Origin of the sequence: Paraburkholderia sp. RL17-368-BIF-A, assembly GCF_046054045.1 — a bacterium.
In the GTDB taxonomy this organism is placed as follows: Bacteria; Pseudomonadota; Gammaproteobacteria; order Burkholderiales; family Burkholderiaceae; genus Paraburkholderia; species Paraburkholderia graminis.
Genome location: NZ_JARESN010000003.1, coordinates 460,583 through 518,253 on the forward strand (window position 1 = coordinate 460,583; position 57,671 = coordinate 518,253).

39 protein-coding genes and 1 tRNA gene (2 of these 40 running past the window's edge) are annotated in these 57,671 nt (G+C 63.7%); 13 read left to right on the forward strand and 27 right to left on the reverse strand.

The genetic code is table 11. The annotated features are described in order from the left end of the window. The 3 genes from lpdA to aceE all read right to left on the reverse strand — a co-directional run. Positions 1-705, reverse strand: partial view of a dihydrolipoyl dehydrogenase gene (gene lpdA / locus P0D87_RS08025; protein ID WP_053858444.1) — the start only. Its footprint begins 1,071 nt before the window's first position; the window shows 705 of its 1,776 coding nt (coding positions 1-705); it begins with the start codon at positions 703-705; its stop codon lies off the left edge, out of view. Positions 706-956: 251 nt separating this feature from the next. Next, the gene (gene aceF, locus P0D87_RS08030) at positions 957-2,618 is read right to left on the reverse strand and encodes a dihydrolipoyllysine-residue acetyltransferase (RefSeq protein WP_053858445.1); all 1,662 of its coding nucleotides are present in this window, start codon (positions 2,616-2,618) and stop codon (positions 957-959) included. Positions 2,619-2,713: 95 nt separating this feature from the next. Next, complete coding sequence (gene aceE, locus P0D87_RS08035; protein ID WP_053858446.1) at positions 2,714-5,410, reverse strand: pyruvate dehydrogenase (acetyl-transferring), homodimeric type; 2,697 nt, start codon at positions 5,408-5,410, stop codon at positions 2,714-2,716. A gap of 275 nt (positions 5,411-5,685) precedes the next feature. Between aceE and fixL the strand changes: the two genes are divergently transcribed. The 3 genes from fixL to folD all read left to right on the forward strand — a co-directional run bounded on the left by fixL (position 5,686) and on the right by folD (position 10,015). Then, the gene (gene fixL, locus P0D87_RS08040; protein ID WP_006051255.1) at positions 5,686-8,202 is read left to right on the forward strand and encodes an oxygen sensor histidine kinase FixL; all 2,517 of its coding nucleotides are present in this window, start codon (positions 5,686-5,688) and stop codon (positions 8,200-8,202) included. After that, on the forward strand, positions 8,199-8,843 hold the full coding sequence (gene fixJ, locus P0D87_RS08045; RefSeq protein ID WP_006051254.1) for an oxygen response regulator transcription factor FixJ: 645 nt from the start codon (positions 8,199-8,201) through the stop codon (positions 8,841-8,843). The genes fixL and fixJ overlap by 4 nt, the downstream gene beginning before the upstream one ends. A 311-nt stretch (positions 8,844-9,154) precedes the next feature. Then, positions 9,155-10,015 (forward strand): bifunctional methylenetetrahydrofolate dehydrogenase/methenyltetrahydrofolate cyclohydrolase FolD, encoded by an 861-nt coding sequence (gene folD / locus P0D87_RS08050; RefSeq protein WP_006051253.1) that lies wholly within the window; start codon positions 9,155-9,157, stop codon positions 10,013-10,015. 208 nt (positions 10,016-10,223) lie between these two features. Here the strand turns inward: folD and P0D87_RS08055 are convergent, their stop codons facing one another. Next, positions 10,224-11,378, reverse strand: coding sequence for an acyltransferase family protein (locus P0D87_RS08055; RefSeq protein WP_053858447.1), 1,155 nt, complete (start codon positions 11,376-11,378; stop codon positions 10,224-10,226). A 278-nt stretch (positions 11,379-11,656) separates the two neighbouring features. On the opposite strand from P0D87_RS08055, the gene P0D87_RS08060 reads away from it, so the two are divergent. Continuing rightward, positions 11,657-13,765: a M3 family metallopeptidase gene (locus tag P0D87_RS08060; protein WP_053858448.1), complete on the forward strand. Its 2,109-nt coding sequence runs from the start codon at positions 11,657-11,659 to the stop codon at positions 13,763-13,765. An 86-nt stretch (positions 13,766-13,851) separates the two neighbouring features. Here the strand turns inward: P0D87_RS08060 and P0D87_RS08065 are convergent, their stop codons facing one another. After that, a complete protein-coding gene (locus P0D87_RS08065; RefSeq protein ID WP_053858449.1) occupies positions 13,852-15,144 on the reverse strand; it encodes an amidohydrolase family protein in 1,293 nt (430 codons plus the stop codon). Positions 15,145-15,344: 200 nt separating this feature from the next. On the opposite strand from P0D87_RS08065, the gene P0D87_RS08070 reads away from it, so the two are divergent. After that, on the forward strand, positions 15,345-16,043 hold the full coding sequence (locus tag P0D87_RS08070) for an aspartate/glutamate racemase family protein (protein ID WP_053858450.1): 699 nt from the start codon (positions 15,345-15,347) through the stop codon (positions 16,041-16,043). Between the two features lie 72 nt (positions 16,044-16,115). On the opposite strand, the gene P0D87_RS08075 is transcribed toward P0D87_RS08070, so the two are convergent. Together P0D87_RS08075 and P0D87_RS08080 are read right to left on the reverse strand one after the other, a co-directional pair. Next, positions 16,116-16,192, reverse strand: a tRNA-Met gene (locus P0D87_RS08075). A gap of 101 nt (positions 16,193-16,293) precedes the next feature. Continuing rightward, positions 16,294-16,581, reverse strand: coding sequence for a hypothetical protein (locus P0D87_RS08080; RefSeq protein WP_006051248.1), 288 nt, complete (start codon positions 16,579-16,581; stop codon positions 16,294-16,296). Positions 16,582-16,791: 210 nt separating this feature from the next. Here P0D87_RS08080 and xth point away from each other — a divergent pair, with 210 nt between their 5' ends. Then, positions 16,792-17,568 carry an exodeoxyribonuclease III gene (gene xth / locus P0D87_RS08085; RefSeq protein ID WP_053858451.1) on the forward strand — a complete coding sequence of 259 codons (777 nt, stop codon included), beginning with the start codon at positions 16,792-16,794 and terminating at the stop codon, positions 17,566-17,568. A gap of 37 nt (positions 17,569-17,605) precedes the next feature. On the opposite strand, the gene P0D87_RS08090 is transcribed toward xth, so the two are convergent. The 4 genes from P0D87_RS08090 to glnA form a co-directional block, all read right to left on the reverse strand. Then, a complete protein-coding gene (locus P0D87_RS08090) occupies positions 17,606-19,747 on the reverse strand; it encodes a prolyl oligopeptidase family serine peptidase (protein WP_053858452.1) in 2,142 nt (713 codons plus the stop codon). Positions 19,748-19,915: 168 nt separating this feature from the next. Beyond that, a complete protein-coding gene (gene ntrC / locus P0D87_RS08095) occupies positions 19,916-21,433 on the reverse strand; it encodes a nitrogen regulation protein NR(I) (RefSeq protein ID WP_029967520.1) in 1,518 nt (505 codons plus the stop codon). Positions 21,434-21,480: 47 nt separating this feature from the next. Further along, positions 21,481-22,623: a nitrogen regulation protein NR(II) gene (gene glnL / locus P0D87_RS08100; RefSeq protein ID WP_006051244.1), complete on the reverse strand. Its 1,143-nt coding sequence runs from the start codon at positions 22,621-22,623 to the stop codon at positions 21,481-21,483. Between the two features lie 143 nt (positions 22,624-22,766). Further along, complete coding sequence (gene glnA, locus P0D87_RS08105) at positions 22,767-24,182, reverse strand: type I glutamate--ammonia ligase (protein WP_006051243.1); 1,416 nt, start codon at positions 24,180-24,182, stop codon at positions 22,767-22,769. Positions 24,183-24,621: 439 nt separating this feature from the next. On the opposite strand from glnA, the gene P0D87_RS08110 reads away from it, so the two are divergent. Beyond that, positions 24,622-25,086, forward strand: coding sequence for a rhodanese-like domain-containing protein (locus P0D87_RS08110; protein ID WP_006051242.1), 465 nt, complete (start codon positions 24,622-24,624; stop codon positions 25,084-25,086). A 190-nt stretch (positions 25,087-25,276) separates the two neighbouring features. On the opposite strand, the gene P0D87_RS08115 is transcribed toward P0D87_RS08110, so the two are convergent. From P0D87_RS08115 to P0D87_RS08130, 4 genes are all read right to left on the reverse strand, one after another. Continuing rightward, positions 25,277-26,104 carry a competence/damage-inducible protein A gene (locus tag P0D87_RS08115; RefSeq protein WP_053858453.1) on the reverse strand — a complete coding sequence of 276 codons (828 nt, stop codon included), beginning with the start codon at positions 26,102-26,104 and terminating at the stop codon, positions 25,277-25,279. 30 nt (positions 26,105-26,134) lie between these two features. Next, positions 26,135-26,968, reverse strand: a complete 834-nt coding sequence (locus tag P0D87_RS08120; protein WP_006051240.1) for an EI24 domain-containing protein — start codon at positions 26,966-26,968, stop codon at positions 26,135-26,137. Between the two features lie 183 nt (positions 26,969-27,151). After that, positions 27,152-28,153 (reverse strand): sterol desaturase family protein, encoded by a 1,002-nt coding sequence (locus P0D87_RS08125; RefSeq protein ID WP_053858454.1) that lies wholly within the window; start codon positions 28,151-28,153, stop codon positions 27,152-27,154. Positions 28,154-28,264: 111 nt separating this feature from the next. Beyond that, entirely contained in the window at positions 28,265-29,284 is a 1,020-nt protein-coding gene (locus tag P0D87_RS08130) for a YVTN family beta-propeller repeat protein (RefSeq protein ID WP_006051238.1), read from the reverse strand. 498 nt (positions 29,285-29,782) lie between these two features. On the opposite strand from P0D87_RS08130, the gene P0D87_RS08135 reads away from it, so the two are divergent. Continuing rightward, positions 29,783-33,649 (forward strand): YadA-like family protein, encoded by a 3,867-nt coding sequence (locus P0D87_RS08135; RefSeq protein ID WP_053858455.1) that lies wholly within the window; start codon positions 29,783-29,785, stop codon positions 33,647-33,649. Positions 33,650-34,022: 373 nt separating this feature from the next. On the opposite strand, the gene hrpA is transcribed toward P0D87_RS08135, so the two are convergent. Beyond that, on the reverse strand, positions 34,023-38,417 hold the full coding sequence (gene hrpA / locus P0D87_RS08140) for an ATP-dependent RNA helicase HrpA (RefSeq protein WP_053858456.1): 4,395 nt from the start codon (positions 38,415-38,417) through the stop codon (positions 34,023-34,025). A 23-nt stretch (positions 38,418-38,440) separates the two neighbouring features. Here hrpA and argA point away from each other — a divergent pair, with 23 nt between their 5' ends. The 3 genes from argA (at position 38,441) to proP (ending at position 42,509) form a co-directional block, all read left to right on the forward strand. Continuing rightward, positions 38,441-39,829 carry an amino-acid N-acetyltransferase gene (argA, locus tag P0D87_RS08145; RefSeq protein WP_006051235.1) on the forward strand — a complete coding sequence of 463 codons (1,389 nt, stop codon included), beginning with the start codon at positions 38,441-38,443 and terminating at the stop codon, positions 39,827-39,829. A 110-nt stretch (positions 39,830-39,939) separates the two neighbouring features. Then, positions 39,940-40,215: an oxidative damage protection protein gene (locus P0D87_RS08150; protein WP_006051234.1), complete on the forward strand. Its 276-nt coding sequence runs from the start codon at positions 39,940-39,942 to the stop codon at positions 40,213-40,215. Between the two features lie 791 nt (positions 40,216-41,006). Then, positions 41,007-42,509: a glycine betaine/L-proline transporter ProP gene (proP, locus tag P0D87_RS08155; protein WP_029967528.1), complete on the forward strand. Its 1,503-nt coding sequence runs from the start codon at positions 41,007-41,009 to the stop codon at positions 42,507-42,509. Positions 42,510-42,594: 85 nt separating this feature from the next. Here the strand turns inward: proP and P0D87_RS08160 are convergent, their stop codons facing one another. From P0D87_RS08160 to P0D87_RS08180, 5 genes are all read right to left on the reverse strand, one after another. After that, on the reverse strand, positions 42,595-43,083 hold the full coding sequence (locus P0D87_RS08160; RefSeq protein ID WP_053858457.1) for a metallophosphoesterase family protein: 489 nt from the start codon (positions 43,081-43,083) through the stop codon (positions 42,595-42,597). 90 nt (positions 43,084-43,173) lie between these two features. Beyond that, complete coding sequence (locus P0D87_RS08165; RefSeq protein WP_029967530.1) at positions 43,174-43,980, reverse strand: hypothetical protein; 807 nt, start codon at positions 43,978-43,980, stop codon at positions 43,174-43,176. A gap of 2 nt (positions 43,981-43,982) precedes the next feature. Beyond that, positions 43,983-44,558 carry a TMEM175 family protein gene (locus P0D87_RS08170; protein WP_029967532.1) on the reverse strand — a complete coding sequence of 192 codons (576 nt, stop codon included), beginning with the start codon at positions 44,556-44,558 and terminating at the stop codon, positions 43,983-43,985. A gap of 185 nt (positions 44,559-44,743) precedes the next feature. Beyond that, positions 44,744-46,144 carry an FAD-containing oxidoreductase gene (locus P0D87_RS08175; protein WP_006051229.1) on the reverse strand — a complete coding sequence of 467 codons (1,401 nt, stop codon included), beginning with the start codon at positions 46,142-46,144 and terminating at the stop codon, positions 44,744-44,746. A gap of 109 nt (positions 46,145-46,253) precedes the next feature. Next, the gene (locus P0D87_RS08180; protein WP_006051228.1) at positions 46,254-48,551 is read right to left on the reverse strand and encodes a putative bifunctional diguanylate cyclase/phosphodiesterase; all 2,298 of its coding nucleotides are present in this window, start codon (positions 48,549-48,551) and stop codon (positions 46,254-46,256) included. A 250-nt stretch (positions 48,552-48,801) separates the two neighbouring features. Here P0D87_RS08180 and P0D87_RS08185 point away from each other — a divergent pair, with 250 nt between their 5' ends. Continuing rightward, positions 48,802-49,296 (forward strand): lysozyme inhibitor LprI family protein, encoded by a 495-nt coding sequence (locus tag P0D87_RS08185; RefSeq protein ID WP_053858458.1) that lies wholly within the window; start codon positions 48,802-48,804, stop codon positions 49,294-49,296. Positions 49,297-49,320: 24 nt separating this feature from the next. Here P0D87_RS08185 and P0D87_RS08190 read toward each other — a convergent pair whose 3' ends face one another. Both P0D87_RS08190 and P0D87_RS08195 read right to left on the reverse strand, forming a co-directional pair. Next, on the reverse strand, positions 49,321-49,650 hold the full coding sequence (locus P0D87_RS08190) for a helix-turn-helix domain-containing protein (RefSeq protein WP_053858459.1): 330 nt from the start codon (positions 49,648-49,650) through the stop codon (positions 49,321-49,323). Positions 49,651-49,712: 62 nt separating this feature from the next. Then, entirely contained in the window at positions 49,713-51,146 is a 1,434-nt protein-coding gene (locus P0D87_RS08195) for an aminotransferase-like domain-containing protein (RefSeq protein ID WP_053858460.1), read from the reverse strand. A gap of 166 nt (positions 51,147-51,312) precedes the next feature. Here P0D87_RS08195 and P0D87_RS08200 point away from each other — a divergent pair, with 166 nt between their 5' ends. Further along, positions 51,313-53,661, forward strand: coding sequence for an FdhF/YdeP family oxidoreductase (locus tag P0D87_RS08200; protein WP_029967542.1), 2,349 nt, complete (start codon positions 51,313-51,315; stop codon positions 53,659-53,661). A gap of 4 nt (positions 53,662-53,665) precedes the next feature. On the opposite strand, the gene P0D87_RS08205 is transcribed toward P0D87_RS08200, so the two are convergent. The 4 genes from P0D87_RS08205 to P0D87_RS08220 form a co-directional block, all read right to left on the reverse strand. After that, positions 53,666-54,172: a M48 metallopeptidase family protein gene (locus P0D87_RS08205; protein ID WP_029967545.1), complete on the reverse strand. Its 507-nt coding sequence runs from the start codon at positions 54,170-54,172 to the stop codon at positions 53,666-53,668. Positions 54,173-54,272: 100 nt separating this feature from the next. Then, positions 54,273-55,571 (reverse strand): L-fuconate dehydratase, encoded by a 1,299-nt coding sequence (locus P0D87_RS08210; RefSeq protein ID WP_053859065.1) that lies wholly within the window; start codon positions 55,569-55,571, stop codon positions 54,273-54,275. A gap of 54 nt (positions 55,572-55,625) precedes the next feature. After that, positions 55,626-56,567, reverse strand: coding sequence for an ABC transporter substrate-binding protein (locus tag P0D87_RS08215; RefSeq protein ID WP_053858461.1), 942 nt, complete (start codon positions 56,565-56,567; stop codon positions 55,626-55,628). A gap of 93 nt (positions 56,568-56,660) precedes the next feature. Then, positions 56,661-57,671: the 3' portion of an ABC transporter permease gene (locus P0D87_RS08220; protein ID WP_006051220.1), read on the reverse strand. It continues 15 nt past the right edge of the window; 1,011 of the gene's 1,026 nt are visible here — the last part of the coding sequence; the start codon falls outside the window, past its right edge; the stop codon is at positions 56,661-56,663.

Consider the following 57,671-nt stretch of genomic DNA (forward strand, 5'->3'; position numbering starts at 1 on the left):
GGTGCCCGTGACCACTTCGACCTTGCGCATCTTCGCCATGCCGGCGAGACCGCCGGTCAGCTTCTTGACGACGCCCGACTTGAAGTCGCGCAGCTTGTCCAGATCGATCTGCGGTTTGGAAAACGTGATGCCGTGCGCGCCGAGCGCTTCGGCTTCGTCGATGACGAGCGCCGTGTGCAGCAGCGCCTTCGACGGAATGCAGCCCACGTTCAGACACACGCCGCCAAGCGTCGAATAACGCTCGACGAGCACCGTCTTCATGCCGAGATCGGCGGACCGGAATGCAGCCGAATAGCCGCCAGGGCCCGACCCGAGCACGAGCATGTCGCACTCGATGTCCGCGCTGCCCGAGAAGCTGCCCGCTTGCGGCGCGGGCGCAGCGGCGCCCGGCGCAGCGGCGGGAGCTGGCGCGGGTGCAGGCGCTTTTTCCGCGGCCTTCGGTGTTTCTTTAGCGGGCGCTGCTTCGCCGGACGTTTCGACGAGCGCGATGACGGTGCCTTGCGAGACTTTATCGCCGGCTTTGATACGGATTTCCTTGACGATGCCGGCGGTATCGCTCGGCACTTCCATGGATGCCTTATCGGACTCGAGCGTCAGCAGCGACTGTTCTTTTTCGATCGCATCGCCCGGTTTGATATTGACTTCGATGACATCGACGTCCTTGAAGTCACCGATATCCGGCACTTTTACTTCGACGAGACTCATAGTGTCCCCTAGTCTTGTTGATGGTGATGAGAAGAACCAGCCCAGGGCCCAAAAACTGGCAGCGCGCCAAACAGAATCACCCTTTGCAGTCCGCCGAAGGACGCGCCTTTCTTTTGCCTACTTTTCTTTGGAAGACAAAGAAAAGTAGGTGCCGCCCCGCACAGGGGCGACGCCAATAGACCACTAAGAAAACAGGTTCTACAGAGAGGCACTGATCACAGAAAAAAACCAGCGCCCCGCGCAACACCACATCAAAGAATCACACGCCGAAAATCGGCAAGAATCGCCCCAAGATACGCATTGAAGCGCGCAGCCTCAGCCCCGTCGATCACCCGATGGTCGTAAGACAACGACAGCGGCAGCATGAGACGCGGCACGAACTGCTTACCGTCCCACACCGGCTTCATCGCGCCACGCGACAGCCCAAGAATGGCGACTTCAGGCGCATTGATAATCGGCGTGAAGTTAGTGCCGCCAATGCCGCCCAGCGACGAAATCGAGAAGCAGCCGCCTTGCATCTGATCCGGCTTGAGCTTGCCTTCACGCGCGGCCTTGGAAAGATCGGTCATTTCCTTCGCGATCTCGACGAGACCCTTCTTGTCCGCATCGCGAATCACCGGAACGACGAGACCGTTCGGCGTATCGGCGGCAAAACCCACGTGGTAGTACTGCTTGAACACGAGGTTGTCGCCGTCGAGGCTCGCGTTGAACGTCGGGAATTTCTTCAACGCCGACACAACGGCCTTGATGACGAACGCCAGCATCGTGATCTTCACGCCGGCCTTTTCGTTTTCCTTGTTCAACTGCACGCGCAACGCTTCGAGTTCGGTGATGTCGGCTTCGTCGTTGTTCGTGACGTGCGGAATCATGACCCAGTTGCGATGCAGGTTCGCGCCCGAAATCTTCTTGATGCGCGACAGCGGCTTCGCTTCGAACGGGCCGAACTTCGAGAAGTCGACCTTCGGCCACGGCAGCAGATTCAGCTCGCCGCCGCCGGCTGCGGGCGCGGCTGCGCCGGCCGGCGCGGCACGCTGGCCCGTCATGACGCCCTTGATGAACGCGGTGACGTCGGCTTGCGTAATGCGGCCCTTCGGACCTGTGCCCTGAACCTGCGTCACGTCGACGCCGAGTTCGCGCGCGAACTTGCGCACCGACGGCGAAGCGTGGCTCGCGCGGCGCGAACCGCCCTCGCCTGCCGGGATCGAAGGCGCTTGTGCGAGCGCGGACGGAGCGGCCGGTGTGGGCGACGGCGCGGCGGGCGCATCCGACGGCTTTTCGGCTTGCTGCTTGGCCGCAGGAGCCGGCGCGGGCGCCGCAGCGCCGCCTTCGGCTTCCACGACGACGATCACCGAGCCTTCCGACACCGTATCGCCGACCTTGACCTTCACTTCCTTGACGACGCCGGCGGCCGAGCTCGGCACGTCCATCGTCGCCTTGTCGGATTCCAGCGTGACCAGCGACTGCTCTTTCTCGACGCGATCGCCGACCTTCACCGCGACTTCGATCACGGGAATGTCTTTGTAGTCGCCGATATCCGGCACTTTGACTTCCTGCAGACCGCCGCCGCTTGCAGCCGGTGCAGCGGCCGGAGCCGCAGCCGGTGCAGGCGCGGGAGTAGCCGCAGGTGCGGGTGCAGGCGCAGCCGCCGGAGCAGCCGCGGCCGCGCCGCCTTCAGCGCCATCCAGCACCACGATCAGCGAACCTTCCGACACGTTGTCGCCGACCTTGACCTTCACTTCCTTGACGACGCCGGCCGCCGAACTCGGGACGTCCATCGTCGCCTTGTCGGACTCCAGCGTAACGAGCGATTGCTCTTTCTCGACGGTATCACCCGCCTTGACCAGCACCTCGATCACAGGAATGTCCTTGTAATCGCCGATGTCCGGCACCTTGACTTCGATCGCTTGACTCATTGTTAGTGTCTCCTGGGCCGCGCACGCGACTGCCGCTGCCGGTCGGAACCGGTCAGTGGCGGGCGCGCACGCCGTGGCACACGGGGAATGATGCCTTAGACGGTCATCGGGTTGGGTTTGGCGGGATCAAGGTTGTACTTCTTGAGCGCCTCGGCGACGACCTTGCGTTCGATCGTGCCCTCGTCTGCCAGTGCATTCAACGCGGCAACCGTGACCCAGTAGCGGTCGACTTCGAAGAAGTGGCGCAGCTTCTCGCGCGTGTCCGAACGGCCATAGCCGTCCGTGCCCAGCACGACGAACTTCTGCGGCACGAACGCGCGAATCTGCTCGGTCAGCGCGCGAACGTAATCGGTCGAGGCAATCACCGGACCAGGCGCGTCCTTCAGCAGCTTCTCGACGTGCGAGAGCTTCTTTTCTTCCGTCGGATGCAGCATGTTCCAGCGCTGCACTTCGTGACCTTCGCGAGCGAGTTCGGTGAAGCTCGGCACGCTCCACAGATCGGCGGCGACGCCCCAGTCGTTCTTCAGCAGGTCGGCGGCGGCGATCACTTCGTTGAAGATCGTGCCCGCGCCCATCAGTTGAACACGCGGCGCTTTCTTGTCAGCGTCGGCTTTGCGGAACGCGTACATGCCCTTGATGATGTCGGCCGCTACATGCTCGCCCTGCGGAATCGCCGGGTGCTCGTAGTTCTCGTTCATCACCGTGATGTAGTAGTACACGTCTTCCTGCTCCGCGACCATGCGGCGCAGGCCGTCCTGCATGATGACCGCGAGTTCGTAACCGAACGTCGGGTCATAGCTGATGCAGTTCGGCACCGACGCGGCCCACAGCAGCGAGTGGCCGTCTTCGTGTTGCAGACCTTCGCCGTTCAGCGTCGTGCGGCCTGCCGTGCCGCCCAGCAGGAAACCGCGCGAGCGCATGTCGCCCGCGGCCCATGCCAGATCGCCGATGCGCTGGAAGCCGAACATCGAGTAGAAGATGTAGAACGGGATCATGATCTCGCCGTGCGTCGAGTACGACGTCGCGGCTGCGATCCAGTCGGACATGCCGCCGGCTTCGTTGATGCCTTCCTGCAGAATCTGACCGGTTTCCGACTCGCGGTAGAACATGAGCTGGTCGGAATCTTCCGGAATGTACTTCTGGCCGTCCTGATTCCAGATGCCGATCTGACGGAACAGACCTTCCATGCCGAACGTACGCGACTCGTCCGGGACGATCGGCACGATGCGTTTGCCGAGCGCCTTGTCCTTCAGCAAGATGTTGAGAATCCGCACGAACGCCATCGTCGTGGAAATCTCGCGGCCTTCGCCCGTGCCCTTCAGGAGCGGCTCGAACGCAGCAAGATCCGGCACCGGCAGCGACTCGGCCTTCTGACGGCGCGCCGGCAGATAGCCGCCGAGTTCCTGGCGGCGAGCGCGCATGTACTCGAGTTCCTTCGAACCTTCTTCGAACTTGAGGTACGGCACGTTGACGAGGTCTTCGTCGGAGATCGGCAGACGGAACTGGTCGCGGAATTTCTTCAGCTGCTCCACCTGCATCTTCTTCTGCTGGTGGGTGATGTTCATCGCCTGGCCGGCTTCGCCCATGCCGTAGCCCTTGATCGTCTTCGCGAGGATGACGGTCGGCTGGCCCTTGGTCTGCGTGGCTTCGTGGAACGCGGCGTAAATCTTGTGCGGATCGTGGCCGCCGCGGTTCAGGTTCCACACGTCTTCATCCGACCAGTCGGCGACCAGCGCCTTCAGTTCCGGCGTATTGAAGAAGTGCTCGCGAACGAACGCGCCCGACTCCGACTTGTACGTCTGATATTCGCCGTCGACGACTTCCATCATGCGGCGCATCAGCGCGCCCGACTTGTCGCGCTGGAACAGCGCATCCCAGCGGCTGCCCCACACGACCTTGATGACGTTCCAGCCCGCGCCGCGGAATTCGCTTTCCAGTTCCTGGATGATCTTGCCGTTGCCGCGCACCGGACCGTCGAGGCGCTGCAGGTTGCAGTTGATCACGAACACGAGGTTGTCGAGCCGCTCGCGGCCGGCCATGCCGATCGCGCCGAGCGATTCCGGTTCGTCCGTTTCGCCGTCGCCGAGGAAAGCCCAAACCTTGCGGCCGTCGGTCTTCGCGATGCCGCGCGCCTGCATGTACTTCATGAAGCGCGCCTGATAGATCGCCATGATCGGGCCGAGGCCCATCGAGACGGTCGGGAATTGCCAGAAATCCGGCATCAGCCACGGATGCGGATACGACGAGATGCCCTCGCCGCCCACTTCCTGGCGGAAGTTGTCGAGCTGCTGCTCGGTCAGGCGGCCAAGCAGGAACGCGCGCGAATAAACACCCGGCGACGAGTGACCCTGCACGAACACGAGGTCGCCGCCATGTTCGGGCGACGGCGCGTGCCAGAAGTGGTTGAAGCCGACGTCATACAGCGTGGCCGCCGACGCGAACGACGCGATATGGCCGCCGACGTTGGTGTCCTTGCCCGCGCGCAGCACCATCGCGATGGCGTTCCAGCGCGTGTACGAGCGAATGCGGTGTTCGATGTCCTGGTCGCCGGGAATCTTCGCCTGGCGCGCGACGGGAATCGTGTTGATGTACGGGGTGTTAGCGGAGAACGGCAGATGTTCGCCATGCACGCGGGCGAATTCGATCTGTTTCTCGATCAGGTAGTGGGCACGGTCGGGGCCAACAGCAGAAATCACGCCATCCAGCGCTTCCAGCCATTCGCCGGTTTCCTGGGGATCGTCGTCTTTTTCAGCGGCGACATATTTCATGACTTCGTCGGGTACAGCGGACATGCTCGTCTCCTGGATATAGAGGAACGCTCTTTGAACAGACGACGCGGACGAAGCACGGCCGCGGCAGCTTCGGCCGATTGTAATAAGGGTCCCGACGTCCACGCAACAAAATTTTCGAATTACGAGATCGGTTCTCATAATGCGGAAAATTGTTGCAGCGCAACCTGATTTGACTGCCTTTCCCCGGATACGTCGGCTAGTGTGCGCCGAATAACGGCACTTTCAGTGATTTTTTGCGTGATTTGCTAGCTACGCGCTGCGCTACAATGCCACGCATGTTGACCGAACGGCTTTTCGCTCGATCGGCGCGCAACGCTGGTTCGCCGGCGGATTCGTCGCCGTCCTCCCGCTGGCACCATGGGCCCTGGTGGTCCAATTCCTATTTGCTGACGCCGCTCCTGTCGATCCTGGTGTTCCTGGTCGTCATGAGCCTGATTCTGTGGAGCCTGAACCGGCGCGAGCAGCAGCAGCAGGAAGACACGCTTTACCGCAACGTCGCGTGGGCCCAGCAGCAGATTCGCCTGTCCATGACCGGCGCGCAGGAACAGATCCAGGCGCTCGCGCGCGACCTCGCCGCGGGCCACGCCGATCCGCAGTCGTTCCAGGTGTCTACCACGGACATCATGCAGGGGCATCCCGAAATCCTCTACATGAACTGGTACACGAGCCAGCAGCAGCCGCGCTGGCCCAATACCGCGCTGCCCGTGTTCGGCCAGCGTCTCGCCAAGCCGAACGACACGCAAATGGACGAAGCGGTCAAAGCCGCGTTCGCCGAGGCGCGCAGCACGCGCCGCCAGGTGTATTCGCCGCTCATCTACGACGACCTCGGCAACGGCTACATCACACTGCAAACGCCGGTCTTTCGCGACCGCGAATTTCTCGGCTCGATCGCCGCGGTGTTTTCGGTCGAAGGCATTCTTAAGCACGATATTCCGCCCGAGCTGTCGGCGAAGTACAAGATTTCGATCGTCGACGCGAACAACCGCGAGCTGACCACCACGTCCACGCGTCCGCGCCTGCCGCGCGACATGTTCTACGATCTGCCGCTCGATCCGCCGGGCCAGGGCGTCTCGGTGCGCGTGTACGCGTTCCCGCAGATGACGAACTTCACCAACAACACGCTCGTGTGGCTGGTGGCCGGTTTGTCGTGCTTCGTGTTGTGGAGTTTGTGGAGCTTGTGGAAGCACACGCGGCAGCGCTTCGAAGCGCAGCAGGCGCTCTACGCCGAAGCGTTCTTCCGCCGCGCGATGGAAAACTCCGTGCTCATCGGCATGCGCGTGCTCGACATGCACGGCCGCATCACGCACGTTAATCCCGCGTTTTGCCGCATGACCGGCTGGGACGAAAGCGACCTCGTAGGCAAGACCGCGCCGTTCGCCTACTGGCCGCGCGACGCCTATCCGGAAATGCAGCGCCAGCTCGACATGACGCTGCGCGGCAAGGCGCCGTCGTCGGGATTCGAATTGCGGGTGCGCCGCAAGGACGGCTCCACGTTCCACGCGCGTCTGTATGTATCACCGCTGATCGACAGCTCGGGCCGCCAGACCGGCTGGATGTCGTCGATGACCGACATCACCGAGCCGAAGCGCGCGCGCGAGGAACTCGCCGCCGCGCATGAGCGCTTCACCACCGTGCTCGAAAGTCTCGACGCGGCCGTGTCCGTGCTCGCCGCCGACGAAGCCGAACTGCTGTTCGCCAACCGCTACTACCGGCATCTGTTCGGCATCCGCCCGGACGGTCATCTGGAATTGGCGGGCGGCGGGTTCGATAGCGCACAGGCGTCGTCGGATTCGATCGATATGGTGGACACATACGCGGGACTGCCCGCCGCGGCGTTGACCGAAAGCACGGCCGACGCGCAGGAAATCTACGTGCAAAGCATCCAGAAGTGGTTCGAAGTGCGCCGTCAGTACATCCAGTGGGTGGACGGCCATCTCGCGCAGATGCAGATCGCAACCGACATCACCACGCGCAAGCAGGCGCAGGAACTGTCGCGCCAGCAGGACGAAAAGCTGCAGTTCACGAGCCGTCTGATGACGATGGGCGAAATGGCGTCGTCGCTCGCACACGAACTGAATCAGCCGCTCGCCGCCATCAATAACTATTGCTCCGGAACCGTTGCGCTGGTTAAATCCGGTCGGACGACGCCTGACAATCTGCTGCCCGTGCTCGAGAAAACCGCGCAGCAGGCGGTGCGCGCCGGCATGATCATCAAGCGCATTCGCGAGTTCGTGAAACGCAGCGAGCCGAAGCGCCAGGCGACGCGCGTCGCGGACATCGTCGCGGACGCCGTGGGTCTCGCCGAAATCGAAGTGCGCAAGCGGCGCATTCGCATCGTCACCGACATGCGCTCGCGGCTGCCCGTCATTTACGTCGACCCCGTGCTGATCGAGCAGGTGCTGGTCAACCTGCTGAAGAACGGCGCCGAGGCGATGGCGGAAGCGCGGCCCAACGCGGTCGATCCGGTGATCCGCGTCGTCGTGCGGCTGGAGGGCGGCTTTGTCAACATCAGCGTCGTGGATCAGGGCCCGGGCGTCGACGAAGCAACCGCCGAGCGGCTGTTCGAACCGTTTTACAGCACCAAGTCCGACGGCATGGGCATGGGGCTGAACATTTGCCGTTCGATTATCGAATCGCACCGCGGTCGTCTGTGGGTGGTCAACAACGTCGAGTCAGACGGCCACATCACAGGCGCCACGTTCCATTGCAGTCTGCCTATTGGAGAGCCTGACGGCCCGAGCAACGGCGGGTCAGAGGCGCCGACACCACAAACCGTTACGGGAGAGCTATGAACAGCCCAGTCACCACACAGGAAACTGTCTTTGTCGTCGACGACGACGAGGCCGTGCGAGATTCGCTGCGCTGGCTGCTGGAGGCGAACGGCTACCGCGTGCAGTGCTTCTCCAGCGCCGAGCAGTTTATCGACGCATGGCAGCCGCATCAGCATCCGGGCCAGATTGCCTGCCTGATTCTCGATGTGCGGATGTCCGGCATGAGCGGACTGGAACTGCAGGAACGCCTGATCGCCGACAACGCGTCGCTGCCGATCATCTTCGTGACGGGTCATGGCGATGTGCCGATGGCCGTGTCCACGATGAAAAAAGGCGCGATGGACTTCATCGAAAAGCCGTTCGACGAAGCCGAGCTGCGCAAGCTGGTCGAGCGCATGCTCGACAAGGCGCGCAGCGAAAGCACCAGCGTGCAGCAGCAGCGCGCCGCCGCCGAGCGCCTGGGCAAGCTGACCGCGCGCGAGCATCAGGTGCTGGAGCGCATCATCGCGGGCCGCCTGAACAAGCAGATCGCCGACGACCTCGGCATCAGCATCAAGACGGTCGAAGCGCATCGCGCGAACATCATGGAAAAGCTCAACGTCAACACGGTCGCCGATCTGCTGCGACTCGCGCTGTCGAACAAACCGCAACCGGCGCAATAAATACTGGCAAGCACCCGCGGCGCGTCCGGCAGTTGCCGCGGCGCGCCGTGTGCCATTCGTCATCGGCCGGACTGTCCAGTCCGGCTCTTCTCCGCTATCTCTTCTGTCTGCTCGCCTCGGCGCGAGCCGTCCGCTAACGCGGACGTCGTCGGCTTGCCCGCGCGCACGCCGGTATAATGACGGACTTTGCAGCGACGCCTATCTCCGATTAGCGTCGCGCGCTTTTCATGTGCCGACCCGTTGCTGCTGAAAAACGCCATCGCGCGCGGCACGCGCTGCTCCGCTTTCCATACTGCCCCTCTCGACCGACCATGACTGCCAAACTGATCGACGGCCTCGCCCTCTCCAAGACACTGCGCGCCGACGTCGCCGCACGCGCCGCCGCGCTGACCGCCCGCGGCCATCAGCCGGGGCTCGCTGTCGTGCTCGTCGGCGACAATCCGGCCAGCGAAGTCTACGTGCGCAACAAGGTGAAGGCGTGCCACGACAATGGTCTGGGCTCGTCGCTCGACCGTTATCCGGCGGATCTGTCGGAAGCCGAACTGCTCGAGCGTATCGACGAACTCAATCGCGACCCGCTGATCCACGGCATTCTCGTGCAGTTGCCGCTGCCGCCGCATATCGACAGCCACAAGGTGATCGAGGCGATCGCGCCGGAGAAGGACGTGGACGGCTTTCACGTCGCCAATGCGGGCGCGTTGCTGACCGGCAAGCCGTTGTTCCGTCCGTGCACGCCGTACGGCGTGATGAAGATGCTCGCCGCCTATGAGATTCCGCTGCAAGGCGCGAACGCGGTGGTGATCGGCCGCTCGAACATCGTCGGCAAGCCGATGGCGCTGCTGTTGCTCGAAGCCGGCGCGACGGTCACGATCTGCCACAGCAAGACGCGCGATCTCGCCGCGCACACGCGCAACGCCGACATCGTGGTCGCGGCCACCGGCCTGCGCAACCTCGTCACGGCCGACATGGTGAAGCCGGGCGCGGCGGTGATCGACGTCGGCATGAATCGCGACGAGGCCGGCAAGCTGTGCGGCGACGTCGATTTCGCGGGCGTCAAGGAAGTGGCCGGCTACATCACGCCGGTGCCGGGCGGCGTCGGTCCGATGACCATCACGATGCTGCTCGTGAATACGATTGAAGCCGCGGAGCGCGAGGCAGCGAAGAAGGCCTGAAGGTAAAAAGGAAAGCGCTGGGCAACTGCCAGCCCCGCGCTTTCAACTCGCTACGCAACCCCGGTTTGACTGCTGCTTTCATATCGGCGTGAGTCGAGGTTTTGTCCGACTCGTTATGACTCACGCTCATCTGCGTCCCCGACCTGCCTCTCCTCGCGCTTCAGTCTCACTCCATCACCCTTTGAATCCAACGCTCGCTGCATGACTGTCAGCGGACGGTTTCGCGCGCGCCCCGCTCGCTGGCCGGCCGCGCGTCGGCACGCACCGCATGCGGGCGCGCGAGGCGCGCGCGGCACCACATCAGCACCGGCCGTTCGACGCAGTGCCACGACAGCGCGGCGCACAGCACGATAAACGGCGCGGCGATCAGCACCGCCGTCACATGACTCAATTGCGGCGCGATATTCGCCACGCATTGCTGCACCATGAAGCCATACAGATAGATGCCGTACGAGTAGTCATGGCGCGGCACGAAGCGCCGCAACAGCGGCGTCGTGCCGACCCACAGCACGCCATACACAAAAGCCAGATAGAACAACGGCTGCGCGCCCGCCGTATCGCGAAACACCAGAAAAACCATCGTCAACGCGAGCGCCATCAGACCGTGGATGTCGATCCGCTCGCGCAATCCATACAGCAGCACGCCGAGCATGAAGAATGGCTCCGGCCAGAACGAATAGCCGCCGGGCGTCTCGCTGAAGTCGCGCAAGCCGATCTGCACGAGCGGCAGCGAATGCGGCGTCAGATGCGGCGGCAAATGCACGCGCAGCACGAAGGCGGCAATGCCGAGCGCCGCCGCGAGCAATGCGCCGCGCGGGCTCGACAGCAGACCGAGCATGCCCGCCGCGAGCACGATCAGATAGCAGCGCACTTGCAGCGGAAGCGTCCATAGCGGACTGCTGACGTCGACGGGAAAGCGGTTGTGTTCGAACACGCCCGGCAGCGCCCAGCCGGTATTCATCACGATGGTGGAAAAGTTGTCGAGGTTCGACCACGTCATGCCGGAACTGAAATACTCGCGCAGCGGCAGCGTCGTGAACAACGGCCCGACGATGAACACCGTCACCAGCGAGCCGAGCGCCACTGCCGGCCACAGCCGCGCGATGCGCAGCACCGCAAAGCGCGGCGCCGAGCGTTGACGGTCGAAGCTCGCGGTCACGAGCATGCCGCTCAACAGGAAGAACGCATAGACGCCGAGCGCGCCGAAGCCGTCGAAACCGAGCGCGTTGTGGACCCAGTCGCTCGAGCCGTCCGGCGCCTGCAGCAGATACGAATGGCCATACACGACGGCCACGGCGGCGACAAGCCGCACCAGGTCGAAATTGTTGCCGTTGCGCGATAGAGCGTGCGAAAGCGGGTGCATCGATACCTCTTGGGGAAAGCGTCGGAAAGCGTCAACCGAAGTGCTGAGCCGCCACTCGGCAGTCAAGCGACGGACGCATCAGCATGCGGCGCGGCGCCGTTTGACACAGTTCGCTTTCGCACAGAAGCGCCGCGCGCCGCGACATCTGGTAATTTGTATGCCTGCCCCAATACTATGGATGTCAGGTGCGATGGGGCGCCGCCGCGCGCACGCCGCCCAGCACCGGTTAAAGTAACCGTTAGTCATCAACCGTTCACCCGCGTCAGACAGGAAGCCTCATGTCCACTACCGTCTCGAATCACGACAACCCGCTCCTCGATTTCTCCGACCTGCCGCGCTTTGGCGAAATCCGCCCCGAACACGTCACGCCCGCGCTCGATGTGCTGCTCGCCGATGCAGCGGCCGCAGTCGAGCGCGCCGCTTTGCCGGTTACACCCGCTTCGTGGGCCGATGTCGTCGAGCCCGTCGAGCGCGCGACCGAACCGCTGTCGCGCGCATGGAGCGTCGTCGGCCACCTGAACGCTGTTGCCGATACGCCCGAACTGCGTGCCGTGTATGGCGAAAACCTGCCGCGCGTGACCGAGTTCTGGTCGAGCGTCGGGCAGAATCTTGCGCTGTACGAGAAGTACAAGACGCTGAACGCAAGCGACGAATTCGCCGCGCTCAGCAGTGAGCGCCAGAAGATTCTCAGCAACGCGCTGCGCGATTTCCGTCTGTCCGGCGCCGAATTGCCCGAGGACCAGAAGCCGCATTTCGCCGAATTGCAGGAGAAGCAGGCGGCGCTCTCGAAGGCGTTTTCCGATCACGTGCTCGATGCCACGAACGCTTATGCGTATGTCGTCGAAGCCGGCAACGAAGCGGCACTCGCCGGTCTGCCTGAAGACGTGATCGAAGCCGCGAAAGAAGCGGCTGAGCGCGACGGCAAGACCGGCTACAAATTCACGCTGCATTTCCCGTCGTACTTCCCGGTCATGCAGTACTCGGAGAACCGTCCGATGCGCGAGGCGATGTACCGCGCGTATGTGACGCGCGCGTCGGAACTCGGTCCGCAATACGGCAACGGCAAGCCCGAGTGGGACAACACGGCGGTGCTCGCCGAGCAGTTGAAACTGCGCGCGGAAGAAGCGCACATGCTCGGCTACAACAATTTCGCCGAAGTCTCGCTCGCGCCGAAAATGGCGGAATCGCCGGAACAGGTCATGACTTTCCTCGAGGACCTCGCCACGCGCGCGCGTCCGCATGCGGAGCAGGACTGGAAGGAACTGCGCGAATTCGCGGCGAATGAACTCGGCCTGAGCGACCTGCAACCGTGGGACATGACGTTTGCGGCCGAGCGCCTGCGTCAGAAGCGCTATTCGTTTTCTGAGAACGAAGTGAAGCAGTATTTCCCGGAAGACGCTGTTTTCAAGGGCCTTTTTAAAGTCACCGAGACTTTGTTCGGCGTGCGTATCCGCCGCGACGAAGCCGCCGTGTGGCATCCGGACGTGCGCTTTTTCCGCGTCGAGAACCAGGACGGCGGCCTCGTCGCGCAGTTCTACCTCGACCTGTACGCACGCGAAGGCAAACGCGGCGGCGCCTGGATGGACGACGCGCGCGGCCGTCACAAGCATACGCACGGCGGCGTGCAAACGCCGGTCGCATATCTGACCTGCAACTTTTCGGCGCCGGTCGGCGGCAAGCCTGCATGCTTCACGCACGACGAAGTCATCACGCTCTTCCACGAGTTTGGGCACGGGCTGCATCACATGCTGACGCGCGTGGACGAACTCGGCGTGTCCGGCATCAACGGCGTCGAGTGGGATGCGGTCGAACTGCCGTCGCAATTCATGGAGAACTTCTGCTGGGAGTGGGACGTGCTCTCAGACATGACCTCGCACGTCGAAACGGCGCAGCCGCTGCCGCGCGAACTGTTCGACAAGATGCTTGCCGCGAAGAATTTCCAGAGCGGGCTCGGCACGTTGCGGCAGATCGTGTTCTCGATGTTCGATATGCAGTTGCATACCGGCTTCGACGCAACCGGCACGAAGAACGCGACGCAACTCGCGAGCGAGATCAACGAGCGCTTTCATGTCGTGCCGCAAGCGCCCTTCTCGCGTTGGCCGAACACGTTCAGCCACGTTTTCGCGGGCGGTTATGCGGCGGGCTACTACAGCTACAAGTGGGCCGAGGTGCTGTCCGCCGACGCGTATGCGGCATTCGAGGAAGCCGCGCAATCGGCGAGCGGCAGTGTGCTCGATCAGGCAACCGGCATGCGCTATCGCAAGGAGATTCTGGAAGTGGGCGGCAGCCGCCCGGCGATGGAATCGTTCAAGGCGTTCCGCGGACGCGAGCCGAACATCGACGCGCTGCTGCGGCATAACGGCATGACGCCTGCCGCCGCGCACTGAATGAATGGTGTTGTGATGCGATGAAAAGCCGGTGTTCCGCACAATGCGGACACCGGCTTTTTTGCTGGCTGCGTACGGCGGTCAGGTCAGTCGCGATGCAGCTTGAAATCCACTTCCGAAGGCCGTCCGTCGAGCGACAACGCCGCGCGCGCCGCCGGTGCGCGGCTCACCACCTTGCCGCGGCTGATCACCGCCAGCCGCGCCGCACGCAGGCGGATCGCTTCCACCGGATCGCGCGCGTCGAGCAGCACGAGGTTGGCGGCGCAGCCCGGCGCGACACCGTAGTCTTCCAGACCGAGAATGCGCGCGCCGTTCACCGTGACCGCGTCGAAGCACGCGTGCATGCCTTCGACGCCCGTCATCTGCGCGACGTGCAAGCCCATGTGCGCGACTTCGAGCATGTCGCCCGAGCCGAGGCTGTACCACGGGTCCATCACGCAATCGTGGCCGAACGCGACGTTGATGCCCGCCGCCATCATCTCCGGCACGCGCGTCATGCCGCGCCGCTTCGGATACGTGTCGCTGCGTCCCTGCAACGTGATGTTGATGAGCGGATTGGCAATCGCCGATACACCCGACTCGCGCATCAGCGGCAACAGCTTGCTCACGTAGTAGTTGTCCATCGAATGCATCGACGTGAGATGCGAACCGGTGACGCGCCCATGCAAGCCGAGGCGCTGCGTTTCGGCGGCGAGCGTTTCGATGTGGCGCGACATCGGATCGTCCGATTCGTCGCAGTGCATGTCCACGCGCAAGCCCTGCTCGGCCGCGTACTCGCACAACATGCGCACGGATTGCGCGCCGTCGGCCATCGTGCGTTCGAAATGCGGAATGCCGCCGACCACGTCGACGCCCATTGCAATCGACCGCTTCAGGTTTTCGAAAGCGCCGGCACTGCGCAGTACGCCGTCTTGCGGAAACGCGACGAGTTGCAGGTCCAGATACGGCGCGACACGGCGCTTCACTTCGACGAGCGCCTCGACGGCGAGCAGACGCGGATCGCACACATCGACGTGACTGCGGATCGCCAGCAGCCCGCGCGCAACCGCCCAGTCGCAGTACTGCATCGCGCGTTCGATCAGCGCCTCCTGCGTGAGATGCGGCTTGAGTTCGCCCCACAGCGCGATGCCTTCGAGCAGCGTGCCCGACGCGTTCACGCGCGGCAAACCATAGGACAGCGTTGCGTCCATATGGAAATGCGGATCGACGAAAGGCGGCGTGACGAGCGAGCCGGCCGCGTCGATTTCGTCGCGCGCGACGGCGGCCAGATTCGCTTCGACCGCGACAATGCGCCCCGCTTCGATGCCGATGTCGACCGCGTGCTTCGCTTGCGGCGCGACGCGTGGCGGCAGCATCGCGCGGCGGATGATCAGGTCCATATCTCGCTCCTTTTTGTGTCGGCGTTCGCGTCGTGATTCATGACGATTCTATCGGCGTCAGAAAGGCCGCGCCGGTTTTGTACGCGCTTAAATTGGGATTCCCGTACCGGCCGGCCGCGAGCAATCCGTACCGGCAACGCGCGGCACGGCGCACCTATACTCGGTTCACGTTATGGCGTTGTTCATTGAGGAGCGTGCGGATGAAGACGATAGGTGTGATCGGCGGCATGAGCTGGGAATCTTCCGCCGAGTATTACAGGCTGATCAACCGCCACGCGAAGGCGCGCCTCGGCGGTCATCACAACGCGCGCAGCCTGATGCTGACAGTGGACTTCGCGCCCATCGAAGCGAATCAGCGGGCGGGCGACTGGCACGCGCTCGGCGAACAGATGGCCGATGCGGCGCGTCAACTCGAACGCGGCGGCGCCGGGCTCGTGATGCTTGCGACCAACACGATGCATCGCGTGTATGAGTCGATCGAGCGCGCCATTCATGTGCCGTTCCTGCATATCGCCGATCCGACCGGCAACGCGCTGCGCGCGGCGGGCGTCGAACGAGTCGGTTTGCTCGGCACGCGCTATACGATGGAGCAGACCTTTTACACGGGACGGCTGCGCGAGCGCTACGGCCTTGAAACGCTGGTGCCGGAAGAAGCGCAACGCGCGGACGTGCACCGCATCATCTACGACGAGCTGTGTCACGGCAACGTGAAGAGCGAATCGCGCACGACATATCAAGGTGTGATCGAATCGCTGGCCGCGCGCGGCGCGCAGGCGGTAATTCTCGGCTGCACCGAGATCACGTTGCTGATCAAGGCGGAAGATTCTGTGCTGCCCGTGTTCGATACGACGGCGTTGCATGCGCAAGCGGCGGTGGAGTGGGCGATTGGGGGCGAATGAAGGCGATTGCGGGTGACTGACAGCAAATGAAAAAGCCCGCGTGGCTTGCGCCAGCGGGCTTTCAATAATGCCTGGTTGCGGGGGTAGGATTTGAACCTACGACCTTCGGGTTATGAGCCCGACGAGCTGCCAGACTGCTCCACCCCGCGTCAGAGAAAAAGAGTATATAGGGGCGTCGGCAAAACGTCAAACTATTGCTTCGACTAACGGTGTCGGCATGCCATTCGACGCGCAAAATCCGCACCGCGAATCACAGGTCCTGAACCGTCGCGCCCTCGATCTTGCCGTCGATAATATCCGCGCCGTACTGACTCGCGCTGCGTTTTGCAACGCCGAAGTCCGAGAACGTGGCGGGCAGCACGAGACGAAACACACGGCTCGCCTTCGAACCGCTAATGGCACCCGGACGGCAGACGCGCACCGCGACGTCGTAGCCTTCCGCATGCCGCTTGTGACCGTCGAATTTGTCGAACGCCCGCGAGAAAACCAGCGGATGCACTTCGAAGTCCTTATAAAGATCTGGATAAGCCTGAGCCATGATGCCCTCCGGTGCACGCCGGTGCCTGAGTGAGTCGAACTGTGAATATCACCCCACTATACGCTGCGCGCGGCGCGCATCGGCTTTTTATTTTCGATGCACGAGGCGCGGTGTGGGCGTGAGTACGGGTGTGAGCGCAGCGAAAATCGTCGCCTTCGCGCGGGCGCTGGTAAGCTACGGCTCCTGCGCCATTCAGCTTGAGAATCTCCCGTGAAAATCGCCACCTGGAACGTCAACTCACTCAAAGTCCGCCAGCAGCACGTGATCGACTGGCTCGAAACCAGCGGCACCGACGTACTGTGCCTTCAGGAACTGAAGCTGCCCGACGAAAAGTTTCCGCGCGCGGAACTCGAAGAGAAAGGCTACCGGAGCTGGTTCGCGGGCCAGAAGACGTACAACGGCGTCGGCATTCTGGTGCGCGCGGGGCTCAACGTCGACGAAGCGAGCGTCGTGCGAAACATTCCGGGCTTTGATGACTTGCAGCAGCGCGTGGTCGCGGCGACCGTCGAGGGCGTGCGCATTATTTCCGCCTATTTTCCGAACGGCCAGGCGCCCGGTACCGACAAGTTCGCGTACAAGCTGCGCTGGCTTGCCGCGCTGCACGACTGGGTCAAAAGCGAGATGGCGCTGTATCCGAAGCTCGCGCTGCTCGGCGATTACAACATCGCACCCGACGACCGCGACGTGCACGATCCGAAGGCTTGGGAAGGTCAAAACCTGGTGTCGCCGGAAGAACGCGCGGAGTTCGTACGGCTGATCGAACTCGGTCTCGTCGATGCATTCCGTCGGTTCGAGCAGCCGGAAAAAATCTATTCGTGGTGGGACTACCGGATGATGGCTTTCCGCCGCAACGCGGGTCTGCGCATCGACCATATTCTGCTGTCGAAGGCGCTGGCCGAAACGTGCGCTTCGTGCGAGGTCGACAAGGTGCCGCGCAAATGGGACCAGCCGTCGGACCACGCGCCGGTCGTTGCGCAACTAGGTTGATAGAGGCGCCCCGACGCATTCGCATTCGCACACGCGCTCAAGCCGAAACCGCCAGCGTTCCCCACAAAAACTCGAACACCATCGCGTCGTGCTCGGCCTGCTCCAGTTCGTCGGAGCCGCCGTGACCGCCCTCCGTATTCTCGCGATACCACACGTTATCCACGCCAAGCGCCTGCATGCGCGCCGCCATCTTGCGGGCATGGCCGGGATGCACGCGGTCGTCGGCGGTCGACGTCGTGAACATCACCGGCGGATACTTCACGCCCGCCGTCACGCGGTGATACGGCGAGTAGGCGGCGAGCACCCGCGCGTCGGCGGGATCGTCGGGATCGCCGTATTCGTCGATCCACGACGCGCCGGCATGCAGCAGGTGATAGCGGCTCATGTCGAGCAGCGGCACTTCGCAGACCACCGCGCCGAACAGTTCCGGGCGCTGCACCATGCACGCCGCCACCAAAAGGCCGCCGTTGCTGCCGCCCTGAATGCCGAGCTGCGCGGCGCTCGTCACGCCGCTTGCGACGAGCGCTTCGGCCACCGCGATGAAATCGTCGAAAGCGCGTTGCCGATGCTCGGTCTGCGCCGCCGTGTGCCAAGGCGTGCCGAACTCGCCGCCGCCGCGAATGTGCGCGACCACGTACACGCCGCCGCGCTCGAGCCAGCCGATGCCCTGCCCCGCGAGATAGCTCGGCAATAACGGAATCGCGAAGCCGCCATAGCCGGTCAGCAGACACGGCCGCGTGACAGGCTGTTCGGCGCGATCCGCATGATCCACGTCCCCGCCAGCTTGCGCGTCGCGCGGTCCGATCACCGTGTACGGCACGCGCGTGCCGTCCGCGGAAACGGCGTCGCCGCGCGTCACCACATAGCGCGTCGCGTCGAACTGCGTCGGCCAGCGGTGGACCAACTCCCACGCGGTGAGATCGTCGCGCGCAAGATCGGCGAGCCAGTACGCGGGCGGCTGCAGATAGTCGTCGGTATCGACGAACACTTCGTCGTTCAACGTCGACTCCACCGGCGAGACGTCGGCCTGCCCCTCGCCGTGCGACGGGAAGACACGCTGTTGCCACTGCCATGTGTGATCGGCGGATTGCATCGGCGTGAACAGCAAGGTCTTGTTCTGCACGTCTTCCAGATACGACACGATGAGCTGGTTGCGCGTGTGCGTCCATTCGCAGGCGGACGTCTGCGAAGTCGGGATGAACAACGGCGTGACCTCGCGCTCGCCGCGCAGGAACGCGTCTTCACGGATCGCCAGCAGCGCGCCGCCCGGATACATCACCTCATCGTAATGCCAGTCGAGGCGCGGCTCGAGCAGCAGCCAGCCGTTCCAGCCGCCCACCGCGACATGCGAGGGCACGTCGTAACGACGCCACGCATCGGCGGCAAGCGGGACGCCGTTCGCCGCGTCGAGGTAGTACCTGTGCGAGTCGAAGAAATCGACGCTGCTCACGACCGTGTGACGCTTTTCCACCGGATCGTAGTGCGCTTGCACGCCGATGTCGTCATACGCGCCCTCGAACACCACGGGCGCGTCGGCGAGCGCCGTGCCGCGCGTCCAGCGCCGCGCTTCGCGCGGATAGCCGGAGCGCGTCAGGCTCTCGCTCCCATTGTCCCAGCCGACGTAAAGCGTATCGCGGTCGATCCACGACGCCGCATGCTTGCCCGCCTTCGCGATCACAAAACCGTCGTCGACGAGGCGTCGCGCGTCGATGTCGAACTCGCGCACGACGACCGCGTCCGACCCGCCTGGCGACATGGTGATCAACGCGCGATCGCCATCCGGGTAAAGAATGTCGAACTCGACGCAGACCCACGGCGTGCCTTCGGCTTCCCCTAGCGCGTCGAAGTCGATCAGGTTCTGCCACTCAGGCTTACCGCCGCGCCACGCCGCCCACGTGGTGCGCCGCCACAGCCCTTTGGGATTGCGGTCGTCCTGCCACAGGTCGTACGCCCACTCTTTCCATCGAGTGGGAATGACGGGGCGTTCGCGCGGCAGATATGCATCGGCGAGCCATTGTGTGAGCGTGTCGAGTCGCTCACCGCTGCACCACGCGGCGCGGGTGCGGGCGTTCTGCTCGTCGACCCACGCGAGTGCTTCGGGGTCGTCGAGCGCTTCAAGCCACAGGAACGGATCGGTGGAAAACGGCCAGGGAGAACTAGCGGAAGAGGCAGGAGGCATCGTGAGCTGTCGGATAAAAACAGCGTTGATTATGCCCTGCCGCGCGAGAAGCGGCGGTGTTTGCGCGGCGGTTCAATGTCTGGATGTCGGATAAAGGCGCAAGCGGCGGCCGGACGCGAGATCCATGCCGCCGCCCGCCGCCTTCACACATGCCGTGCGGTCATCGAATCAAGGCTCGAGATTGAGCTCCTGAATCTTGCGCGTAATCGTATTGCGTCCGATGCCGAGCCGCTCCGCCGCCTCGACCTTGCGACCGCGCGTGAAGTCGAGCGCCTCGCGAATCACCGCCGCTTCGAAACGGCGTGCGAGTTCGTCCATCACGTCGGCGGAATTCTCGCGCAGCAAGCGTGCGACTTCCGTGCGCAAGCCGCCTTCCCATGCGCTGACCGTGGCAACCGGCAGGCCGCCCGGCATGCCCGCATGCGTCGCCACGCTTCCGCCATTGATCGGCGCCGTGGCCGCGAGGCTCGCGTCCGCGCTACCGATCGGACTGCCGCCCCCGCCCGTCGTAAGATCCGTCGCGCCGGCCTGCGCGGGACCGAGATCCGGCGGCAAGTCCTTGATCTCGATGGTCTGCGCGGGCGCCATCACCGTGAGCCAGTTAGCGAGATTCTCCAACTGCCGCACATTGCCCGGAAACGGCAGCGAAGCCAGATAAGCGAGCGCCTCTTCCGATACGCGCTTCGGCTCGACGCCCAGATCGCGCGCGCTCTTCTGCAGAAAATGCCGGGTGAGCAGCGGAATGTCTTCGCTGCGCTCGCGCAACGCGGGCAAACGCAGGCGAATCACGTTGAGCCGGTGATACAAGTCCTCGCGGAAAAGCCCCTGACGTACGCGCGATTCCAGATTCTGGTGCGTCGCCGCGATCACGCGCACGTTGGCGCGCAGCGGATTGTGGCCGCCGACCCGATAGAACTGGCCATCGGAGAGCACACGCAACAGACGCGTCTGTAAATCGAACGGCATATCGCCGATTTCATCGAGAAACAGTGTGCCGTTTTCCGCCTGCTCGAAGCGGCCCTGGCGCATTGCCTGCGCGCCAGTGAAGGCGCCGCGCTCATGGCCGAATAGTTCGGATTCCAATAGATCTTTTGGAATCGCCGCGGTGTTCAGCGCAATGAAGGGACCGTTCGCGCGTGGGCTATGCCGGTGCAACGCACGCGCGACCAGTTCCTTTCCGGTGCCCGATTCGCCGGTAATGAGCACGGTTGCCGCCGAATGGGACAAACGTCCGATCGCGCGAAACATGTCCTGCATCGCGGGCGCCTGGCCGAGCATTTCGGGTGCATCGGCAACGCGGTCGTCCCACGTCTGTTCCCCGCGCATGCTCTCGTCCACCGCGCGGCGGATCAGTTCGACCGCCTTGTCGATGTCGAACGGCTTCGCGAGATACTCGAACGCGCCGCCCTGGAACGCGGCGACCGCGCTGTCCAGATCGGAGAACGCCGTCATGATGATGACCGGCAAGCCCGGCACCTTGTCGCGCACGGTTTGCAGCAATTCGAGGCCCGAGCCGCCCGGCATCCGGATGTCGGACACCAGCACCTGCGGGCTTTCGTGATCGAGCGCCGCCGACGCCTCGCGCACATTCGCGAAGCTGCGCGTCGCGAAGTTTTCGCGAGCGAGCGCTTTTTCAAGCACCCAGCGAATCGATTGATCGTCGTCTACTATCCAGATCGGCTTCATATAGGTCTGTCAGAAGTCTTGAGATGCCTGCGGTGTGCGAAGGCGTGTCAGTAGTCGAGCGGCAGCAGAATCTGAAACTCGGTGTGGCCGGGCCGGCTTTCCACTTCGATCAGACCGTCGTGTTGTTGCACGAACGTCTGCGCGAGCGTCAGACCGAGACCGCTGCCGTCCTCGCGCCCCGATACGAGCGGATAGAAGATGCGGTCACGAATGTCCTCGGGAATGCCGGGGCCGTTGTCGATGATATGCAAGTCCAGTGCCAGCTTACATAAGCGTTTCGACACCGTGATCTTGCGTGCAATGCGCGTGCGCAATTCGATGCGCGCGTCGCCTTGCGAGATGCGTTCGCGCAATGCCTCTGCCGCATTGCGCACGATGTTCAGAAGCGCCTGGATCAGTTGCTCCTTGTCGCCGCGCAGGTCCGGCACGCTGACGTCGTAATCGCGCTCGATCGTGAGGCCGCGCGGAAACTCCGCGAGAATCACCTGACGCACGCGCTCGCACACTTCGTGAATATTCACGTCGCCGACAATATGCGGATGCCGGTGCGGCTCGAGCAACCGGTCGACCAGCGTTTGCAGCCGGTCCGATTCCTTGATGATGACCTGCGTGTACTCGCGCAACTCGTCGCGCTGACGCTCGCCCAGTTCGAATTCGAGCAGTTGCGCCGCGCCGCGAATCCCGCCGAGCGGGTTCTTGATTTCGTGCGCGAGATTGCGGATCAACTGTTTGTTGACGGCCGTGAGGTCGTTGATGCGCTCCTCGCGGTCGCTGCGCAAATGCCGCTCGTTCTCGAACAGTTCGAGCAGCACGTAGTCTTGCGCGCTTTCCAGAAAGCCGACGATCGCGTGCACATGCAGCGGCTCGTGAGCGGGCCGCTCGAGCACGGCATCGAGATGCGTCGCGTGAAAACGGTGAGCGGCGATCGACGTGATGGTGGCGACGAGTTCGTCGGCATTCGAGAAGATGTCAGGCCACGCCATCTGCGTGAGTTGCCGGCGCGAAAGCTCGAGCATCGACTCCGCCGACGGGTTCGCAAACGCGACGCGCAGCGTGCGCTTCTCGAGTATCAGCACGACGGTGGGCAACGCCTCGAAGCCCGGCAACAGTCCGGACGCGACGAGCTGTGCGTCGTCGGACAGCGTGTCGACGTGCCCTTTTCTCGCCTTGATCAGATTCTTTAGAACCATCTTGCAGTCTGGCCGATAGGAGATGGTGGCAAACCGCTGCGTCCGGTCGAATGAAAAAGGGACGGCGCCGCCGTCCCTTCGTGACCGATCGCGAGCGTCGGACAAAGCGCTTCGCCATTCGACGGGCGAAGCGCCATTGCCGCTTACAGCGAGTAGTACATTTCGAATTCGATCGGGTGCACCGACTGACGATAACGCTGCAGCTCGTTCGTCTTCAGTTCGATGTACGCGTCGAGCATCGAATCCGTGAACACGCCGCCGCGCGTCAGGAACTCGCGGTCGCCGTCGAGCGCGTCCAGAGCCTGGTCGAGGCCGGCACACACGGTCGGGATCTTTGCATCCTCTTCCGGCGGCAGGTCGTACAGGTTCTTGTCGGCAGCTTCGCCCGGATGAATCTTGTTCTGCACGCCGTCCAGACCCGCCATCATCAGCGCGGAGAAGCACAGGTACGGATTCGCCATCGGGTCCGGGAAACGCGTTTCGATGCGGCGGCCCTTCGGGTTCGACACGTGCGGAATGCGGATCGACGCCGAACGGTTGCGCGCCGAGTAAGCCAGCTTCACCGGTGCTTCGAAGTGCGGCACGAGACGCTTGTACGAGTTCGTCGACGGGTTCGTGATCGCGTTCAGCGCGCGAGCATGCTTGATGATGCCGCCGATGTAGAACAGCGCGAATTCCGACAGACCTGCGTAGCCGTTGCCCGCGAACAGGTTCTGGCCGTCCTTCCAGATCGACTGGTGAACGTGCATGCCCGAACCGTTATCGCCGACGATCGGCTTCGGCATGAACGTAGCCGTCTTGCCGTACGTGTGCGCGACGTTCTGGATGATGTACTTCATCTGCTGCAGCCAGTCGGCGCGTTGCACGAGCGTCGAGAACTTGGTGCCGATTTCATTCTGGCCCTGGCCCGCGACTTCGTGGTGGTGCACTTCGACCGGAATGCCGATCTGTTCGAGCAGCAGACACATTTCCGAGCGGATGTCCTGGAACGTGTCGACCGGAGCGACCGGAAAATAGCCGCCCTTCGTGCCCGGACGGTGGCCGGTGTTGCCGCCTTCGAATTCCTTCGACGACGACCACGGTGCTTCTTCCGAACCGATCTTGACGAAGCAGCCCGACTGGTCCGTGTTCCACCGGACCGAGTCGAAAATGAAGAATTCCGGTTCCGGACCGAAGAATGCCGTGTCGCCGAGACCCGAGCTCTTCAGATAGGCTTCGGCGCGCTTTGCCAGCGAACGCGGGTCGCGTTCGTAGCCCTTGCCGTCAGCCGGTTCGACGACGTCGCAGGTCAGAACGAGCGTGGACTCTTCATAGAACGGGTCGATGAAGGCGGTGTTCGCGTCCGGGACCAGCAACATGTCCGATGCTTCGATGCCCTTCCAACCGGCAATCGACGAACCGTCAAACGCATGGCCGCTTTCGAACTTGTCTTCATCGAATGCCGACACCGGCACCGAAACGTGTTGCTCTTTGCCGCGCGTGTCGGTGAAACGGAAGTCGACAAACTTGACGTCTTCGTCTTTGACGAGTTGAACGACGTCGGCCACGGATTTACTCATAACCTATCTCCTGATTAACGAATTCGGCGGATTTCAGCCGCCGCCCAATCTAGCTGACCCGTCCCGGCGCGTCCACCCTCAATTGTGAAGAGCGAATGTGAAAATTAGCCGTTGCTGATCGATCGGCCTGACTAAAGCAGCAACTGTGCCATGTATGCGCCAAGACGGCGCGCGTGCTGACAGTGCGCGCGTCGGCGGGGAATTCGCGCACCGGGGGATATGCAGCCCTAAAATTCGATGGTTTTCGTTAGCACCAAAATGAGGCGCGGGTGCGGAGTGGCCGCTGTCGCGGAACGAGTTTGGTGCATATGCGGCATTTTGCACCATTTAAGGGCGAGCGGTTGCAGCGTGCGCATCGCCTCGGATTGCAGGTCGTCCAGCGCCCGCGCGGGCCCAAAGCGCCGCGCTAGAATGGTCACTTGATCAAGGAGACCAACGCATGACTACCCTCGAACAGTTGTATGCGCAGGCGGACAAACGCCGCACCGAAAGCCAGTTGCCTTACGCCGGCGCGCTGTCGCCGGCCGAGGCGTTCGAACTGCTGCAGCTCGACACGGGCGCGCGTCTCGTCGATGTGCGCACGCGCGCCGAACTCGACTGGGTCGGCCGGCCCGTGATCGGCGACGGACAGTATGCGCACGTCGAATGGACGCGCTATCCGGGCGCCGTGCCGAATCAGGAATTCCTGCATCAGTTGAGCGACGTGGCGTCGCCCGATACGCCGGTGCTGTTTTTGTGCCGCAGCGCCGCGCGCTCCAAGCTCGCGGCGATCGCCGCGGCGCAGGCGGGCTTCACGAAGGCTTATGACCTGCTGGAAGGCTTCGAAGGCGACAAGGACGGCCAGGGACATCGCAAGACGGTGTCGGGCTGGTGCTTCCGCGGCTTGCCGTGGATTGGCGCGTGAGGGTGCGTGAGGGCGCTGGAGCGGCGTATTGAAGCGGGGAGTAAAGCGTCCGGTACAGAACTGCGGGCCTGTGAACCGCCGGTCGGGAGCCAGCCGGTCGCGAACCGACCGCTAGCCCGCTACTATCGCCGCTATTAGCCGGCCACTCGCGCACGCCTCACCGTTGAATCGCGCGTCAACAAGGCAGACATCACGCACGAGGCTTTCCCGCCGCCTCGTGCTCGACAATATCGCCGCCAAGCAGATGCACGCCCTCGCGTAGCTTGACGAACGCCGCCGCCACCGCTTCCGGCTCGCCCTTCACGCCGAGATCGATGTGATGCCGCGCATAGACGCCGCCACGCTCGGCGTCGCCCACGCTCGGCAGACTGAACACGCGCACGCCGGGGAAGTCGTGCTCGATCTTCTCCATCAGCGGCGTTAAACGCGACTCGGGCAACTCGAACACGAGCAGCGATTTTTCCGCGTGCGGCATCGCGTGATGCAGATGCGCGTAGTGCGTGTCCAACACCCATTCGATCATCGGCCAGGCCATGACCGGAAAGCCCGGCACGAAATAGTGCTCGCGGATCGAGAAGCCCGGAATCTTGTTGTAGCCGTTCGGAATGATCGCCGCGCCTTGCGGATACGTGCCCATATTCAGACGATGCAGATTCTCCGGCGAGTTCAGGTCGAGCGGCGTCGCGGCCGTTGCCGGGTACATGTCGCGGATGCGCTCCTGAATCAGCTTCTGCGCTTCCGGATGCAGTTGCAGCGGCACGCCGAGCGCGGCCGCCGCGCATTGACGCGTGTGGTCGTCCGGCGTCGCGCCGATGCCGCCCGTCGAAAACACGATGTCGCCCGATTCGAAAGTACGCCGCAGCGTGGCCGTGATGCGCTGCGGGTCGTCGCCGATGTACTCCGCCCAGCCAAGCGACAAGCCGCGCGCGCCGAGCAGTTCGATGACTTTCGGCAAATGCTTGTCGACGCGCCTGCCCGACAGGATTTCATCGCCGATGATGATGACGCCAAATGCCATTGCCGCCTCTTTGGTTATCTCGTTCGTTGATCAATAAGGAACCGGGGCCGCGTGCCGCACGCCGCCGGCCTCGTCCGCGCGCATGCGTTGCAGCGCCCGCAGACAGTAGTAGCCGAACCACAGCGCCGAAAACACGAGGATGAATGCGTAAATCCAGATCGTCACCGCGGTGATGACCGGAAACAGCACCAGCAGCCACACGGACGACGCCCACAGCAGCGTCGGCAGCGAACCCATCAGACCGCTCGCGACACCGATCAGCAGCAGCGGCAAACGGAAGCGCCGCACGAGCGCGCGCCGCTCATCGCGCGTGGCGTGCAGTGCGAGCGCGTCGTACGTCATCACGCGGTAGGTCAGCCAGCCCCACAACAGCGGCGGAATCAGCGCGAAAAACGGCGGCACGAGCCACAGCGGCAGCGTCACGATCAGCAGCACGAGACATACCAGCGTCGTCCAGAGCGCCTGGCCAAGGCTGCCGTACCACGTTCCGCCGCGGCGCATTTCGAGACCAGGGAACTGGCGCGTCGACAGGAAGCGGATGACGGCCGGCATCGACAGCGTGGCGATCAGCAGCAACACGGTGACGACGATTAGCGGGATGGTCATCGCGACGACCAGGAACGGCGCGATGGCCGCGTGCAGCCCGGAAAAGCCGAGCGAGTCGAACAGATGGTAAAGCGTGACGGTGAACGACCAGCCTTCGAGCCAGCCGCGGGTCGCGCCGATCAGCGTCTGCCAGCTAAACCACAGGATCACGCCCCAGCCGACCGTCGCCGCGACGAACGGCATGAAGGTCAGCCAGAGCATGCGCGGGTGGAGCGCGCTTGCGAGCGCGCGCCCGAACGAGCGCAAAAGGTCATTCATGCGAGCCAGTGCCGGTGAGTGCAACGGTGAAATGATGGAGCGGCGCGGCGGTCACTGAACGTGAACCGTGCGCGCAAACGTGGACAGCATAAACCACGCGACGGGCCGCCGGGGAGACCGGCGGTGGATGGACAACGAATGGAGGACGATTGAAGAACGAATGAAGAACGAAGTCAGTCAGGCTCAGACCGCGGTGGCGCCGCCCTCGTCCCGATTGCCGCGCCGTGCGCTCAGACGCCGGCCGATGCGCACGAAAGCGAGCCAGTGCTGCGCCCAGAAGCCTTCGCCGTACGCGCGACCCTGCAACTGGTCGCTGATGCCGGTCGGCTCCATGTCGCGGCTCCACGACACGCTGCGAAACAGCATGTCCCACCACGGAAACAGCACGCCGAAGTTGCAGCCGTACTTCAGGCCCTCGTGACCGTAGCCGATCGCATGATGGCGCCGATGAAACGTCGGGCTCACCAGCAGCCGCTCGCCGAGCCAGCCGAAATGCAGGCGGATATTCGCGTGCTGCACGCTCTGCGCGAGATTGGTAATCGCGACCAGCACGACGAACTGCGACGGCGGCACGCCGATCACGAGCGCGATGACCGCGAAGAACGACGCCTGCAGCAAATCGTCGAGCAGATGGTTGCGGTCGTCGGCCCACAGCGACATCTGCTGCTGGCTGTGGTGCACCGCGTGCAGTTCCCACCACACGCCGATGCGATGCTGCCAGCGGTGATACCAGTAACCGGCGAAATCGAGCGCGAGCAGGTACATCACGAACGTGACGAGCGGCTGCGTCGTCACGCCCGGCCACAGGTTGTCGAACTCGATATTGGAGATGTTATGCAGGCGCAGCCACGCCTGCACATTGTCGAAAAACGGCTGCAGCGCGAAGAAGAAAAACAGGTTCAGGATGCCGAGCTTCGCGATCCACGTGTAGATCACGTCGACGCGCACTGCCTTGCGGTTGTCCCACTGCTCGACCGGACGCAGCGCCTCGAGCGGCCGCAGGATCGCATACATGGCCAGCACCTCGAGGACGCCCACGATCACCCAGTAAAGGCTGTCGTAGGTGTCTTCGTCGTAGTCCATCAGATCGAAGTGGAACAGCAGCGGCTGCACCACGTTGACGTACAGCAACGTCTGCGCGGCGGAGACGAAGTTGTCGAGCGAAGAGAAGATCAGATGGAACATGGTGCTGGTCGGTTACTTCTGTGTTTGCCGCTCGCTATCGTGGGTATTGCGCTGCGTACTGCGCGTATCGTGCCTCGCGTGCGGCGTGGCGCGGCATGGCTCGCTCCATTATCACGCGCCGTTGGGCGCTGTGACCGGCGCGCGATTAAAGAAATAGATGCCGTGCGGCGAGCGGCCGACGGCGATCGTCTGGATCAGCTTGCGCGTGCTCAGATCGATGATGCCGACGTGCTTCGCGAAGCGGAACGTTACCCAGAGATAGCGCTTGTCGGCGGAAAGTTCCATGTCGTCGGGCCCGGGCATCAAACCGGTGATGTCGCCGACGTTCGTGAGCGAGTCTTCGTCGATGATGCTGATCGTGCTCGCGACGCGGTTCGACACCGCGACATGCTTGCCGTCCGCCAGCGAGCGGAAGTTGTGCGCGCCGTTGCCCGTGTGGATCGTCTTGACGATTTTCTGCGTGTGCCAGTCGACCACGGCCACGTAATCCGCGCCGGTCATGCCGACCAGCAGATACTTTTCGCCCGGCGTCATCCACAGGCCCGCCGGCACCTTGCCGACTTTCATCTTCCACTTGACCGTTTGCGTGGCCAGGTCGATGGCGGCGAGTTCGCCGGACACCTGCAGCGTGACGAAGACCGTCTTGCTGTCGTTCGTGAACGCCATGTGGCTCGGCATGACCGCGAGCGGCAGACGCGACGCGAGCGCCATCTGGTTCTTCTGACCGTCGTAGTGATAGATGTCGAGACGGTCGAGACGCAGCCCCGTCGTGACGAGCCATTTGCGGTCAGGCGAGAAGCCGATCTGATACGGATCTTCGATATTTTCGACCCAGCGCTGGACCTGCCCTGTCTTCGGGTCGACGAACATCAGATTGTTCGATACCGAATTGGCGACGATCAGCGAGGAATTATCCGGCGTCACCATCAGATGATGCGGTTCCTTGCCCGTGGGCACGGTGCCGATTACCTGGCGGGTAGTCTCGTCGATGAGGCTCAGCGTGGCTTCGGCGGAATTCAGCACGATCACGTTGTTGGCGCGGGCTGCGGGAGAAAAAAAGCCTGCCGCGGCGGCGAGAGCGAAGCCTGCGGCGAACGTGGCTGTCACGCCAGGAAGAAAAAATTTACGCATGAAAACTCACTTCGGAGAACGACCGTCATTGTAGAACGTTTGCCGTGGCCTGCGGTTGACGCAGATCGGGGTTGCAGAGCGGGGAAAATCGAGGGCCGGATGAGCGCACCCGAAGCGCATCGCCGATAAACATGATCTGCAAGATCGAAAGGTGTCGTCCTAACTAGAAAATGTTGTCGTGAGAATATACTCAATAATCACGAAACAATTTAATACCAATAGAGAAATATCCTCTTGTCGATTAAATATCCAGCGAGATAAAGGCGCAAACTAAGAGCGTGGAAATTAATTTCGCGTAATTCGGATTTTGCTTATTTGCGCCGGCCACGCACGCCCGGAGAATCCCGCAGGCTCATCGTCCAAGCCATTCCAAAGGACGCAAGAGTGAGCGCGAATGGTCGGTCGTTGATAATCAACTGAAAATAGCGACCTTAATGAACGGCAACCAATATAAATCCAGCTATCCATAGCCGGCTTTTGTGCGCCTCATAATGGGCGATGAGACCCATTTCCGATTATCGCGCCCACTCCGTCCACGAAAATAACAGCGCGGAGTTTTTCCAAGTGAATAAAAGCTATCAATCAATCTGGTGTGAAACGACGGCAACGTGGGTAGCGGCACCCGAGACGTCGAAGGCGAAGACGAAGCGCGGTTCGTCGCGCAGGAAAGTCGTCGTGCAGGCAGTGCTGGCGGCGGCTGCGGTGTTGGGTGCGGCGAATGCAATGGCGGCGGGCGTCAATGCGATCGAGGCGGGAGTTGGCGCTAATGCAGCGGGAGACGGCTCGGTCGCAGTTGGTGTAAATGCGAAAGCCTTGCAGGTCAATGCTATTGCCGTGGGTGCAAATGCAATCGCTTCTGGCGGGAACTCCATGGCTCTCGGCATGGGCGCTATGGCAAGCGGCGACCTCTCGACCGCGATGGGCCTTGTCGCCACGGCATCCGGCGACGGCTCCACGGCCGTAGGAACGGCTTCAGTGGCTGCAGGTGTGCGCTCGGTGGCGACCGGGTTTTATTCGCAAGCCAACGGCAGGGACTCGGTTGCAGCCGGTACTGGAGCCGTCGCGGACAAAGATGGCAGCACCGCTCTAGGCAGCGCTGCGCAGGCAAATGCGACGCTGTCGACCGCGGTTGGCTACGGCGCAACCGCTGGGGCGGCCGGCGCTGTCGCGCTGGGCGTGGCTGCCAGGGCGTCTGGGAACAATGCGTTCGCCGGCGGTCCGTTAGCAACGGCTGGGGGCGATAACTCCACGGCCCTCGGCTACGCGGCAAGCACCAGCGCTCTGAATTCGGTTGCGCTCGGCTATGCAGCCACGGCGTCGAAGAACAACGCGTTTGCAGGCGGTGCGTCAGCAATGGCTGCCGGCGATAACTCGACGGCGCTTGGCTATGCGGCAAGCGCCAGTGCTCTGAATTCGGTTGCGCTCGGTTATGCAGCGACTGCGTCGAAAAACAACGCGTTTGCAGGCGGTGCGTCAGCAATCGCAGCGGGCGATAACTCAACGGCGCTTGGCTATGCGGCAAGGACCAGCGCATTGAATTCGGTTGCGCTCGGTTATGCAGCAAGCACGAGCGCTTCGAATTCGGTTGCGCTTGGGTATGCAGCGACCGCGTCCAGTAACAACGCGTTTGCCGGCGGACCGGCAGCAAACGCAGCGGGGGATAACTCCACGGCCTTGGGCTATGCGGCAAGCACCAGCGCATTGAATTCCGTTGCGCTCGGTTATGCAGCGACCGCGACAAGTAACAACGCGTTTGCTGGCGGTGCGTCAGCAATGGCTATCGGCGATAACTCCACGGCACTTGGCTATGCGGCAAGCACCAGCGCCTCGAATTCTGTTGCGCTCGGCTATGCAGCCACGGCGACCAGTAACAACGCGTTCGCCGGCGGTCCGTCAGCAATCGCAGCGGGCGACAACTCCACGGCCTTGGGCTATGCCGCAAGCACCAGCGCCTTGAATTCTGTTGCACTTGGCTATGCAGCGACTGCGTCAAGCAACAACGCGTTTGCTGGCGGCGCCTCGGCAATGGCTACCGGCGATAACTCGACGGCCCTCGGCTATGCGGCAAGCACGAGCGCCTCGAATTCCGTTGCGCTCGGCTATGCAGCCACGGCGACCAGTAACAACGCGTTTGCCGGCGGTCCGTCAGCAATCGCAGCGGGCGACAACTCCACGGCCTTGGGCTATGCGGCAAGCACCAGCGCTCTGAATTCGGTTGCGCTCGGCTACGCAGCGACCGCGTCAAGCAACAACGCGTTTGCCGGCGGTCCGTCAGCAATCGCAGCAGGCGACAACTCGGCAGCCCTCGGCTATGCGGCCTCGACAACGGGCTTGAATTCGGTCGCGATTGGCTATGGCGCTACTGCTTCGACCGACAACAGCGTTGCGCTGGGAGCTCAGTCAACGACGGGCGCGGATCTCACGAAGCCCGGCTATGTCCCCGCAGGCGCCGATCCGGCAACGATCGCTGGTATGAGTGCAAAAGGCGAGGTATCGGTTGGCTCTCAAGATAACGAGCGCCGCCTGACTCACGTCGCAGCCGGTGCGGACCCGACCGATGCAGTCAACGTCAGCCAGTTGCAGGCAGCCACTGCAAGCGCCTCACGCTACTTCAAGGCCAACGGCAACGGCCTTAACGATGGCTTAGACGACGCCTCGGCTACCGGCGCGAACGCTGTCGCGATCGGCAGCTCGGCGCTGGCCGCGGGAGAAGCAAGCTTCGCCGCCGGCACGAGCGCCCAGGCTCAAGGCAAATTCAGTACCGCCGTCGGCGGGTTCGCCAGCGCGACCAACGACGGCTCCACTGCCCTCGGCTACCAGGCCAACGCGGCAAGCGACAACGCCACGGCCATCGGTTATCAGGCAAGCGCACTCGCGACGAACTCGGTGGCACTCGGCCAAGGCTCGCTCGCCGATCGCGCCAACACGGTATCCGTCGGCTCTGCTGGCAACGAACGTCAGGTCACCAACGTCGCCGCCGGAACGCAGGCAACCGACGCCGTCAACCTGAGCCAGTTGCAAGCCGTCAGTACGAACGCCTCGCGCTACTTCAAGGCGAACGGTAACGGCCTTAACGACGGCACAGACGACGCCTCGGCTACCGGCGCGAACGCTGTCGCCATCGGCAGCTCGGCTCTGGCCGCTGGGGAAGCGAGCTTCGCCGCCGGCACGAGCGCCCAGGCCCAGGGCAAATTCAGTACCGCCGTCGGCGGGTTCGCCAGCGCGACCAACGACGGCTCCACTGCCCTCGGCTACCAGGCAAACGCGGCAAGCGACAACGCCACGGCCATCGGTTATCAGGCACGCGCGCTCGCACCGAACTCGGTCGCATTGGGCCAGGGCTCGCTCGCCGATCGCGCCAACACCGTCTCCGTTGGCTCTGCGGGCAACGAACGTCAGATCGCCAACGTCGCGGCCGGCAGCGCCGACACCGACGCCGTCAACGTCGCGCAGTTGAAAGCCGTGAGCGACCAGGGTGCCGCGACCGCCGCGAAGCTGGACGGCGCCGTGACGTACGACCGCAACGCCGACGGCAGCGTGAACAAAAGCAGCGTCACGCTCGGCGGCGAGTCCGCGAGCGGCGGCACGATCATCCACAACGTGGCCGATGGCGTCGCCGCTTCCGACGCCGTGAATGTCGGGCAACTCGATGCAGCGATCAGCGGCGCGGTCAACAACGCCGTCGTCAATGCGGCGAACCCGTTCTTCAGCGGCGAAGGCAATCGCGACACCGAGGGCGCCATTTCATCGGGCGTGCACTCGGTCGCAGGCGGCGCCAACGCACAGGCCACTGGCACGAACGCGAGCGCAATCGGCGCGAACTCGGTGGCAAGCGGCAACAACGCGAGTGCAATCGGCGCGAACTCGGTCGCGAGCGGCAACAACTCGACGGCACTCGGTGCGGCCGCCGCGGCAAACGCGGACAACTCGGTCGCGCTGGGCCAAGGCTCAGTCGCCAATCGGGCGAATACGGTATCGGTCGGCGCGGGCGGTCAGGAGCGGCAGATCACCAATGTCGCAGCCGGCGTGCAAGGTACGGACGCGGTCAACGTCAACCAGTTGCAGCAAAGCGTGAGCGGCGCGGTCGGCGAGGCGCATAACTACACCGACGACCAGATCCGCTCGGCCCGACGCGATTCGTATGGCGGCACGGCATCGGCGCTGGCAATGGCCGGTTTGCCCCAGGCTGTGCTGCCTGGCCACGGCATGGTCGCGATGGCCGGTGGCACGTATGGCGGCCAGTCGGCGCTGGCCATCGGCGTGTCGCAGTTGTCCGAGACCGGCAAGTGGGTCTACAAGCTGCAAGGCAGTACGGACTCGCGCGGGCAGTTCGGCGCGTCGCTGGGTGCAGGCATGCACTGGTGAAAAACAGCGTCGTGGAACCGGAGCACGGCCGTCCGACACCCACGACGCCTGGTGAAGCAAACGTAGTGTGCAGGTAGCCCCAAGCCCAGCTCCGGCTTGGGCACGTTTGCGCGTGATGCGCTCCTACAAGGAAAGCATCACGCGCCTTTTTCAGCATCGAAGAAGACGTGAAAGCGAGAGAGTTCGCGTTGCAGCGGCCCCCGCCCCGCACATAAGAACGAGGCAAAAACGCAGTGGCGAGCCAAACGATCGCACTATCGCACTACAAGAAGACGCCTGCTCACAGCCACTCACGGCTCATGCGAACGACGGCACAAACCTCGCGCCCCGGAAAATCATCGCGCTCCGAAAACTCAAGAACCGCCGCCCTACCTCACCGCTGCATCGAATCCCAAACCTTATAAAGCCGCTTGACCGACACAGGCATCGGCGTGCGCAACTCCTGCGCGAACAGCGAAACGCGCAATTCCTCCAGCAGCCAGCGGAATTCGGCAAGACGCGCATCCAGCACGCCGCCGCGCTGCGCGACCGCGCGCTGATAGTTCTGCAACAACGGTTGGAATTCGGCGAACTGCCGTGCATCGCGCGCCGGGTCCGCTTTCAGCTTGTCGATCCGCAGCGCAATACCCTTCAGATAGCGCGGGAAATGCGTCAGTTGCGAATACGGCGTATCCACCACGAACCGCTTGCCGATCAGCGCGTCCAGTTGATGCTGGATATCGGCGTACGCCGCCGTGAACGACTTCGCCTGCACGAGCTTTTTCAGCACGCTCGCGTATTCGCCGAGAATCTGCCCGACCAGCCGCGCAATCTCCTGAGCCAGCAACGTGAGCCGGCTGCGCCCTTCATCGCGGCGCGTATGGAAGCTCACGTCGTCGTCCGGCAACGGATCTTGCAGGCACGCACGATCGAGCGCGGTGTCGATCAACTGATCGCGCAACTCTTCCTGCGTGCCGCGCGTCATGAACTGCATCGCCATTTCGCGCAAGCCCGGCAGATTTTTCTCGAGATACTTGATCGGTTCCTTCAACTGCAAAGCGAATAGCCGACGCAGACCCGCGCGATGAATCCGCGCCGCCTCATCGGGCGAATCGAACACTTCGACATCACAATGCGTACCGCGATCCACTAGAGCCGGATAACCGAAAAGCGTCTGTCCGCCGCGGCGAATTTCGAGCAACTCGGGCAGCTTGCCGAAATTCCACGTCGTCAGGTTTTCGTACAACGCGGTGCCGCCGGCGCCTTGCGTCGCAGTCTGCGGCCCCGGCGGCGCTGCGCCCTTGCTGCGCGACGCCGCACCGGCCGGCGCAGATGCCGCCGCCTGGCCGCGCGTGCCCGCAACATCCGCGAGCGCCGCACCCGCCGCGCTCGACGCAATCTTCTGGAAATGCTGCTGCGCCTGCCCGCCGAGTTCCGCGCGCAACTGCGACAGGTTGCGGCCCATCGCGAGTTGCCGCCCGTGCTCGTCGACAACCTTGAAGTTCATGAACAGATGCGGCGGCAAGGTTTCGAGCTTGAAATCCGCCTGCTTCAGCGCGACCTGCTTTTGCTCGCGCACATCGGCGATCAGCGCTTCGAGCAAGCCGCCCGCGGCAAAACGCGGCGCGGCGTGCCGGTCGACGAAACCAGCCGCGTATTCCGGCAGCGGCACGCAGTGGCGCCGCAACTTCTGCGGCAATGACTTCAGCAGCAGGTGCGTCTTCTCCTTCAGCATGCCGGGCACGAGCCACTCGCAGCGCCGCGCGTCGACCTGATTCAGCGCGAAGAGCGGCACGGCGAGCGTGACGCCGTCGCGCGGCGAACCCGGCTCGAAGTGGTAGCTAAGCGCCATGTCGACACCCGACATCGTCATCCGTTTCGGGAACAGATCGGTCGTCACGCCCGCGGCTTCGTGGCGCATCAGATCGTCGCGCGACAGATACAGCAGGCGCAGTTTGTCCTCCGCCTGGCCGCTCTTTTTCACCTCGTCGCGATACCAGCGCTCGAACGCCGCGCCCGTGTAAATGCCCTTCGGCAGCGCCTGATCGTAGAACGCGAAAATCAGCTCATCGTCGACGAGCACGTCCTGGCGACGCGACTTGTGTTCCAGTTGTTCGATGTCGGCGAGCAGCTTACGGTTGTGCGCGAAAAATCCGAGCTTCGTGTCGAATTCGCCTTCGACAAGCGCGCCGCGGATAAACAGCTCGCGCGCCCGCGCCGGGTCCTGCTTGCCGAAGCTCACGCGGCGCCGGTGATAGATCGGCAGCCCGTACAAAACCGCGCGCTCGAAGGCCGACACCTGCGCCGCGCGCTTCTCCCAATGCGGCTCGGACAGCGATTTCTTCAGCAGATGCGCGCCGATTTTCTCGATCCACTCGGGCTCGATCCTCGCGATGCAGCGCGCGTACAGACGGCTCGTCTCGACCAGTTCCGCGGCCATCACCCACTTGCCCGCCTTCTTCACGAGCGCCGAGCCCGGCCACAGATAAAACTTGATGCCGCGCGCGCCGAGGTAATACGGCTCGTCGTCGGCCTTGAGACCGATGTTGCCGAGCAGACCCGTCAACAGCGCAAGATGGATCTGCTCGAAGGTCGCCTCGGCTTCGTTCAGACGCCAGCCGTGTTCGCGCACGACCGTCAGCAATTGAGAATGCACGTCGCGCCATTCCCGCAGACGCACTTGCGACAGAAAGTTCTTCCGGCATTCCTCGTGCAACTGCTTGTTCGACTTCTTGTGCGCGATGGCTTCGTCGAACCAGTTCCAGATTTTCAGCCACTGCAGGAATTCCGAGCGCTCGTCGGCAAAACGGCGATGCGCCTGGTCGGCCTGCTCCTGCGCCTCGATCGGACGGTCGCGCGGGTCCTGCACCGACAACGCGCTCGCGATGATCAGCACTTCCTTGAGCGACTGCTGATCGCGGGCAGCGAGAATCATCCGGCCGACGCGCGGGTCCAGCGGCAGACGCGCGAGTTCGCGGCCGAGCGGCGTGAGCTGATTGTCGTCGTCGACGGCCCCAAGTTCGTTCAGCAGTTGATAGCCGTCGGCGATCGCGCGGCCAGGCGGCGGCTCGATAAACGGAAACGTCTCGATCGCGGTCAGATGCAGCGACTTCATGCGCAGTATCACCGACGCCAGCGACGAGCGCAAAATCTCCGGATCGGTAAAGCGCACGCGGCTCTGATAATCGCTCTCGTCGTAAAGACGAATGCAGATGCCGTCGGCCACCCGCCCGCAGCGCCCTGCCCGCTGATTCGCGGCGGCCTGCGAGATCGCCTCGACCTGTAACTGCTCGACCTTGTTCCGATACGAATAACGCTTCACGCGCGCGAGGCCTGTGTCGACCACGTAGCGAATGCCGGGCACTGTCAGCGAGGTTTCCGCGACGTTCGTCGCGAGCACGATGCGGCGCGCGTTCGAGGTCCGGAACACGCGCTCCTGCTCGGCGGCGGAAAGGCGCGCGAACAGCGGCAGGATTTCCGTATGCGGCGGATGGTGCTTGCGCAGCGCCTCGGCGGCGTCGCGAATTTCGCGCTCGCCCGGCAGGAAGACGAGCACGTCGCCGGGGCCTTCGCGGCACAGTTCGTCGACGGCGTCGACGATCGCTTCCATCAGATCGCGGTCGCGCTCCTTGCCGGATTCGCGCGGGCTTTTCGGCCGGTCGCCACGCGACGCGCCAGACGTACCCGACGAGCCCGACGTGCCCTGCGCCGCCTTGATCGCCGGGCTTTCTTCCGCGACCGGACGGTAGCGCACTTCGACCGGATACAGCCGCCCGCTCACTTCGATCACCGGCGCGGGCTTCTCTTCGCTGCCGAAGTGGCGCGCGAAGCGGTCGGCATCGATCGTCGCCGACGTCACGATCAGCTTCAGATCGGCACGCTTCGCCAGGATTTCCTTCAGGTAGCCGAGCAGGAAATCGATGTTCAGGCTGCGCTCATGCGCCTCGTCGATGATCAGCGTGTCGTACGCCTTCAGCAGCGGATCGGTCTGCGTCTCGGCGAGCAGAATGCCGTCCGTCATCAGCTTGACGGATGCACCCGGCGACAGATTGTCGGTGAAGCGCACCTTGTAGCCGACCACTTCGCCGAACGGCGTGCCGAGTTCCTCGGCGATGCGCCGGCCCGTCGCCGAAGCGGCGATGCGGCGCGGCTGCGTGTGGCCGATCAGACCGGCGCCGCCCGCGCCGAGACCGCGCCCGAGCGCGAGGCAGATTTTCGGCAACTGCGTGGTCTTGCCCGACCCGGTCTCGCCGGACACGATCACCACCTGGTTTTCGGCGATGGCCTTCGCGATTTCATCGCGGCGGGCAGATACCGGCAGCGCTTCGGGGAAGATGATCGGCGGAATCGGGTTCGGCTGGACGACACGCGGCTCGCGTGGCGGACGCGGCGGACGGGCTCCCTGTGGCTGACGTGGCGCGCGCTGCTGCTGCGGCTCACGTGGCGCGCGCTGCTGCTGCGGCTCACGTGGCGGGCGCGGCCCACGCGGTTCTTGCGGCTGGCGTGGCGCACGCGGTTCACGTGCTTCACGCGGCTCGCCTGCTTCGCCAGACCCACGCGATCCGCGAGACTCAGCATGCTCCGCTTGCTCGGCGCGACTTTTTTCCTTCGCGGACGCCTCGCCGCCAGACACGGCACGATTCGGCTCGCGCGCCTTGCGGGGCACGTCCGGCTTGCCGCGGTTCGCGTCCTGGTCGGCGCGGCGCTTCGCGTCGCCGGCCTTCGTTTGATCGGCGGCCGGCGCCGCATTCTCGTTCGCCGCGGCGGGACTTTTGGGTACATTCGACATGGGGGCGCATTATAATCCCGGGCATGAATTCCCAAACCGACCTCGTCCCCGCGCCCGCGAGCGTTCCGGCCCCCGACGGAGCAACGGAACAGCTTGCACAGCACGCGCAATTCGTCGACTGGATGCGCTCAGTCGCCCCTTATATCCACGCGTTCCGAAACAAGACGTTCGTCGTCGGTTTCGGCGGCGAAGTGGTGCATCAGGGGCTCCTGAATGCGCTCGTGTCGGACATCGCGCTGTTGCAGGCCATGGGCATCCAGATCGTTCTGGTGCACGGCTCGCGTCCGCAAGTCGAGGAGCAGATGAGCCTGCACGGCGTCGAGTCGGAGTTTTCGCACGGCATGCGCATTACCGACGCGCGCGCGCTCGAATCCGCGAAAGAAGCCGCCGGCGAAGTGCGCCTGGACATCGAGGCGGCCATCAGCCAGGGCTTGCCGAATACGCCGATGGCGCACGCGCACATCAGCGTCGTGTCGGGCAACTTCGTGACCGCGCGGCCGGTCGGCATTCTCGACGGCGTGGACTTCGCGCACACCGGCGTGGTGCGCAAGATCGACGCCGATTCAATCCGTCATTCGCTCGCGAGCCGCAAGCTCGTGCTGCTGTCGCCGCTCGGTTTTTCGCCGACCGGCGAGGCCTTCAATCTCGCCATGGAAGACGTCGCCTCCGCGGCGGCCATCGCGTTACGCGCGGACAAGATCGTGTTCCTCACCGAAACGCCCGGCCTCATGCAGGCAGGCGAAGACGGCACGGAACTGATCCGCGAACTGTCGCTCGACGACGCGTACAAGCTGCACGAAAGCGGCGAAGTCACCGGCGACGCGGGCTTCTATCTGAAGCACTCGATCCGTGCATGCCGCGGCGGCGTGGCGCGGGCGCACATCATCCCTTACGCGCTCGACGGCAGCCTGCTGCTCGAACTGTTCCTGCACGACGGCGTCGGCACGATGATCTCGTACGAGAATCTCGAAAGCCTGCGCGAAGCGACACCGGACGACGTCGGCGGCATTCTTGCGCTGATCGAGCCGCTCGAATCGGACGGCACGCTGGTGCGGCGCGGGCGGCATCAGATCGAACGCGACATCGACCATTTCTCGGTCATCGAGCACGATGGCGTGCTGTTCGGCTGCGCGGCGCTGTATCCGTACACGCAGGAACGCATCGGCGAAATGGCGTGTCTGACGGTGGCGCCCGAAGCGCAAGGCACCGGCGACGGCGAGCGTCTGCTCAAGCGCATCGAGCAGCGCGCGCGGGCGCGCGGCCTCACGCGCATCTTCGTGCTCACCACGCGCACCGAACACTGGTTCCTCAAGCGCGGCTTCGTCAAGGTCACGGTCGACGACCTGCCCGAAGACCGTCGCCGGCTGTACAACTGGCAGCGCAAATCGCTCGTGCTGATGAAACAGCTCTGAGCGGTCGCCAGCAGCGACTGCCCGTTCAATCGAATTCACTAACCCCTTTTTCATGGGACCGGAGTAAGGGCTCAAGCACCCGACTCCCGTCGACACAGGAGAAGCACAGCATGACTCGTATGGTTCAATGCGCGAAGCTCGGCAAGGAAGCCGAAGGCCTCGATTTCCCGCCGCTGCCGGGCGAACTCGGCAAGCGGATCTACGAAAGCATTTCGAAGGAGGCGTGGCAAGCCTGGTTGAAGCAGCAAACCATGCTGATCAACGAGAATCGTCTGAATATGGCCGATCCGCGCGCGCGCCAGTATCTGATGAAGCAGACCGAAAAGTTCTTCTTCGGCGAAGGCGCGGATACGGCGCAGGGTTATGTGCCGCCGGCGAGCGAGTGAACGCGGGTTGAGCGCGGGTGAACGCTGAGCGCTGAGTTTCTCTATCAGCATCAGGGTCCTCTCGCAGCGGCAACCGCAGCGACGAAATCCGCGCCACCGTGCGCGGATTTTTTTCGCCTCGGAACTCGCGCCGAAACCATCGGCGAGGCTGCCCCAAAACTCCCCAAACGGTACATTTTCGAGCCGTTTTAAGCCCCTTCTGGAGACCGCCGCGATCGCCGGAATCCCCCACCGGGCAAGGGATTGCGCGCCTGCGCCAAGGCTCCCGGCCAAAACCGGGTTTGCACGATCCTCTGTCATCGTGCTAACATGTGCATCGTTCCAACAGCAATTCACCTTCATTCGCGTTCTCTGACCTTGCGACACCAAGTGCTTGCACTGCGCGTGTCCATCGCGATGGAACAGTTTTTATACAAGAAGGCTTGTCGGTCGTATCGTCGTTTGAGATTGCCCTGAAGCTGCCCTGAGGTCATCCCCAGAGGCAAACCAGGCGGCGAATAAAGCACCGGCCTTTTTCGTTTCAAGCCTTCCAGTGGCGTGCGGTCCGGCTTCAGCCACCCGCGTCCTCATGCGCTTGCCCCCTTCACGGCCAGGCAGGCGCAATAGTCAGCACAATCTAGACGAGTGTTTTTTCGCGACCAGGCTCGCGAGGCACGGGCGTTTGCTGCTTTTGCGGCCCTGGCTGCGCGTCGCGTTTCTTTTTACGCGCGCCCGCTCTTTCGCCGTCGCGGCGAAGAGGCCTTGCCCCGTTTGCGAAACTGCACTTTCCAGCAACCGTGGCGGAACGCATCATGAGTTTCGTCGCAGTCATCGGAGTTTTTACCTTGACCGCTTCCAGCAACGGCTTCTGGCGACACCACAAACAAGAACAACGCCTCTCTCTCGACGACATCACCGTCGTCGACAAGTCTCTCCTCAAGCGTGCCGTCGGCGCCATGGCGCTCGGCAACGCAATGGAATGGTTCGATTTCGGCGTCTACAGCTACATCGCTGTGACGCTCGGCAAAGTGTTCTTCCCGTCGTCGAGCCCGTCCGCCCAGTTGATCGCGACCTTCGGCACGTTTGCCGCGGCGTTTCTCGTGCGGCCCGTCGGCGGCATGGTGTTCGGTCCGCTCGGCGACCGCATCGGCCGTCAACGCGTGTTGGCAATGACCATGATCATGATGGCGCTCGGCACCTTCGCGATCGGGCTGATTCCGAGCTACGGGTCGATCGGCATTCTCGCGCCGGCCTTGCTGCTCGTCGCGCGTCTCGTGCAAGGCTTTTCGACGGGCGGCGAATACGGCGGCGCGGCGACCTTCATCGCTGAATTTTCGACGGACAAGCGCCGCGGCTTCATGGGCAGCTTCCTCGAGTTCGGCACGCTGATCGGCTACGTGCTCGGCGCGGGCACGGTCGCGGTTCTGACGGCTACGCTGTCGAACGAGGCGCTGCTGTCGTGGGGCTGGCGTGTGCCGTTCCTGATCGCCGGTCCGCTCGGGCTCGTGGGTCTTTACATCCGCATGAAGCTCGAGGAAACGCCCGCGTTCAAGAAGCAGGCCGAGCAACGCGAAGCCGAAGACAAGGCGCTGCCGAAGCAGTCGCTGGGCAATCTGCTCGTGCAGCAATGGAAGCCGCTGCTGTTGTGCGTCGGCCTCGTGCTGATCTTCAACGTCACCGACTACATGGCGCTCTCGTATCTGCCGAGCTATCTGTCGGCCACGCTGCACTTCAACGAGTCGCACGGTCTCTTCATCGTGCTGCTCGTGATGGTGCTGATGATGCCTGCGACGCTCGCAGCCGGCCGTCTGTCGGATGCGATCGGCCGCAAGCCGGTGATGCTGTTCGGCTGCGTGGGTCTCTTCGCGCTGTCGATTCCGGCGCTGCTGCTGATCCGCATGGGCACGCTGCTGCCGGTGTTCAGCGGGCTGATGATTCTCGGCGTGCTGCTGTCATGCTTTACGGGCGTGATGCCGTCGGCGCTGCCGGCGCTGTTCCCGACGAAGATCCGTTACGGCGCGCTCGCGATCGGCTTCAATGTTTCGGTGTCGCTGTTCGGCGGTACGACGCCGCTCGTGACCGCATGGCTCGTCGACCGCACCGGCAATCTGATGATGCCTGCGTACTACCTGATGGGCGCGTCGCTGATCGGCATCGTGTCGGTTGTCGCGCTGCGCGAAACGGCACGCAAGCCGCTGCTCGGCTCGGGCCCGTGCGTGGCGACGCGCGCGGAAGCGCACGCCGTGCTGCGCGGCGAACGCGAAGCCGAAGAGATGGACGAAGGCTATGCCGCGACCGCTACGGCGCGTGCGTGATTTAAGGGCGAACTGCGGCGCTTGTTGAGAGCATCGCAACTAGTGCAAGTAGCACAGGACGGGCCGGCATTATGCCGGCCCGTTCTCATTTCAGCAGCGGATCGACGCGTGCCTCGGCCCGCGCGCCTTCGATCGTGAGGATGCCGGCCGACACCGGCAGCTTGAATCGCCGCGGGCCTGCGCTGCCGGGATTGACGAACAGCACCCCGTCGCGCTCGCTGATCGACGGCTTGTGAGAGTGTCCGGTCACGACCACGCCGATACCTTCTTTACGCGGATCGGCCGGCACGTCGGCGATATCGTGCACGACGAGGATCGTGACTTGCTGCACGGCGAGCGTCGCATGCGTCGGCAGCGATGCGGCCCACTCGCCGACGTCGTTATTGCCGCGTACCACGGTAAGCGGCGCGATTTGCACGAGCGCGTCGAGCACCGCTTCGTTGCAGATGTCGCCGGCGTGGATGATCGCGTCGCAACCCGCGAGATACGCGAGCGCCTCGGGCCGCACGAGGTTATGCGTGTCGGAGATGAGGCCGATGCGGGCTGGCGGCGGATGGGGTGTGGCTGAAGTCATGACAACAGTATCCGTGAAGCTCGGGCTTGTTCGCAAACCGCAAACGATGCGCGCGCAGACCGCGACTCGCCAGCGCCAGCGCCCGCGCAATCAATCCACTGGCTGCCGCAACGAAGCTTCACGCGACACCTCTTGCGCGGGCCGCCTCGCATCCAGCATGCGCCGCGTCGCGCCGTGCACGACGATGCACACCGCCGACGCACACGCGAAGCTCAACCACACGCCATAGCGCGGCAGCAGCACCGCGGTCACAGCGAAGAATGCGGCGAACGAGCCGCGCCCGACCACCATGCCGCGCATCAGCAACGCGACAAAATCGGGTCCATGCTCGCGCTGCGCCGACACGGCGAGCACCATCCCAAGCAACGGAAACACGGAAAGCAAGCCGCTCCACGTCGCGCCCATCGACGCTGCAAGGCTCGTCACCGCAAGCGTCAACAGCGCGCCCGCGACCATGCGCAGTACGAGCTCGCCGAAGCCGGCGCGCGTGGCCGGCACCTGCCCCGTCGCGCGCGGCAAGCCGCATTGCGAAACCGCGACCGCCACGCAAGCCACGGCGACTGCCCACGCGAGCGACGCGGGCAGTCGCGTCAACAACATCGCCGCCACGAACCACCCGCTCATGCCCGCGACCAACGCAAGCGGCCACGAGAAACGGCGGCAACTCCACGCATACGCAAAGTTGAAGGCTTCCGACGCGGCGATCGCCGCAATCGACGCCACCGACGCCTGCGCCGCGAACGACGGCCCTCGCGCGAGCGCAAGCAGCAGCACGATCGGTCCGGCGACGACCGGCAGGCCCGCGAGCCAGCCCGCCACCGACGGCCCCCACAAGCGCGCCGCCATCGTCAGCGCGGCGAGGAACGCCGGCACGAGCGCAAGCTTGAGCGCCAGCACGCTCAACCTTCCAGCACGTGCTCAATCCGCCGATCCGGCACGAGCCACCACGCAGCAGCGAGCGTATAAAGCGCCGCCGAAATCAACGGCTCAACGAACGCCGTCACGATGCCCGCCAGATAGATCGCGACCGACACCCTGCCCTTGAAGTCGTTGCCGACCGCCTTCGCAAGCGCCGAGTCGAGGCCGTGCTGACGGATGAGCAAGCGCGTCAGAATGAAATAGGCGATCGCCGACATGAACAGCACGACGCCGTATAGCGCGGTCGGCCACGAAGCCAGATGGTTCTCGCCGACCCAATGCGTGACCGCGGGCAGCAGCGACAGCCAGAACAGCAGATGCAGATTGGCCCACAGCACGCCGCCGCTGACCTTCGTCACGGCATGGAACAGATGGTGATGATTGTTCCAGTAGATGCCGACGTAAATGAAGCTCAGCACATAGGCGCAGAACACCGGCAGGAGCGGCCGCAGCGCGGCGAGGTCGAAGCCGTCCGGTACTTTGATTTCCAGCACCATGATCGTGATGATGATGGCGATCACGCCATCGCTGAAGGCTTCGACGCGTCCCTTGCCCATCGGCGGTTCCTCGAGTGAATGCGGGTTAAATGCGGGTTGAATGCGGGTCCAATGCAGGCTGAATGCGGACCGCGCATACATCGCACGCACGGCCCGCGCCGCTCGCGATTATCCGCGATGCCGCAACGCGTTGTCGATCCACGTCTTGCGATCGGCCTCTTGCAATCCGCCTCTTTCGAGCCGAGCTATTTCAAAGGCTTCAGACCGTCGAGCAGCGTAGGGATCAATTCGCTGATGGTCGGATGGATATGCATCGCGTATTGCAAGGTCGGATACGGCGCGCCCGCCGTCATGATGTCGATAAACGTATGGATCGCCTCGTCGCCTTCAATGCCGTGAATCGCCGCGCCGAGAATCTGCTTGCTGCGCGCGTCGACGAGCACCTTCATGAAGCCGTCGGTTTCGCCGCGTTCGCGCGCGCGGCCCACGCGCGACATCGGCATCGTCGCGATCAGCGCGTCGCGGCCGCTCTTGCGCACGTCGTCCTCGGAAAGCCCGACGCGCGCAAGCGGCGGATCGACGAATACCGCATACGCCATGATGCGCGTGTCGACCGTGCGCGCGCCGCCGTCGAGCAGATTGGCCGCGACGATCTGGTAATCGTCGTAGGACGTATGCGTGAACGCGCCGCGTCCGTTGATGTCGCCGATCGCCCACACGCCCGGCACGTTGGTGCGCAGTTGGCCGTCGACGGGAATCGTGCCGTGCCGGTCGGTCTCGATGCCGGCGGCGGCCAGGCCGAGGTCGTCGGTATTCGGTTCGCGGCCGGTCGCGAACAGCAGATGCGACGCCTCGAGTGCCGGCACGTTCTGCTCGAAGCCGATGCACACTTCGTTCTCGCGATGCGGATGCGGCTCGACGCGCGAAGGCTGCACGCCGAAGCGGAACTCGACGCCTTCGCGGGCCAGCACCTGCTGCACGGACTCGGCAAGATCGGCGTCCTCGCGCGTGAGCACGCGCTCGCCGCGCACCAGCACGATCACTTCACTGCCGAAGCGGCGAAACACCTGCGCGAATTCGAGCGCGATATAACTGCCGCCGACGATCACGAGCCGGCTCGGCAACTCGGTAAGCTCGAGCAGACTGGAGTTGGTGTAATAGCGGATTCGCTCGATGCCTTCGAGCCGCGGCACCACAGCGCGCGTGCCGGTATTGAGGAAGATTTCGTCGGCGCTGATTTCATGCAGCAGCGCGCCGTCCGGTCCGCTGACGGAAACCGTATGCGCGCCCGTGAAGCGCGCATGGCCGTTGAACACCGTCACATTCTCGGTGCCGCGCAGCCATTGTTCGACGCCGTCGCGCGACTGCCCGATGATCTTGTCCTTGCGCGCCTTCACCGCCGACAGATCGACGTTGACCGAACCGCTCACCAGCACGCCGAGCCGCGCCGCGTGGCGCGCGACGTGCGCCGCGCGTGCGCTCGCCACATAAGCCTTGGTCGGCGTGCAGCCGACGTTCACGCACGTCCCGCCGAACGCCGCGCGTTCGATGACCGCCGTGCGCCGGCCGCTTTCGGCAAGACGCACGGCAAGCGGCGGGCCGCCTTGTCCGGTGCCGATCACAACTGCGTCGAAGTGCTGTGCCATGACGACTCTCCTTGCGGCTCGCGTGCGGGTCGTTGCATCTTACGCCCAGTCGCCGCCGCGCTCATGTCACCGCGCATGTCACCGCTCACGTCACCGCGCTTGTCACCTCTCACGTCGCCGCATACGCATCCGCCAACGCCCGCGCATAAGCGCTCGCGCCCACCGGCCGGCTGTACAGATAGCCCTGCTGCTTGTCGCAATCGATCGAGCGCAGAAACGCCGCCTGCTCGGGCGTTTCCACACCTTCCGCGGTGACGTTCATGCCGAGCGAATGCGCCATCGCCACCACCGCCTGCGTGATCGCAATCGAATCGCGGTGGTCCGGCAAGCCCGCGACGAACGACCGGTCGATCTTCAGGTTATGCAGCGGAAAGCGCTTCAGATACGACAGCGACGAATAGCCGGTGCCGAAGTCGTCGACGGAAATACGCACGCCCGTCGCGCTCAGGGTCTGCAACATCGGCAGCACGGTGTCGCTGTCGCTCATCAGAAGCCGCTCGGTGATTTCGAGTTCGAGCGCCGCCGGGTCGAGCCCGGACTGGTCGAGACAGCGCCTGATCCGCTCGACGAGGCCGTCGTTGAACTGGCGCGGCGACAGGTTGACCGCGACGATCAGGTCGGGCGCGAGCGTGCGCCGCCAGCGCGCCGCCTGCTCGCACGCGTGCGCGAGCACCCATTCGCCGATCTCGGCGATCAGCCCCGCGTCTTCCGCGACTGGAATGAACTCGGCGGGCGACACGTTGCCGAGCTCGCTGTTGTACCAGCGCAAGAGCGCCTCGGCGCCGATGGTGCGGCCCGCGTGGCTATCGACGATAGGCTGATACACGAGGCTCAGTTCGCCGCCGGCGAGCGCGCGCCGCAGCGACTGCTCGATCACAAAGCGGCGCTGCAGTTGCTGATTGAGCTCGGCGGTGAAGAACTGGAAGTTGTTGCGGCCGCGCTGCTTCGCGTGATACATGGCCGAGTCGGCGTTGCGCATCAGCGTCGGCGCATCCTGGCCGTCTTCGGGAAAGCGGCTGATGCCAATCGACGCGCCCAGGTAGTACTCGTTGTCCGCCACCGCGAACGGCACCGCGATTTCGTCGAGGATATGACGGGCGAGCGCGATCAGCCGGTCGCTGCAATCGCTCGCGCCGACCACGATCACGAACTCGTCGCCGCCCACGCGCGCGAGCGTGTCGTCGGGGCCGACGCAGCCGGCGAGCCGCTGCGCGACGCTCTTCAGCAACGCGTCGCCGGCCTCGTGACCGGCTGTGTCGTTGACCTTCTTGAAACCGTCGAGATCGACGAACAGCACCGCGACATTCGCGAATTCGCCGCTGCCGTTCGGCGCGCCCGGCGCGAACAGGCTGTTCATCCGCTCGGTCAGATACGCGCGGTTGTAGAGGCCGGTGAGCGAATCGCGGGTCGCGAGGAATTTGAGCTGGCGCTGCGCCTCGCGCACGGGGCCAATATCGGTGAAGGAAATCAGCACGGAGTCGGGCTTGCTTTGCCCCGGCTTCAGGATCGGCACCACGTTTTCGGTGATCCAGATGACTTCGCCGCTCACCAGTTCGACGGCGAGCGTGACGCCGAGCATCGGCTTGCCGGTCGCGAGCACCTGGCTGGTGGGCCGCTCATCTTCCTTCACGGGCGAGCCGTCCTCGTGAAAGCCGCGCACCATCACCGTGCGAATGCTGCGCCCGACGATTTGCGGCCCGGTGCGCAGCATGCGCTGCGCGCTCGGATTGCAGGCGAGCACGACGCCTTCGCGCGACTGCACGACGATGCCTTCGATCAGATGATCGACGACGAGCCGATGATGCTCCTCGCTGTTCGCGAGACGTTGCGCCATCGCGTCCTGATGCACGGCGAGCCCGACGCTGCGGCCGATGTCGCGCAGCATCGTCTCTTCCTGAGCGGTCGGCCGGCGCGGCTCGCGATGATAGACGGCGAACGCGCCGAGCACGGCGCCCGCGTCGTTTTCGAACGGCACCGACCAGCACGCACGCAGGCCGAGCGGCAACGCGAGCGCGCGGAAGTCCGCCCACAGCGGGTCCGTCTCGATGTCCTCGACGACCACCAGCCGCCGCTCGTACATGGCCGTGCCGCACGAGCCCGCGCACGGGCCGATCGCCACACCGTCGATTGCCGCGCTGAAGTGCGCGGGCAGCGACGGCGCGCCGCCCATCCGCACATGCAGGCCGTCTTCGTCGAGCAACAGGATCGAGCATGCCGCGCCCGAACCGAGCAGCGCTTCCGCGCGGTGACACACCTCGTCCAGTAATTCCGGCAACGGCGTATTGCGGGTGATGAGCCGCAATACGCTGCGCTCCGACGCCAGCACCTCTTCGGCCAGATCCGGCCGGTATCGGCAACTATCGGGCGTCGCTCCTGCCTCCATGCGTGATGTCGCTTCGCGGTTCATATATGCGCCCCCCTACCCAACATCGGCAAGATTGCGTAAGCAGCGCACCAGGGTATACCCGTCGAATGCACAGGATTCCCGCAGGCGGCGCTTCGATTTGCCGTGCCTTCCACTATCGCGGCGCCGCACGCGTCGCGCAAGGCAATATCTGGTAATCACTTGCGCTAACCGCTGCTTTTTCCGGCGTCCGCATGACGCGCGATCGGACGATCATCCGTTGCATGAGAAACCCTGCATCGCGTGAACCGTCATGAAAATCGTCCGCCCTCTTCTGATCGCCGCGCTGCTGATCGCGCATCCGTCCGCTCAAGCCGCGAGCTTCGATTGCAGCAAGGGACGCTCGCTCGCCGAAAAGATCATCTGCAACGATCCCGCGCTGTCGCGCCTCGACGATACGTTGGGCCGACTCTACTGGAAAGCGCGGCGCACGGTGAGCGACCGGCGCGGCTTCATCGCCGACAGCGACAGCAAGTGGGCGTGGCGCGAGGCGAATTGCCGCGACGCCGCGTGTTTGGGGACGTGGTACGCGGCGCGTATCGGCGAACTGGAGCAGGTGATTGCGGGCGTGCGGATGGGTGCTTCGAGCGTCGATCCCACGATGCTTCAATGCACGGCCGCGCATCCCGGCATCGTGATCGGCGAGCAGTGCGCGAGCGTCATCAAGCAGAACGGCAGCCAGTGGAACCACCAGACGCCGCATGGCGGCGACTGGTTCTGCGGGGTCGCGATGCTGGGACGGACGTAGTCACGCGCTGCGCCGTGCGTCGCTTCAGTGAAGGCTCGGCGGCGTGTCTGGATCAGGCGCGGCATCTTCCGCCGCTCCGCTCTCGCCGAACAGCTCCGCGCACAACTCGCGGCCGGTCTCCGTAAGACGCGCAGTGCCGGCGCCCTCCTCATCGAACATCGTCTCCACGAGGCCGCTGTCAACGAGCGCCGTCAACTGCCGCCGCAGCGCGCTCATCGGCACGTTCGCCTGCTTCGACAGCTTCGCGAGCGACCACGCGCCGCCCGGCGTCTGCCGCGCGGGCCTTTCGCTTTGCGCGCGCCAAAGCTGCGCGAGCACGGCGAGCAGCACCGGATCGATTCCCTCTTCGTCCATTCATGTCTCCTTGTGTTTTATCCGCCGGCCGCCTTGCTTTTCGTGCGAGCGATGCCGGCGCTTCACGTCATCTGCGTGATCAGTTCGCCGAGTGTCTTTAACGCCGCCTCGCTGTCAGCCGTCCACGGATAGCTGTAGTTGAGCCGGATGAAATGGCGAAAATCGTTGCGCGTCGAAAACATCATGCCGGGCCCGACCGTGATGCCGCGCGCGAGCGCCGCCCGATACAGCTTCATCGAATCGACGCGCTCGGGCAACTCCACCCACAGCACATAGCCGCCTTGCGGCGCGGAGATGCGCGTGCCCGCCGGAAAGAACCGCTGCACCATCGCGCTCATGATGCTCGCCTGCTGCCGATAAACCTTGCGCACATGCCGCAGATGCCGGTCGTAGCCGTCCTGCCGCAAATAATCGGCGACGGCGACCTGCGGCACCGAAGGCGTCGTCAGCGTATTCAGAAACTTGAGCTTCTCGACCTGCGCGCGATAACGGCCCGGCAGCGCCCAGCCTATCCGGTACGACGCGGTCAGGCTTTTAGAGAACGACGCGCAATGCAGCACGAGCCCCTGCGTGTCGAAGCTCTTCAACGTCGACGGTCGCGACTCGCCGAAATACAGCTCCTGATACACATCGTTTTCGATGACCGGAATCTGGTGCGCGGCGAGCAGTTCGACGAGTTGCCGCTTGCGCGCGTCCGGCATCTGAAAACCGAGCGGATTCTGGAAGTTCGGCATCACCATGCAGGCGGCGATCTTCTGTCTTGCGATCACCTGCGCGAGCGCGTCGATGTCGATGCCGTCGACGGGATGCGTCGCCACCTCGATAGCGCGCATGCCCATCCGCTCGATGGCGTGCAGCATCGCGTAGTAAGTCGGCGATTCGACGGCCACCGTGTCGCCCGGTTTGGCGATCGCCTGCAGGCTGAGGTTGATTGCCTCGGTGGCGCCGAGCGTGATGACGATCTCGCCGGGATCGACGGGCATGCCGTTCTCGGCATAACGGCGCGCAATCTGCCGGATCAGTTCGGGGTTGCCGGGCGGCAGATCGTCGATCAGATTCCAGCTCGCCTGACGGCGCGCAATCGCGTTCGCATACTGATTGATGCGCCGCCACGGAAACAGCGACGGATCCGGATACGGCGAGCCGAACGGCACGGCGTCGTGCGCGCGGATGCTGCGCAGCGTGGAGAGCACGAGACGGCTCACGTCGACTTCGGCGGCAACCGGCGCGACAGGCGGCGCGGCTTTGCTGTCCGCGCGCCGCGTCTCGGGGCGGAACGCATTCAGCGCCGCTTCGCGCACGAAATAACCGGACTGCGGACGCGTTTCGACGATGCCCCGGCTTTCCAGCAACGCATAAGCATGCAGCACCGTCTTGATGCTGACGCCATGCTGCTGGCTCGCCTGCCGCACGGACGGAATCCGCTCGCCCGCCGCGAATACGCCGCGGCGCACGGACTGGGTGATTTCGTCGGCGAGCTTTTCGTAGAGTTTCAAGGACGTGGCTCAAGGAAAACAGATATCTCGCGCGCCAGTCTATGACAAAACGCAAGAACTGTATCCCTTCCCTTTTTGTTTTTCTGTATGCTGCACTGCGATTGGAACACAGTAGTCTTGGAACATCGGCCCGAAAAGCCATGACAAGACCACGCGCGGCAACATCATGAAGAACACCGACATCCGCAATAAATCAGGCGCCGACACCAGCGGCGCCCGCATCGAGCCGTACACGCATCCGGCGGCCGGCTGGGGCGCGCTCAAGTACGTCGCCATCAACCTGATCAAGGAAAAGGTCACGGGCGGCAATTACCGCACGCTGCTCAAGCAGAATCAGCCGAACGGCTTCGACTGCCCCGGCTGCGCGTGGCCCGACCGCGAGCATGCGTCCACGTTCGAGTTCTGCGAGAACGGCGTCAAGGCGGTCGCCGCCGAGGCGACCAGCAAGCGCGTGACGCCCGCGTTCTTCGCGGAGCACACGGTCGCCGAACTCATGACGCAGTCCGACTTCGAGCTCGAACAGCACGGCCGCCTGACCGACCCGCTCGTCTACGACGCGATGAGCGACCGCTACGTGCCGATCGGCTGGGACGAAGCGTTCGATCTGATCGCGAGCCATCTGAAGCGCCTCGAGGATCCGGACCAGGCCGCGTTCTACACGTCGGGCCGCGCAAGCAACGAAGCTGCGTTTCTGTACCAGTTGTTCGTGCGGATGTACGGCACCAACAATTTCCCCGATTGCTCGAACATGTGCCACGAAGCGACGAGCCGCGGCTTGCCGCACACGGTCGGCATCGGCAAGGGCACGGTCACGCTCGACGACTTCGAACACGCGGACACGCTGCTGATCTTCGGCCAGAACCCGGCGACCAACCATCCGCGGATGCTCGGCGAACTGCGCGAGTGCGCAAAGCGCGGCGCGACCATCGTGTCGATCAATCCGCTGAAGGAGCGCGGGCTGGAGCGTTTCGCGAGCCCGCAGCATCCGGTGGAAATGCTGACGATGGGCAGCACGAAAATCAGCTCGGTGTTTATCCGCCCGAAGGTCGGCGGCGACTTCGCGCTCATCAAGGGCGTGGCCAAGCGCGTGATCGAACTCGATGACGAAGCGCAGGCGTCCGGTCTGGAACGCGTGCTCGACGTTGCGTTCCTCGCCGAACACACGGTCGGCTTCGAGGCGTTCGCACAAGACCTGCGCGCCGAGCGCTGGCACACCATCGTCGCGGAATCGGGCGTGCCGTACGAAGACGTGCTGAAGCTCGCCGACATCTACGCGAAAGGCCGCGCGGTGATCTCGACGTGGGGCATGGGTCTCACGCAGCACAAGAATTCGGTGGCGACAGTGCAACTGCTGTCGAACCTGATGATGATGCGCGGCAATATCGGCCGGCGCGGCGCGGGGCTGTGCCCGGTGCGCGGCCATTCGAACGTGCAGGGCGACCGCACTGTCGGCATCGAGGAAAAGCCCACGCAGGCGTTTCTCGACCGGCTCGGCGAGGTGTACGGTTTCGAGCCGCCGCGCGAGCATGGGCTCGATGTCGTCAACACGATTCAGGCGATGCTCGATCGCAAGGTGAAGGTGTTTATCGGTCTGGGCGGCAACTTCTCGATTGCGACGCCGGACACGCCGCGCACGTGGGAAGCAATGCGTTCGTGCGATCTCACCGTGCACATCACGACGAAGCTGAATCGCAGCCATCTCGTGCATGGCCGCGATGCGCTGATTCTGCCGACGCTCGGCCGCACCGAGATCGACTTGCAGAACGGCGTCGCGCAAGGCGTGAGCGTCGAGGATTCGATGAGCATGGTGCACATCTCGTACGGCATGAATAAGCCGGCTTCAGAAAATCTGCTCTCCGAAATCGCGATCGTCGCGCGCATGGCGCACGCGACGCTCGGCAGCGACAAGGTCGACTGGCTCGCGCATGCCGCGGACTACGCGCTGATTCGCGACGGCATCGCGAAAGTGATCGACGGCTTTGACGATTACAACGAGCGTCTGAAGCGGCCGGGCGGCTTCCATCTCGGCGTCGCATCGCGTGAACGGATCTGGAAAACGCCGAGCGGCAAGGCGCAGTTCCTCGTGCATGCCATCGCGCTCGACACGCCGATTCATCGCGCGCGCGAGCAGCATGGCGAGCGCCTGATGACGCTGATGACGACGCGTTCGCACGATCAGTACAACACGACGATTTACGGGCTCGACGACCGTTATCGCGGCGTGTACGGACAGCGGCGCGTGTTGTTCGCCAACAAGGACGACATCGCGATGCTGGGTTTCGCGGCCGGACAGCGCGTGGACATCACGAGCGTGTGGGCCGACGGCATCGAGCGTCACGCGGATGGCTTTTTGCTGGTCGAATACGACATTCCGCGCGGCTGCCTCGGCGCTTATTATCCGGAGACGAATCCGCTCGTGCCGCTGTCGTCGGTTGCGGACGGCGCGGGCACGCCGACTTCGAAGTCGATTCCCGTGTTGTTGAAGGCGTCGGCGCTCGAGGCCGTCGCGGCGTGACGTATCAGGTCTGCGCCTTCGCCAACGCGCGATGCGTGAGGTGAAGCCGCAGATCGAATTCGAACTGATGGTAGCCCGGCTGCATGAACTCGCAGAGGCGGTAAAACGCCTTGTTGTGATCGCTTTCCTTCAGATGCGCGAGTTCGTGCACCACGATCATCTTCAGAAACTCCGGCGCCGCGTTTTTGAATAACGACGCGATGCGGATTTCCTTCTTCGCCTTCAGCTTGCCGCCCTGCACACGCGAGATGCTCGTGTGCAGGCCCAACGCGTGGCGCATCACGTCGAGCTTGCTGTCGTACGTGACCTTGTCGATCTGCTCCGCGCTGCGCAGATGCTCGCGCTTCAATTCCGCGCAATACGTGTAGAGCGCACGGTCGGTTTGCACGTCATGCGTATTCGGATAGCGGGCAGCGAGGTATGCGCCGAGTTGATCGTCGGCGATGAGCTTGGTGACTTTGTCGAGCAGCGCGGGCGGATAGCCGCTCAGGTATTTCAAATGATGATGCATGGTCGTGGCCTGGCGTGGGCGGCCTGCGTGTCGAATACTTCGCAAGCGAGTCGCTAAACGGCGAGTTTACACGGCCGTCTCTTCGCTTGCCTCGCGTGCATCACGTACGCCAGGCGGCGCCGCCAGGAAAATCATGCTGATCGAGCGAGTCCGCGTGAATCTCGATGCTGTAGCCCGGACGCTGCGGCGGCATATAACGGCCGTTGCGGATCACGACAGGATCGACGAAATGCTCGTGCAAATGATCCACGTATTCGAGCACGCGATTTTCCAGCGACGCCGACACGCAGATATAGTCGAACAGCGAAATATGCTGGACGTACTCGCATAAACCGACGCCGCCCGCGTGCGGACACACCGGCACGCCGAACTTCGCCGCCATCAGCAGCACGACGATCACTTCGTTCAGACCGCCGAGGCGGCAACTGTCGACCTGGCAAAAGTCGATCGCATGCGCCTGCAGCAACTGCTTGAACATCACGCGGTTATGACAGTGCTCGCCGGTCGCCACGCCGATCGGTGCGAGCCGCGCGCGAATCGCCGCGTGACCGAGAATGTCGTCGGGGCTCGTCGGCTCCTCGATCCACCACGGATCGAATTGCGCGAGATGCCGCATGTTGGCGATGGCTTCATCGACGTCCCACACCTGGTTCGCGTCCATCATCAGCTTGCGGCCGGGGCCGATTTCCTCGCGCAAAATGCGGGCGCGGCGCATGTCTTCATCCAGATTGCCGCCGACCTTCTGCTTGAAATGCGTCCAGCCCTGCGCGACGCCTTCGCGCGCGAGGCGGCGAATCTTGTCGTCGTCGTAGCCGAGCCAGCCCGCCGAGGTCGTGTAAGCCGGGTAGCCTTGCGCGAGCATTTCCTTCTCGCGCACGGCCTTGGTCGCCGCGTGACGATGCAGCATCGCGATCGCCTCGTGCGGCGTGATGACGTCCGTCACATAGCGAAAGTCGAGACAGCGCACGAGTTCTTCGGGGCTCATATCGACGAGCAGTTTCCACACCGGCTTGCCTTCCGCTTTCGCCCACAGGTCCCACACGGCATTGACGACCGCCGCGGTGGCCAGATGGATCGCGCCCTTGTCCGGACCGATCCAGCGCAACTGGCTGTCCGACGTCAGCGCGCGCCAGAACGCGCCCATGTTCGCGGCAATCTCCTCGAGCGTTTTACCGACGACGAGCGGCGCGAGCGCCTCCACCGCCCTCACGCAGATTTCATTGCCGCGCCCGATCGTGAACGTCAGGCCATGACCCACGAGCGCTTGCGGCGCGTCCGTTTCGAGCGTCACGTAAGTGGCCGAATAATCGGGCGCGGCGTTCATTGCGTCGGAGCCGTCGAGCGAGCGCGAGGTCGGAAAGCGAATGTCCCGCACCGACAGCCGGGTGATGGTAGTGATCGTGGTGCTGGTGGTCATGTCACACGCTCCTCGACGGCTGCATTCGGGCGACGATCAATCGTAGAGCACCGCCGCGATCTTCGGATCGTTCATGTTGCTCTTGTCGTACCAGTAAAAGCCGGTATCGACTTTCTTCGGCAGCTTCTCGCCCTTGAGCGCCTTTACCGCGGAATCCACCACGCATTTGCCGATGCCGATCGGGTTCTGCGTGATCGCGCCCGCCATCAGGCCGGAATTGATGTCGTCCTTCTGCTCCTTGCCCGAGTCGTAGCCGATCAGCACGAGCTTCTTGCCCGACTCCTTGACGCCGATTGCCGCGCCTTCCGCGGAACCTTCGTTCGCGCCGAAAATGCCCTTCAGGTTCGGGTTCGCCTGAATCATCGCCTTGGCGATCTCCGCGGACTTCAGGTGGTCGCCGCCGCCGTATTGCACGGACACGATCTTCACGTTCGGATGCTTGCTCTTCATCTGGTTCACGAAGCCGTCGCGCCGGTCGATGCCCGTGCGGCTCGTCTGATCGTGCACGATTACGCCGACGTCGCCCGCATTGCCTATCGCGTCGGCCATCTTGTCGGCGGCGAGCGCGGCGGCGGCGAGATTGTCGGTCGAGCAGGTCGTGAGCGGGATGTCGCTGTCCACGCCGGAGTCGAATGCGATCACCGGAATCTTCGCCGACTGCGCGCGTCTCAGGAGCGGAATGGCCGCCTTGCTATCGAGCGCGGCAATGCCGATGGCTTGCGGTTTTTTCGCGAGCGCGGCCGACAGCATGTCGATCTGCTTGTCGACCATCGCCTCGGTTTCCGGGCCTTCGAACGTGATTCTGACCTTGTGTTCCTTCGCGCCCTGCTCCGCGCCGGCTTTGACGGCCTGCCAGAACTGATGCTGGAAACCCTTCGAAATAAGCGGGATATAAACGTCGTCGGCATGAGCGAGATTCGCCCCGCCGATGAGCGCGCTCACGCCGAGCACGACGCCGAATGCTTTCCGATTCAACATGGACTTTCTCCTCCTAAGGTGTGGACCTTCTTCTTCTACAGTCGTCGGGGAAGCGTTCTCGCGCCTCCCTTGTTAATATTGTCCGGCGCGTGTTCAGCGCTTTCTGCGCCGCAGGATGTCGGCGTAAACCGCGAGAATGATGATGAGGCCCGTCACCACGATCTGCCATTCCTGGGCGACGGACATGATGCGCAGGCCATTGGTCAGCACGCTCATGATGAATGCGCCGATGATGGTGCCGAGTATCGTCCCCGAGCCGCCCGACAGGGACGTGCCGCCGATCACCACCGCCGCGATCGCTTCGAGCTCGTAGCCCTGGCCGAGCGCCGGCTGCGCCGAATTCAGGCGCGACGCGATGAGCAGACCCGCGATGCCGCAAATCGCGCCGCCAAGGCCATAAATGGCGATCTTCCAGCGATCGACGTTCACGCCTGACAGCCGCACCGCTTCTTCGTTGCTGCCGAGCGCGAACGTGTAGCGTCCGAGCGCCGTGCGATTGAGCGTGATCGAGCTGGCGATCGCGAGGAAGAACAGGATCAGCACCGCGTTCGGAATCGGCAGGCTCGGCACGAAATAGCCGATCAGCGAGTCCTGCGAAATCATGTAGAAGTTTTCGGTGTCGGTGAAATAGATCGGCTTGTCCGCCGACACCACGAGCGACAGTCCCTTGAGCAGCAGCATCATGCCGAGCGTCGCGATGAACGGCGGGATTTTCATCTTCGCGGTGAGCGTGCCGGAGATCGTCCCGCAGATCGCGCCCGTGCCGATGGCCGCGAGCACGCCGAGCCACATCGGCAGATGCCAATACGTGAGAAAGACGCCGCAAATTACGGCCGTGAAGGTCATCAACGTGCCGACCGACAGATCGATGCCGCCCGTGATGATGACGAAGGTCGACGCAATGGCGAGCACACCGTTGACCGCCGTCGCCTGCAGAATGCCGAGGATGTTGTCCATCTGCATGAATGCCGGCGACGCGAAGCTGAAAAACACCAGCAGCAGAATGAGGCTCGCGAAGGCGAGCATCTTTTGCAACGCCGTCGGCGAGAAGATGCGGGCCTTCAGGCCGCTCAGGCGCCGCGCGCCGGTGAGCGCGGAGGAATC

Excerpts from the sequence above, each read along its gene's own strand:
- P0D87_RS08110 (WP_006051242.1), top strand. The coding sequence starts at position 24,622 with ATGACTACCCTCGAACAGTTGTATGCGCAGGCGGACAAACGCCGCACC.
- P0D87_RS08180 (WP_006051228.1), bottom strand. The coding sequence starts at position 48,551 with ATGAACCGCGAAGCGACATCACGCATGGAGGCAGGAGCGACGCCCGAT.
- P0D87_RS08065 (WP_053858449.1), bottom strand. The coding sequence starts at position 15,144 with ATGGACCTGATCATCCGCCGCGCGATGCTGCCGCCACGCGTCGCGCCG.
- P0D87_RS08190 (WP_053858459.1), bottom strand. The coding sequence starts at position 49,650 with ATGGACGAAGAGGGAATCGATCCGGTGCTGCTCGCCGTGCTCGCGCAG.
- folD (WP_006051253.1), top strand. The coding sequence starts at position 9,155 with ATGACTGCCAAACTGATCGACGGCCTCGCCCTCTCCAAGACACTGCGC.
- ntrC (WP_029967520.1), bottom strand. The coding sequence starts at position 21,433 with ATGAAGCCGATCTGGATAGTAGACGACGATCAATCGATTCGCTGGGTG.
- P0D87_RS08205 (WP_029967545.1), bottom strand. The coding sequence starts at position 54,172 with ATGCATCATCATTTGAAATACCTGAGCGGCTATCCGCCCGCGCTGCTC.
- P0D87_RS08215 (WP_053858461.1), bottom strand. The coding sequence starts at position 56,567 with ATGTTGAATCGGAAAGCATTCGGCGTCGTGCTCGGCGTGAGCGCGCTC.
- P0D87_RS08055 (WP_053858447.1), bottom strand. The coding sequence starts at position 11,378 with ATGCACCCGCTTTCGCACGCTCTATCGCGCAACGGCAACAATTTCGAC.
- P0D87_RS08125 (WP_053858454.1), bottom strand. The coding sequence starts at position 28,153 with ATGTTCCATCTGATCTTCTCTTCGCTCGACAACTTCGTCTCCGCCGCG.
- hrpA (WP_053858456.1), bottom strand. The coding sequence starts at position 38,417 with ATGTCGAATGTACCCAAAAGTCCCGCCGCGGCGAACGAGAATGCGGCG.
- fixJ (WP_006051254.1), top strand. The coding sequence starts at position 8,199 with ATGAACAGCCCAGTCACCACACAGGAAACTGTCTTTGTCGTCGACGAC.
- glnA (WP_006051243.1), bottom strand. The coding sequence starts at position 24,182 with ATGAGTAAATCCGTGGCCGACGTCGTTCAACTCGTCAAAGACGAAGAC.
- P0D87_RS08175 (WP_006051229.1), bottom strand. The coding sequence starts at position 46,144 with ATGGCACAGCACTTCGACGCAGTTGTGATCGGCACCGGACAAGGCGGC.
- P0D87_RS08120 (WP_006051240.1), bottom strand. The coding sequence starts at position 26,968 with ATGAATGACCTTTTGCGCTCGTTCGGGCGCGCGCTCGCAAGCGCGCTC.
- P0D87_RS08185 (WP_053858458.1), top strand. The coding sequence starts at position 48,802 with ATGAAAATCGTCCGCCCTCTTCTGATCGCCGCGCTGCTGATCGCGCAT.
- P0D87_RS08200 (WP_029967542.1), top strand. The coding sequence starts at position 51,313 with ATGAAGAACACCGACATCCGCAATAAATCAGGCGCCGACACCAGCGGC.
- fixL (WP_006051255.1), top strand. The coding sequence starts at position 5,686 with ATGTTGACCGAACGGCTTTTCGCTCGATCGGCGCGCAACGCTGGTTCG.
- argA (WP_006051235.1), top strand. The coding sequence starts at position 38,441 with ATGAATTCCCAAACCGACCTCGTCCCCGCGCCCGCGAGCGTTCCGGCC.
- P0D87_RS08160 (WP_053858457.1), bottom strand. The coding sequence starts at position 43,083 with ATGACTTCAGCCACACCCCATCCGCCGCCAGCCCGCATCGGCCTCATC.
- proP (WP_029967528.1), top strand. The coding sequence starts at position 41,007 with ATGAGTTTCGTCGCAGTCATCGGAGTTTTTACCTTGACCGCTTCCAGC.
- P0D87_RS08090 (WP_053858452.1), bottom strand. The coding sequence starts at position 19,747 with ATGCCTCCTGCCTCTTCCGCTAGTTCTCCCTGGCCGTTTTCCACCGAT.
- P0D87_RS08070 (WP_053858450.1), top strand. The coding sequence starts at position 15,345 with ATGAAGACGATAGGTGTGATCGGCGGCATGAGCTGGGAATCTTCCGCC.
- P0D87_RS08170 (WP_029967532.1), bottom strand. The coding sequence starts at position 44,558 with ATGGGCAAGGGACGCGTCGAAGCCTTCAGCGATGGCGTGATCGCCATC.
- glnL (WP_006051244.1), bottom strand. The coding sequence starts at position 22,623 with ATGGTTCTAAAGAATCTGATCAAGGCGAGAAAAGGGCACGTCGACACG.
- P0D87_RS08135 (WP_053858455.1), top strand. The coding sequence starts at position 29,783 with ATGAGACCCATTTCCGATTATCGCGCCCACTCCGTCCACGAAAATAAC.
- P0D87_RS08080 (WP_006051248.1), bottom strand. The coding sequence starts at position 16,581 with ATGGCTCAGGCTTATCCAGATCTTTATAAGGACTTCGAAGTGCATCCG.
- aceE (WP_053858446.1), bottom strand. The coding sequence starts at position 5,410 with ATGTCCGCTGTACCCGACGAAGTCATGAAATATGTCGCCGCTGAAAAA.
- P0D87_RS08060 (WP_053858448.1), top strand. The coding sequence starts at position 11,657 with ATGTCCACTACCGTCTCGAATCACGACAACCCGCTCCTCGATTTCTCC.
- P0D87_RS08150 (WP_006051234.1), top strand. The coding sequence starts at position 39,940 with ATGACTCGTATGGTTCAATGCGCGAAGCTCGGCAAGGAAGCCGAAGGC.
- aceF (WP_053858445.1), bottom strand. The coding sequence starts at position 2,618 with ATGAGTCAAGCGATCGAAGTCAAGGTGCCGGACATCGGCGATTACAAG.
- P0D87_RS08130 (WP_006051238.1), bottom strand. The coding sequence starts at position 29,284 with ATGCGTAAATTTTTTCTTCCTGGCGTGACAGCCACGTTCGCCGCAGGC.
- P0D87_RS08115 (WP_053858453.1), bottom strand. The coding sequence starts at position 26,104 with ATGGCATTTGGCGTCATCATCATCGGCGATGAAATCCTGTCGGGCAGG.